General features: G+C 47.2%; 45 protein-coding genes. 16 read left to right on the top strand and 29 right to left on the bottom strand.

Going from position 1 to position 43,039, the window contains the following annotated elements:
• Both NTZ10_03600 and NTZ10_03595 read left to right on the top strand, forming a co-directional pair.
• On the top strand, positions 1–437 hold a 437-nt coding region (locus NTZ10_03600), incomplete at its 5' end, for a tetratricopeptide repeat protein (GenBank protein MCX5749313.1).
• Positions 418–564 carry a hypothetical protein gene (locus tag NTZ10_03595; GenBank protein MCX5749312.1) on the top strand — a complete coding sequence of 49 codons (147 nt, stop codon included), beginning with the start codon at positions 418–420 and terminating at the stop codon, positions 562–564. The genes NTZ10_03600 and NTZ10_03595, both read left to right, overlap by 20 nt.
• On the opposite strand, the gene NTZ10_03590 is transcribed toward NTZ10_03595, so the two are convergent.
• A complete protein-coding gene (locus NTZ10_03590; GenBank protein MCX5749311.1) occupies positions 556–2,214 on the bottom strand; it encodes a diphosphate--fructose-6-phosphate 1-phosphotransferase in 1,659 nt (552 codons plus the stop codon). The two genes, NTZ10_03595 and NTZ10_03590, sit on opposite strands and share 9 nt — an antisense overlap.
• 23 nt (positions 2,215–2,237) lie before the next feature.
• Positions 2,238–2,987, bottom strand: a complete 750-nt coding sequence (gene tpiA / locus NTZ10_03585; protein MCX5749310.1) for a triose-phosphate isomerase — start codon at positions 2,985–2,987, stop codon at positions 2,238–2,240.
• A gap of 88 nt (positions 2,988–3,075) precedes the next feature.
• Here tpiA and pyk point away from each other — a divergent pair, with 88 nt between their 5' ends.
• Entirely contained in the window at positions 3,076–4,476 is a 1,401-nt protein-coding gene (pyk, locus tag NTZ10_03580) for a pyruvate kinase (protein MCX5749309.1), read from the top strand.
• Positions 4,477–4,573: 97 nt separating this feature from the next.
• Positions 4,574–5,167: a transcriptional repressor LexA gene (gene lexA / locus NTZ10_03575; GenBank protein MCX5749308.1), complete on the top strand. Its 594-nt coding sequence runs from the start codon at positions 4,574–4,576 to the stop codon at positions 5,165–5,167.
• 4 nt (positions 5,168–5,171) lie between these two features.
• Here lexA and NTZ10_03570 read toward each other — a convergent pair whose 3' ends face one another.
• Entirely contained in the window at positions 5,172–5,795 is a 624-nt protein-coding gene (locus NTZ10_03570; GenBank protein ID MCX5749307.1) for a putative DNA binding domain-containing protein, read from the bottom strand.
• 121 nt (positions 5,796–5,916) lie between these two features.
• Here NTZ10_03570 and NTZ10_03565 point away from each other — a divergent pair, with 121 nt between their 5' ends.
• From NTZ10_03565 to ispG, 8 genes are read left to right on the top strand one after another with little or no spacing between them, the layout of a single operon-like run.
• Positions 5,917–6,588, top strand: a complete 672-nt coding sequence (locus NTZ10_03565; GenBank protein ID MCX5749306.1) for a ComF family protein — start codon at positions 5,917–5,919, stop codon at positions 6,586–6,588.
• Between the two features lie 22 nt (positions 6,589–6,610).
• On the top strand, positions 6,611–6,982 hold the full coding sequence (gene raiA, locus NTZ10_03560) for a ribosome-associated translation inhibitor RaiA (protein MCX5749305.1): 372 nt from the start codon (positions 6,611–6,613) through the stop codon (positions 6,980–6,982).
• 25 nt (positions 6,983–7,007) lie between these two features.
• The gene (secA, locus tag NTZ10_03555) at positions 7,008–9,518 is read left to right on the top strand and encodes a preprotein translocase subunit SecA (protein MCX5749304.1); all 2,511 of its coding nucleotides are present in this window, start codon (positions 7,008–7,010) and stop codon (positions 9,516–9,518) included.
• The gene (prfB, locus tag NTZ10_03550) at positions 9,503–10,597 is read left to right on the top strand and encodes a peptide chain release factor 2 (GenBank protein ID MCX5749303.1); all 1,095 of its coding nucleotides are present in this window, start codon (positions 9,503–9,505) and stop codon (positions 10,595–10,597) included. The genes secA and prfB overlap by 16 nt, the downstream gene beginning before the upstream one ends.
• 36 nt (positions 10,598–10,633) lie before the next feature.
• Positions 10,634–11,974: a TrpB-like pyridoxal phosphate-dependent enzyme gene (locus NTZ10_03545; protein MCX5749302.1), complete on the top strand. Its 1,341-nt coding sequence runs from the start codon at positions 10,634–10,636 to the stop codon at positions 11,972–11,974.
• 6 nt (positions 11,975–11,980) lie between these two features.
• On the top strand, positions 11,981–13,987 hold the full coding sequence (locus NTZ10_03540) for a DUF5693 family protein (GenBank protein MCX5749301.1): 2,007 nt from the start codon (positions 11,981–11,983) through the stop codon (positions 13,985–13,987).
• Entirely contained in the window at positions 13,984–15,792 is a 1,809-nt protein-coding gene (gene csaB / locus NTZ10_03535; protein MCX5749300.1) for a polysaccharide pyruvyl transferase CsaB, read from the top strand. The genes NTZ10_03540 and csaB overlap by 4 nt, the downstream gene beginning before the upstream one ends.
• Before the next feature lie 28 nt (positions 15,793–15,820).
• Entirely contained in the window at positions 15,821–16,882 is a 1,062-nt protein-coding gene (ispG, locus tag NTZ10_03530) for a flavodoxin-dependent (E)-4-hydroxy-3-methylbut-2-enyl-diphosphate synthase (GenBank protein MCX5749299.1), read from the top strand.
• Here ispG and NTZ10_03525 read toward each other — a convergent pair whose 3' ends face one another.
• A complete protein-coding gene (locus tag NTZ10_03525) occupies positions 16,883–18,073 on the bottom strand; it encodes a hypothetical protein (GenBank protein ID MCX5749298.1) in 1,191 nt (396 codons plus the stop codon). It abuts the gene before it with no gap.
• A 10-nt stretch (positions 18,074–18,083) separates the two neighbouring features.
• On the opposite strand from NTZ10_03525, the gene purB reads away from it, so the two are divergent.
• The 3 genes from purB to purQ all read left to right on the top strand — a co-directional run bounded on the left by purB (position 18,084) and on the right by purQ (position 20,516).
• Complete coding sequence (gene purB / locus NTZ10_03520) at positions 18,084–19,376, top strand: adenylosuccinate lyase (GenBank protein ID MCX5749297.1); 1,293 nt, start codon at positions 18,084–18,086, stop codon at positions 19,374–19,376.
• 203 nt (positions 19,377–19,579) lie between these two features.
• The gene (gene purS / locus NTZ10_03515) at positions 19,580–19,828 is read left to right on the top strand and encodes a phosphoribosylformylglycinamidine synthase subunit PurS (GenBank protein ID MCX5749296.1); all 249 of its coding nucleotides are present in this window, start codon (positions 19,580–19,582) and stop codon (positions 19,826–19,828) included.
• Position 19,829: 1 nt separating this feature from the next.
• Positions 19,830–20,516: a phosphoribosylformylglycinamidine synthase subunit PurQ gene (purQ, locus tag NTZ10_03510; protein MCX5749295.1), complete on the top strand. Its 687-nt coding sequence runs from the start codon at positions 19,830–19,832 to the stop codon at positions 20,514–20,516.
• 86 nt (positions 20,517–20,602) lie between these two features.
• Here the strand turns inward: purQ and NTZ10_03505 are convergent, their stop codons facing one another.
• From NTZ10_03505 to argS, 10 genes are all read right to left on the bottom strand, one after another.
• Positions 20,603–20,815, bottom strand: coding sequence for a hypothetical protein (locus NTZ10_03505; GenBank protein MCX5749294.1), 213 nt, complete (start codon positions 20,813–20,815; stop codon positions 20,603–20,605).
• A gap of 347 nt (positions 20,816–21,162) precedes the next feature.
• On the bottom strand, positions 21,163–22,290 hold the full coding sequence (locus NTZ10_03500; protein ID MCX5749293.1) for a glycosyltransferase: 1,128 nt from the start codon (positions 22,288–22,290) through the stop codon (positions 21,163–21,165).
• 279 nt (positions 22,291–22,569) lie between these two features.
• Positions 22,570–22,983, bottom strand: coding sequence for a hypothetical protein (locus NTZ10_03495; protein MCX5749292.1), 414 nt, complete (start codon positions 22,981–22,983; stop codon positions 22,570–22,572).
• A gap of 50 nt (positions 22,984–23,033) precedes the next feature.
• The gene (locus tag NTZ10_03490) at positions 23,034–24,146 is read right to left on the bottom strand and encodes an MlaD family protein (protein ID MCX5749291.1); all 1,113 of its coding nucleotides are present in this window, start codon (positions 24,144–24,146) and stop codon (positions 23,034–23,036) included.
• Entirely contained in the window at positions 24,146–24,874 is a 729-nt protein-coding gene (locus NTZ10_03485) for an ABC transporter ATP-binding protein (GenBank protein ID MCX5749290.1), read from the bottom strand. The genes NTZ10_03490 and NTZ10_03485 overlap by 1 nt, the downstream gene beginning before the upstream one ends.
• Entirely contained in the window at positions 24,871–25,671 is an 801-nt protein-coding gene (locus tag NTZ10_03480; GenBank protein ID MCX5749289.1) for an ABC transporter permease, read from the bottom strand. The genes NTZ10_03485 and NTZ10_03480 overlap by 4 nt, the downstream gene beginning before the upstream one ends.
• Positions 25,656–27,212: an NAD(P)H-hydrate dehydratase gene (locus NTZ10_03475; GenBank protein MCX5749288.1), complete on the bottom strand. Its 1,557-nt coding sequence runs from the start codon at positions 27,210–27,212 to the stop codon at positions 25,656–25,658. Before NTZ10_03475 ends, NTZ10_03480 begins: the two co-directional genes overlap by 16 nt.
• Positions 27,209–27,559 carry a holo-ACP synthase gene (gene acpS, locus NTZ10_03470; GenBank protein ID MCX5749287.1) on the bottom strand — a complete coding sequence of 117 codons (351 nt, stop codon included), beginning with the start codon at positions 27,557–27,559 and terminating at the stop codon, positions 27,209–27,211. The genes NTZ10_03475 and acpS overlap by 4 nt, the downstream gene beginning before the upstream one ends.
• 8 nt (positions 27,560–27,567) lie before the next feature.
• Positions 27,568–28,479, bottom strand: coding sequence for a branched-chain amino acid transaminase (locus NTZ10_03465; protein ID MCX5749286.1), 912 nt, complete (start codon positions 28,477–28,479; stop codon positions 27,568–27,570).
• A gap of 4 nt (positions 28,480–28,483) precedes the next feature.
• On the bottom strand, positions 28,484–30,058 hold the full coding sequence (argS, locus tag NTZ10_03460; protein MCX5749285.1) for an arginine--tRNA ligase: 1,575 nt from the start codon (positions 30,056–30,058) through the stop codon (positions 28,484–28,486).
• Positions 30,059–30,186: 128 nt separating this feature from the next.
• On the opposite strand from argS, the gene NTZ10_03455 reads away from it, so the two are divergent.
• Positions 30,187–30,516, top strand: coding sequence for a hypothetical protein (locus tag NTZ10_03455; GenBank protein MCX5749284.1), 330 nt, complete (start codon positions 30,187–30,189; stop codon positions 30,514–30,516).
• A gap of 16 nt (positions 30,517–30,532) precedes the next feature.
• Here NTZ10_03455 and NTZ10_03450 read toward each other — a convergent pair whose 3' ends face one another.
• From NTZ10_03450 to NTZ10_03380, 15 genes are all read right to left on the bottom strand, one after another.
• Positions 30,533–31,642, bottom strand: coding sequence for an ASKHA domain-containing protein (locus NTZ10_03450; GenBank protein ID MCX5749283.1), 1,110 nt, complete (start codon positions 31,640–31,642; stop codon positions 30,533–30,535).
• Positions 31,642–31,851 (bottom strand): YtxH domain-containing protein, encoded by a 210-nt coding sequence (locus tag NTZ10_03445; GenBank protein MCX5749282.1) that lies wholly within the window; start codon positions 31,849–31,851, stop codon positions 31,642–31,644. The genes NTZ10_03450 and NTZ10_03445 overlap by 1 nt, the downstream gene beginning before the upstream one ends.
• 3 nt (positions 31,852–31,854) lie before the next feature.
• Positions 31,855–32,238, bottom strand: a complete 384-nt coding sequence (locus NTZ10_03440) for a hypothetical protein (GenBank protein ID MCX5749281.1) — start codon at positions 32,236–32,238, stop codon at positions 31,855–31,857.
• Positions 32,235–32,540, bottom strand: coding sequence for a YtxH domain-containing protein (locus tag NTZ10_03435; protein ID MCX5749280.1), 306 nt, complete (start codon positions 32,538–32,540; stop codon positions 32,235–32,237). The genes NTZ10_03440 and NTZ10_03435 overlap by 4 nt, the downstream gene beginning before the upstream one ends.
• Position 32,541: 1 nt before the next feature.
• Positions 32,542–33,384, bottom strand: a complete 843-nt coding sequence (gene pheA, locus NTZ10_03430; GenBank protein MCX5749279.1) for a prephenate dehydratase — start codon at positions 33,382–33,384, stop codon at positions 32,542–32,544.
• Between the two features lie 5 nt (positions 33,385–33,389).
• The gene (locus tag NTZ10_03425) at positions 33,390–33,890 is read right to left on the bottom strand and encodes a dCMP deaminase family protein (GenBank protein MCX5749278.1); all 501 of its coding nucleotides are present in this window, start codon (positions 33,888–33,890) and stop codon (positions 33,390–33,392) included.
• Positions 33,856–34,803, bottom strand: a complete 948-nt coding sequence (locus NTZ10_03420; protein ID MCX5749277.1) for a transketolase family protein — start codon at positions 34,801–34,803, stop codon at positions 33,856–33,858. The genes NTZ10_03425 and NTZ10_03420 overlap by 35 nt, the downstream gene beginning before the upstream one ends.
• Complete coding sequence (locus NTZ10_03415; protein MCX5749276.1) at positions 34,800–35,630, bottom strand: transketolase; 831 nt, start codon at positions 35,628–35,630, stop codon at positions 34,800–34,802. The genes NTZ10_03420 and NTZ10_03415 overlap by 4 nt, the downstream gene beginning before the upstream one ends.
• Positions 35,631–35,678: 48 nt before the next feature.
• Positions 35,679–36,581 (bottom strand): UDP-N-acetylmuramate dehydrogenase, encoded by a 903-nt coding sequence (gene murB / locus NTZ10_03410; protein MCX5749275.1) that lies wholly within the window; start codon positions 36,579–36,581, stop codon positions 35,679–35,681.
• A complete protein-coding gene (murC, locus tag NTZ10_03405; protein MCX5749274.1) occupies positions 36,565–37,983 on the bottom strand; it encodes a UDP-N-acetylmuramate--L-alanine ligase in 1,419 nt (472 codons plus the stop codon). The genes murB and murC overlap by 17 nt, the downstream gene beginning before the upstream one ends.
• Positions 37,970–39,082, bottom strand: coding sequence for an undecaprenyldiphospho-muramoylpentapeptide beta-N-acetylglucosaminyltransferase (murG, locus tag NTZ10_03400; protein ID MCX5749273.1), 1,113 nt, complete (start codon positions 39,080–39,082; stop codon positions 37,970–37,972). The genes murC and murG overlap by 14 nt, the downstream gene beginning before the upstream one ends.
• 6 nt (positions 39,083–39,088) lie before the next feature.
• Positions 39,089–40,183 carry a putative lipid II flippase FtsW gene (gene ftsW / locus NTZ10_03395; GenBank protein MCX5749272.1) on the bottom strand — a complete coding sequence of 365 codons (1,095 nt, stop codon included), beginning with the start codon at positions 40,181–40,183 and terminating at the stop codon, positions 39,089–39,091.
• A 10-nt stretch (positions 40,184–40,193) separates the two neighbouring features.
• Positions 40,194–41,537, bottom strand: coding sequence for a UDP-N-acetylmuramoyl-L-alanine--D-glutamate ligase (murD, locus tag NTZ10_03390; protein ID MCX5749271.1), 1,344 nt, complete (start codon positions 41,535–41,537; stop codon positions 40,194–40,196).
• Between the two features lie 15 nt (positions 41,538–41,552).
• On the bottom strand, positions 41,553–42,497 hold the full coding sequence (gene mraY / locus NTZ10_03385) for a phospho-N-acetylmuramoyl-pentapeptide-transferase (protein MCX5749270.1): 945 nt from the start codon (positions 42,495–42,497) through the stop codon (positions 41,553–41,555).
• A 117-nt stretch (positions 42,498–42,614) separates the two neighbouring features.
• Positions 42,615–43,039, bottom strand: a 425-nt coding sequence (locus tag NTZ10_03380; GenBank protein ID MCX5749269.1) for a hypothetical protein, incomplete at its 5' end; no start/stop codon positions are given.

Here is a 43,039-nt window from a genome sequence, read left to right as displayed (position 1 = left end):
AATATCGGACCAATTTTAACTTAGGTTGCGGTTTCAATCTGGTGCTCGACATAAGACCGGGACAGATCAAAAATCTGGCTTTGTTCAACAAGATAGCCCTTCATGCAATAAATCGCAAGTTTTACACTTCTGTCTTGTGCCTCATGGATAATTTTGATGCTGCCTCTGATGAAGATCTTCCGACATTATCCGATTTTTATAACCTGAAGGGCATCTGTTATAGATATTTGAATAATTTTGACGAAGCAGAACGTTGTTTTATCAAATCATTCGAGATCTGTAAAAATAATTTTAGCCCTGTCTTAAATCTCGGTAAGATGTCTGAAACACGAAATGATAATAGAAAAGCCGTTGAATATTTTTCCGCCGCGTTAAAAATAGCTCCGGAAAGCGGTGATATAAAGGAGCTCCTTGAAAATGCCAAAAATAAAAAATAAACCGCCAAAACTCCGCGCCTGGGGAAAACCGTCGCGCAAAGTGATGACCATGATTATTCCGTCGAAGAAGGATAAGGCTAAAAAAAGAACAAGAATAAAATCAGACCTGAGAAAAGCTTTAAGCTGAGTTCAACCCCATCGTCACTGCTCTTGTCTTAACAAGCTCGTCCGGCCCCCAGAACTGGATAGGCCCCGGACAGAGATAAGCATCTTCGACGGCCCATTTACCGCGTTCCTTTGCAAATTCTTTGAACGCAGGGGATGCAAGGTCCACAAGATATTTTGATATTACGATAACTTCTTTTCCTTTTCTTTCTTCTGCCGCCATCATCCCGGCTAAAGGGATGGCCAGAGCGTTCCATTTTTCAACGTCTTTTTCAAGGCCGTTGATGCTTACCATATATCCTGTCTTACCGCTGGCAACGAGAATGCTTGCCGCTCTTCCCAGGTTATACGTATACGCTGCATCGAACCAGGTCGGATATCCGCATCTCCCGTCATATCCGTAGAAATGCGTCTGGGTGGTCATCTTGAACTTATGGAGTTTTGAGCCGATCTCGTATCCTTTCTTCGAAAGTTTTTCCTGGCAGAGGTCCATCAGCAGGATATCGGACGCGATCTGCGAGACCTGGACATTGCCGTGCGGATCAAGCCCCGAAAGAAGCCCGTTCTGGACCGCGTGAGGGAGACCGGCGAATAATTTTTCATTCCCCTGGTCAAGTTCCACCATGACTTTTTCCCTTCTGTCCAAAAGGTGCATATTAATAAATTCATCGTTCCCGATCTTCACTATCGCTTTGTTGATGTCCGAGATCAATCTTTTGACCTCCGGAATGAACTCGACTATTCCTTCGGGTATCAGCACGATGCCGTAATCTTTGCCGGCCGCATGCCTTCCGGCTATCACTTCGCAGACATGGTCGACGACCTGCACGAGCGTCATTTTCTTTTCTTTGATCTCTTCACCAATGAGCGCGATGTTCGGACGCGTCTGGAAAGCTGTTTCAAGAGTTATCCAGCTGGCAGACCTGCCCATAAGCTTAACAAAATGCCATATTTTTTTACTTGAAGGAAGGTCCCTGCATATATTACCCACCATTTCGCTGTAGATCCTCGCCGCTGTGTAGAAGCCGAACGAGGTCTGCAGATAGGGGAGATAGGCAAGGTCCCCGTCGATCGTCTTCGGTATACCGATGACAACTGTCTTTGCGCCGCTCTTTTTCAGGAAATTAGCCAGATGCGCCGCATTAGTATTTGAATCATCACCGCCGATGATCAGCAAACCGTCAAGATCAAATTTATTAACCGTTTCCAGGCATTTATTAAGGCTTGTTTCTTTTTCAAATTTGGTACGGGAAGTGCCAAGCAGGTAAAACCCGCCCTGATTCCTGACGCTGTCGATGTCCTCATTTGAAAGTATCCTGCCGTCCGCTTTGAGAAGGCCGTCAGGTCCGTTCATGAAACCGATGATCTCGCTCTTTGGATCGATCTCTTTTAACGCGTCGTACAGGCCGACAACGACGTTATGACCGCCGGAGGCGGGACCTCCCGAAAAAAGAACGCCGACTTTTAAGGCTTTTTTTGCAATATTACCGCCTGTATTAAAAGTAAGAAGAGGATTATGAGCGATCTCGGAAAGATCTTTTTCCGCTTTTGAATGAATATCGAACTTCTTTCCCTCTGAAAGTTCTATCTTTGAGAGGTCTTTCAGCACCTCCAGCCTTTCAACCTTTTCTTTTTTCAACTTTTCGCATATAAGCTCGCCGATATTATTCATCTATCTTTACTTCCTTTCGTTTATTAATACTTTATTATTTTAGAAAATGACTCAGCTTCAAGACTTGCTCCGCCGACAAGACCGCCGTCGATATCCTCGCAAGACATAAGTTCCTTCATATTATCCGGTTTCACGCTTCCGCCGTAAAGGACCCTCGTTGAAGCTGATATTTCAGGACCGAAAATATCTTTAAGCAGTTTTCTGATGAAGGCGTGGACTTCCTGGGCCTGAGCCGGGGTTGCGGTTTTTCCGGTCCCGATAGCCCAGACCGGTTCATAAGCGATGACGATATTTTTCATCTGTTCGACGATCAAACCTTTTAGACCGTTCCTGACCTGTGTTTCGACCACTGAAAATGTCTTGCTCTCTTCCCTTTGTCCAAGCGTTTCTCCGACACAGACTATGGGTAGTAATCCGGCTTTAAGCGCAGCAAATATCCTCTTGTTTACCGTTTCATCCGTTTCGCGGAAATATTGTCTTCTCTCCGAATGGCCGATTATCACAAATTTACAACCTATATCTTTCAGCATATTCGGAGCAATTTCACCTGTAAAAGCGCCTTTTTCTTCCCAGAAAACATTCTGCCCGCCGATATTTACATTACTTCCTTTTGCCGCCTTTACAGCTGATTCAAGAGCTGTAAAAGTAGGGCATACCGCGATCTCCCTGTCTTTCACATCCGAGACCTTTGTTTTAAGCTCCTCTATCATGGAAGCTGCTTCCTTTGCCGTCTTGAACATCTTCCAGTTCCCCGCGATCAATGGTTTGCGCATGTAGTTTTGATCCTCCTGGTTTTAGTTTAGCAAAAATAGTGTGTAGTGGGTAGTGGGTGGTGGGTAGTGAATGTAGTATAATTAATATATGGACAGCAAAACAAAGATAATAGCTACACTGGGCCCTGTCTCTTTTTCAAAAGAGATGATAAAAAAACTTATTGATGCCGGGGTCGATCTTTTCCGCGTCAATATGTCGCACGAAGTGATAAAGGACGGCATACAGCTCGTCCAGACCATCAGGCAGATAAATAAATATATCGGGATCATAGTGGACCTCCAGGGGCCCAGGATAAGGACCGGAAAACTGAAGGGCGGCAGCACAGTATTAAAGAACGGTTCCGATCTTATCATCACTACAAAAGACATAGAAGGCGACGATAAACGGGTATCGACAGATTATAAAGAACTCCCTTCATTTATAAAGCCCGGGCAAAAACTTCTTATTGATAACGGGCTGTTGGAGCTTCAGGCAACGGGCGTCAGCAATACAGAGATACACTGCAAGGTCATAACAGGCGGGCGTCTGGGCGAACACAAAGGTATCAACATCCCGGGCGTGTCAATATTTAAAAAAGCCCTCACCGAAAAAGACAAAGAGGACATCAAGTTCGCCTGCTCGGCTCAGGCGGATTATATAGCTCTCTCTTTCACCAAGAACGCGCATGACGTGCTCGAGGCAAAAAAGATCTGCCAGGACTATGGATGTTCTATTCCGGTGATCGCCAAGATCGAGAACCAGGAAGCGGTAAATCACCTTGAAGAGATAATAGGCGTGTCCGACGCGATAATGGTCGCAAGGGGCGACCTCGGAGTGGAACTTCCGCCGGAGGACGTGCCTATCATACAAAAAGACATCATAAAAAAGTGTGCGAAGGCCGGAAAGCCGGTTATTGTAGCCAGCCAGATGCTCGAGACAATGGTCGAGAATCCCAGGCCCACCAGGGCGGAATCGACCGATGTCGCAAACGCCATATTCGACAGCACGGATGCCGTCATGCTCTCCGAAGAGACCGCCAGCGGGAAATATCCTGTTGAATCCGTCATTATGATGACCAGGATAATCAACAAAGCCGAAGAGGGGAGAGAGAGGCAATCTCATCTAAGGAAAATAGATATTAAGGATAGTATCTCACTCGCAGTGTCCCACGCGGCAGTACACACCAGCGAGGACGTCAGCGCTAAGGCGATAATTTCATTCACGTCCTCCGGATCAACAGCTCTCATGGTATCAAAATGGCGTCCTGCCTGCCCGATAATCGCCAGTGTAACATCGGAAAGGGCGGCAAGAAAGGTCTCCCTTTACTGGGGCGTCAAGGCCATAATAATGAAGGAATGCAAGACGACGGACGAGATGATCATTAACGTCGAAAAAGCAGTTCATGAACAGAAGCTGCTTCAAAAGGACGACCTCGTCATAATAACTGCCGGAGTACCGATCGGCCAGCCCGGGACAACTAACCTCATAAAAGTGCACAGGATAGGGTAGGACCTCCGCATTTTCACTCCAATTGACAGATCAGTCTTGACAGGTAAACATTTGTTTACTATAATGGATTTCACTACTAAAAAAGGAGGTATCTATCATGAAAGAGCTCACCGACCGCCAGAAGTCCGTTTTTGATTACCTGTCCGCTTTTATCGAGGAAAAAGGGTTTGCCCCGTCAATAAGGGAGATGTGCGTGGAGTTCAAGATAAGGTCTACAAAGGCCATACACAGCCATCTTAAGGCCCTTGAGGAAAAAGGATGGATCAAGAGGTCATCTAACGCAAGGAGCATAGAGGTCATCGGCAGAAAGAGGGTAATAAACCTGCCGCTTGTAGGACAGGTGGCGGCAGGCCGGCCTATCCTCGCTGTGGAAAATATAGAAGATACGATCCCTCTCGCCTGGGATTTTGCCAAGAACGCCCGCGACGGGTTTATCCTGCGCGTAAAAGGGGACAGCATGGTGGACGCGGGGATAAACGAAGGAGACCTTATTCTGGTAAAACCACAGCCGGACGCCGATAACGGGAATATTGTTGTCGCAATGATCGACGACGAAGCGACTGTAAAAAAATATTTCAAAAGAAGCGACCATATAGTATTGCAGCCGTATAACAGTAATTACGCGCCGATAAAAGTGAGCAAAAATTTCAGGCTGGTAGGGAGGGTGATGGGGCTGATAAGGAAATATTAAATACCTATTCGTTGCTTGCGGGAAGGATATATCTGGTGGACCTGCCGGCGCCCTGGCAGACGAGGATCTTTTTATCCGCCAGCATCGTCAGCTCAAGGTGGGCCGTCTTGTGCGAGATATTGAACATCTCTCTGTATTCTTTGTTAGATATAGTGCTGTGCTCGGTCACATAGTCAAGGATCCTTTTCTGGCGCTTGTTCAGCCCGTGGCCTGACCACGGACTTGTGATCTCCTGCTCCTCGCGTTCTTTCGCGGGCCGTGACAGCGAACCGTCCCTTATATAGCAGATATCATCGGTTTTATACGGTTTTTCGTCGCCTTCATGGATGGTTATGATCGCGATCTTCTGAGTGCCCCTGTTGAAAATTTCAACACCCGGGTTGATCTTGGGAACGCACCTGACATTGCCGACATTTGCGATCCAGTTAGAGAAGTTATCATCCGGGTCTATCCCGATAAGGTGTTTGTTCTTGTCATCGATGCCAAGGATAAGCCTTCCTCCGTCAGAATTTGAAAAAGCGACGAGTTCCCTGGCGATATCGTCATCTGAGGGTATATTCTTCTCGAATTCGACCGACTGGCCTTCACCCTGCTCGAGCAGTTCAACGATTTCTTCCCAGGTTGTCATGGCAATAATATATCACGGGAGTAGGTGAAATTCAACAAAAATACCTGCTCCTGCTACCGCCTTTTCACAGGGCAGTGTGGCGGACAGATTGCTGGGAATATTAGTGCTTGGCGGAATATAAATGGATAAATTATCGAATTTCTTATCATATCTGCTGAATTTTTTATTTCCTTCAAAATGTTATGTTTGCGGAAATATTGACGGCAAACCGTTCTGTTTTAGTTGTCAGAACAAAATAAAGTTTATTTGCGAGACAAAAGATAATACAACTTTTATTACGGAATATAGCGGCGTCATTAAAAAAGCGATCAAATGCCTCAAATTCAGAAAAAAGAGACGCATCGCGGAGGTCCTTGGGAATATTATCGCGGAAAATGCTCCCCGCGTTAAAGCGGACTGCATCATCCCTGTTCCTCTACATGAAAACAGGCATAAACAGAGAGGTTTCAATCAATCTGAAATGATCTCAGGTCCGCTGTCTGTTAAATTAGATGCACCTGTATATTCTAACGTGCTGATAAGGAAAAAAGAAACCAAGCCTCAATTCGGCCTTCACAAAAATGAAAGGCTCAAAAATATTAAGGGTGCTTTCAGCATGATCAACAGAGGAATGATATTCAATAAAAATATCATACTTATTGATGATATATATACAACCGGCGCCACTATCAATGAATGCAGCAAAACACTGCTCGACAACGGCGCTAAAAATGTCCGTTCTATCCTTCTTTCTAAAGCTGTACTTATATGTTTATCTAATTCTTCACCGCCCACTATCCGCCATATGATATAATTTCAACATCGGAGGGCAAAAAATGCAGATCAATATATCGTCAAAAGGCACGGAACTCTCGTCCGCTCTGAAAGATTACGCGGAAAAGAAGCTCACGAAGATAGAGCATTTTTTTCACAATATACAGAAGATCGAGATCGAGCTGGACGTGAACAAGATAAAAGAGGAGACCGAGAGGCAGATCGCAAAGGTGACAGTATGGGCTTCCGGGACAAAGCTTCACGCCACCGAGTCTTCCGATAATATGTACGCCTCAATAGACATGATAATCGACAAGATCGACCAGCAGATAAAAAAGTTCAAGGATAAGCTGATACACGAAAAAAGACGCGAATCCGCAAAGACAAAACAGATACTCCACGACAATATCATCAAGGCCGACGAAGGTTTGTGAACCGGCCTGGAACCCAGAGGCATAAATGCTCCTTAAACTGATGGCTCGTCTATTGGGGGTCTCTCCCGAGAAAAAAACCCGGCATCTTCACGCTGTCGTCCAAAAGATAAATTCATTTGAAGAGGATATGAAGAAGCTTTCGGACGAACAACTCGCCGGCAAGACAACGGAGTTCAGGGACAGGATCAAGAACGGTGAAACGCTTGACGAACTGCTGCCGGAAGCTTACGCGGCAGTAAGGGAGGCATCGGTCCGGACTACAGGACTGCGCCATTTCGATGTTCAGCTTCTTGGCGGTATCGTGCTCCATCACGGGAAGATATCGGAGATGAAAACGGGTGAAGGAAAAACACTCGTGGCGACACTGCCGATGTACCTCAATACCCTCACAGGAAAAGGCTGCCATCTGATAACGGTGAACGATTATCTTGCAAAACGCGACAGCGAGTGGATGGGGCCGATATATAAATTCCTCGGGCTGACTGTCGGTACTGTTCAAAACGATATGGACAATACAGACCGCAAAGCCGCATACGGCTGCGATATTGTTTACGGAACGAACAACGAGTTCGGGTTCGATTACCTGCGCGACAACATGGCCACGTCGATAAACGACTGCGTCCAGAGGGAACTCAATTTTGCCATCGTCGACGAAGTCGACAATATCTTGATAGACGAAGCAAGGACACCTTTAATAATCTCCGGCATGGTGGATGAAGACACACAGATGTATTATAAAGCCGACCAGACCTCGAGAAAGCTCCAGAAAGACCTTGATTTCACGGTCGATGAAAAAACAAAGAACGCCGTCCTGACCGAGACAGGCATAAAAAAAGTTGAAAAACTTCTTGGCCTTGCCTGCCTTTACGATGTGGAGAATATGGACCTGGCGCACAGCATCACGGAATCCCTCAAAGCGCATCATCCCTTCAAGAAAGATGTCGATTATATCGTTAAGGACGGTGAGATCATAATCGTGGACGAGTTCACCGGCCGCCTTATGACCGGCAGGCGCTTCAGCGAAGGGCTGCACCAGGCGATCGAGGCAAAAGAAGGCGTTCAGATCAGGTCTGAAAGCCAGACGCTGGCCACGATCACTTTCCAGAATTATTTCCGCCTTTACAAAAAGCTTGCCGGCATGACAGGCACGGCAATGACCGAGGAAGCGGAGTTCGGGAAGATATACAACCTCGAAGTCGTAGAGATACCTACTCATATGAAAATGGTCAGGACCGATCATTCCGATGTGATCTATAAAACGAAAAAGGAAAAGTTTACCGCTATCTCGAACGAGATCGTGGATTTGTATAAGATAGGAAGGCCCGTGCTCGTAGGGACCATCTCTATTGAAAATTCCGAGCTCCTTTCCGGGATCATGAAAAGAAAGGGGATCCCTCACCATGTCCTGAACGCCAAGCATCACGAAAAGGAAGCCGAGATAATAGCAAAAGCCGGCCAGAAGCAAGCTGTCACAATAGCCACGAACATGGCCGGAAGAGGAACGGATATCGTCCTCGGTGAAGGCATCGCGACCCTGGGAGGACTTCATATTATCGGGTCAGAACGCCACGAGAGCAGGCGTATAGACAACCAGCTGCGGGGCAGGAGCGGCAGGCAGGGGGACCCGGGGTCTTCAAGGTTCTATGTCTCGCTTGAAGACGATCTTATGAAGCTGTTCGGCTCCGACAGGATCAAGACGATCATGGAGCGGCTCGGAATGGAAGAGGGGACTCCCATCGAGCATGGCCTGATATCCCGCGCGATAGAGAACGCTCAGAAAAAAGTCGAGGAATATCATTTCTCCATGAGGAAACAGATACTGGAATACGACGACGTGATGAACAAGCAAAGGGAAGCGATCTACGGCATAAGACGCCGCATACTGGAAGGCGCGGATCTTACCGACAAAGTGCTGGAAATGATCTCAAGTTTCAGCCAGGACCTTGCAGACGCCCATTCTTCGCCGAAGATAAGGCATGAAGAATGGGACATGGAAGGCCTTGAAAATCTTCTAAAGGATACTGTCCCGTTCACCGGAACAGAACTTCAATTAAGGGATTACAAGAAACAGGAAGACCTGAAAGCGGGGATCGAAGCGTTCTTAAAAGAGACCTATAAAAAGAGGGTCGAACAGGTGGGCGCAGAAAATATCGAGGAGATCCAGCGCTTTGTGATGCTGAAGGTGATAGACGACAACTGGATAGACCAGCTGCATAACATGGACGCCCTAAGGGACGGCATCGGCCTGAGGGCCTGGGGCCAGAAAGATCCGCTTATAGAATATAAGATGGAGTCTTTCGGCATGTTCCAGGAGATGATGGCGAATGCCAGAAAAGAGATAATCAGCCTCATATTCAAGCTCCAGATAGTTCATGAAGTCGAGCCCGTAAAACAAAAGGCAAAGAACATCTCGTACGGAGCGTTTGCAGACACATCTTCCAGGCAGCAGCCCATATTGACAGGGGAAAAGACAGGAAGAAACGACCCGTGCCCGTGCGGCAGCGGGAAGAAATACAAAAAATGCTGCATGAAATAAAGACCGAAATAGAAGAGCTAAAGATAAAGGCAGGGGAGCTTAAAAAACACTTCGAGCTGGGGAAGCTGCTTGAAAGGCAAAAAGAGCTCGAGGCTGTGTCTTCAAAAGAGGGCATCTGGGATGATCCAAAGAACGCCCAGAAGATCTTTCAGGAATTAAAAGCGACAAACGACAAGATAACCATAATAAAGACTCTTGACTCAAAATTGGATGAGATAGAGACCCTTACCGATATAGCTGCCAAGGAAAACGATCTTTCAGTAGAACCCGAGATAAAAAAAGACCTTGAAGAGCTCAAAAAAAAGATGGGTGAGATGGAGATCTCCGCGCTGCTCGGCGGGGAGCACGACCCGTCAAACGCCATACTTGCGATAAACGCGGGTGCCGGAGGCACCGACGCGCAGGACTGGGCGCAGATACTGCTTCGCATGTATTCGAGATGGGCCCAGTCAAAAGGCTATGAGATCGAGATCGCCGATATATCATACGGAGAGCAGGCCGGCATAAAAAGCGCAGTGGTCTTTGTCAAAGGCCTTTACGCTTACGGATACCTGAAAGCCGAGACAGGGATCCACCGGCTTGTAAGGATGTCTCCTTTTAACTCTGACGGCAAGCGCCATACCTCTTTTACCGCTGTAGAAGTCATACCCGAAACAGGCCAGGAACTGAATGTCGAAATTAAGCCCGAAGACCTGAGGATAGACACTTTCCGCGCGGGAGGACCGGGCGGACAGAACGTGAACAAGACCAGCTCCGCAATAAGGATAACCCACCTGCCGACGGGGCTCATCTCCCAGTCGCAGGCAAGCCCGTCGCAGCACAGGAATAAAGAGATCGCCATGACGCTTTTGTTCGCGAGATTAAAAGACAGGCTTGAACAGGAACAGAAAGAAAAGATCGAAGAGCTCCGCGGCGAACAGAAACAGATCGCCTGGGGCAGCCAGATACGGTCATATGTTTTTGCCCCGTACCAGCTGGTAAAAGACCACAGGACAGGGGCTGAGACCGGCAACGTCCAAAAAGTGATGGACGGCGACATCGACATATTCATCGAGGCATTTCTAAAATCCAAACTATAATATGGTAATATATATAGTTATAAAAGGAGAAAAATAATGGAAAAAGACAGGGTGATACTTCCTCTCAGCGCGATACCGCAGAAATGGTACAATATTATGTCCGATTTTCCGGGCGAGCTGCCGCCCCCGCTCCATCCAGGAACGGGAAAGCCGCTCGGACCTGCTGACCTCGCGCCTTTGTTCCCGATGGCGTTGATCCGGCAGGAGATGAGCCCGGAAAAGTGGATAGAGATACCGGATGACGTTGTCGATGTACTTAAATTGTGGAGGCCAACGCCGCTCGTACGGGCAAGAAGGCTTGAAAAAGCGCTTAAGACAAAGTCAAGGATATATTATAAAAATGAAAGCGTAAGCCCGGCAGGCAGTCATAAGATGAACACAGCGGTAGCCCAGGCTTATTACAACAAGCAGGAAGGCGTAAAAAGGATAACAACCGAGACCGGGGCAGGGCAGTGGGGATCGTCCATCGCTTTCGGATGCAACGTGTTCGGAATGAAATGCACGGTCTATATGGTAAAGGTCAGTTACCACCAGAAGCCTTACAGGAAATCCCTGATGAAGGTCTGGGGTGCTGAAGTACATGCTTCCCCGTCTAATCTGACAAATGCCGGAAGAGGAATTTTAAAGGCTGACCCTGACAGCAACGGAAGCCTGGGAATGGCAATATCTGAAGCCGTAGAGGACGCAGCGACCCATGACGACGCAAGATACTCGCTAGGCAGCGTTCTGAACCACGTGCTTCTTCACCAGACCGTTGTCGGCCTCGAGACAAAGGAACAGCTAAAAATTGCCGGTGAAAATCCGGATGTCCTTATCGGATGTGTCGGCGGAGGCAGCAATTTCGGCGGCTTTGCTATCCCGTTCATATCCGAAAAGATGAAAGGGAAAAATATAAAGATGATAGCGGTAGAACCGTCCGCATGCCCGACCTTGACAAAAGGCCCGTATGCCTATGATTTCGGCGACACCGCTAAACTTGCCCCGATGGTAAAAATGTACACCCTCGGCCATGGTTTCATGCCCCCGGGCATTCACGCAGGAGGTCTGCGCTATCACGGCATGGCGCCCATACTTTCTATGCTGGTAAAAAAGAAATTGATAGAAGCGAAAGCAGTCAAGCAGACAACAGTATTCGAAGCCGCGGTCCTGTTCGCAAAGACCGAGGGAATCCTGCCCGCTCCCGAAACAGCGCACGCGATCAGAGCGGCTATCGACGAAGCTTTAAAGAACGAAGACAAATGCATCGTCTTTAACCTTAGCGGGCACGGTCATTTTGACCTTGCAGCGTACGACAATTATCTCGAGGGAAAGCTTGAGGATTTTGAATATCCCGAAGAGCTTGTCCGGGAGGCCTTGAAAGATCTTCCGAAGGTCTGATAAACGATGAAGAACAAAATAATTTTATATCTTCTTATCGCAATACTTGCTATTGGTGTCGCCGCCGGTGCTATAGAGGGCTACAAAAGGATAGTTGTCGAGGCAAAGAACACCTCGGTTGAACTCGCTATGGACCTCAGTGACATCAAAAAGATCTCCCTGCGCGACGGCCTCCCTGTAGATGCGGTTCTAAGACAGTTTAAAGACGCCGGTATAACATCGATAGCGCTGGCCGAAGATACTCTTGAAACTCTTGAACTTCAGGGAAAGCTTTCATGGCTTACCGGCTATGAACAGGACACTCTCCGGAATATAAGCAAGACCTATAAGATAAAAGGCAGACTTTCATCTTACGCAAAAAGTATAAGTAATCCGCTTTTAAAGACACCAAAAAGAGAGGCCAAACCAAATCCTTCGCTGAGCTACGCTATCACTGAAGACATGGATGTTTTAAACCGGATAAAGTCCCAGCTTGAGATCGTCCTCGGAAAAAGGAATGTAAGTCTGACAGTTCCTGATGAGCTTGAGATAACCGATGATGAAGAAGACCTGATGGAACTGGGGCTTGGAATATCACCGCAGGCTTTCAAATTTGTAATTGACCGCGGCTTTTTTGTCCTTCCGCGCCTGAAGAACAATTTCCGGCTTAACGGCAAGATCGTCCAAAAAAAACTGGAGATCCTTCGTTCCGAAGGGCCTTTCACTACGGTGATTTTTGACGGCGAAGAGGTTGCCGGCTATAAGAACAACATCCCCGGGGTCGCAAAAGCTATTATTTCATCAGGTATCAATTACGGCTATATCGAGATGGCCGAGCAAAAAGGGGACAGCGAACTTTTAAAATACCTGAGGACCGATATTATCAGGGTCCACAGCATCTCCGAGGACGAGATGCTTAAAAAGATGATAAAACAGGAGGCAATAGACCGTTTTGACCGCGCCGTGAACGAAAGAGGGGTAAGGCTTCTTTTCATAAGACCTTTCTATATCCCCGATGCCGGGAAGAACCTGACTTCAACGAACACTGATTATGTGAGATCCATACGGACCTTGATGCTTAAAACATCTCATTCCATCGGAAAGGCAGACAGGCCGGGATTGATAAGTCTAAAGGCTCCTTCCATGGTATTGTTGACGCTGGGTCTAAGCGCGGGGATCATCCTTTTGCTTTCTGTGTTATGGCAGGTCCCTCTGTGGTTTATATTGCTCGTCCTGGCAGTTTCGGTAATAAAACCGCTGGCTTTTAATGCGATAGGGGGGGCAGTGTTTTTTCAGAAAATGGCCGCTTTGTGCTGCGCGGTGGTCTTTCCGACACTCGCCATCACTTCCGTGTTTAAGATAAAGCAGATGGATAAACAGTTTTTCCCGCCGTTCGCAAAAGCCGTTCTCATGGTGATCTCAGTTTATTGCATAAGCATGGCGGGAGCTGTCCTGATAGTAGGCTTCTTGGCGGACACGATTTTCATGGTGGGCTCCCAGCAATTTACCGGGATAAAGCTGGCTTTCATTCTGCCGGTCCTGTTGGTCGCATTCTATTGCGCGGTCATCGAAAAGGATGAGATAAAAAGCCTGAAAGATGACCTGACGGAGTGGCTCAATTCACCGATAACTGTACTGGCCGTCATTGTAGCCGCAGTGCTTTTGGGCGTCGCCGCTCTCTACATATTGCGCAGCGGCAATTTCGGCATAGGCATATTGGACACCGAAAAACTCGCGAGGACATTCCTTGAGAAAATAATGCTGATAAGGCCGCGGACCAAAGAGTTCCTCATAGGATATCCGGCGCTGTTCCTGGGAGCCATCTACTTTTTGTCGGGCGGCAAAAAATGGCTGTGGCCTTTCCTTGTGATCGGCATGGTCGCACCTGTCTCAACGGTCAATACTTTCTGCCATGTGCATTCGCCGCTTTTGATATCGCTTATAAGGTCGGCATATGGCTTAATACTCGGACTCTTATTCGGACTGATCTATTACTGCTTATACCTGGCGGCAAAAAAGCTTATTAAAATATGAAGGTAGTCATATCCGGTTATTACGGCACAGGGAATACCGGCGATGAAGCAATTCTTGAATCTATCATCACCCGTCTAAAGAAGAGCAATCCAAAAATAAGGGCCACTGTTCTGTCCGCCGACCCGAGAGCGACCTCTAAAAAGTTCAATGTAAGATCTATAAGAAGGTTCTCCGTTTTTCAGGTTGTCAAAGAGATAATGTCCTGCGATACGCTTATCAGCGGAGGGGGAGGACTGCTGCAGGACATTACAGGGCCTTTGTCCATCCCTTATTATCTCGGGATCATCTGGCTCGGTCTGTTATTAAAGAAGAAGGTCGCGGTCATGGGGCAAGGTTACGGCCCCGTGAAAAGAACCGTCAACAAATGGCTTGTCAGGAATATTCTGAACAATGTCACCCTTATCACGGTAAGGGATTTCGGTTCTTTTGTTGCCCTTCAGAAAGACCGGGTGAACAGACCTTTGATGCTGATCGCAGCCGACCCGGCGTTCCTCCTTGAAAAAGGCAGCATCGAAGAACTCTTAAAGAAAGAAAATCTCGACCTTGGCCGCAAGCCTTTGGTCGGGGTCTGCATAAGGCCGCTCAAACACAGGTCTCCTGACATGTACATGAGGCTCGCTTCAGCGCTTGATCGTATAGTTGAAAAACATCATGCTAATGTCATTTTCATCCCTTTCCAGCAGCCCGTTGATGCCGATGAATCCGCAAACGTCGCTTCCCTTATGAAGCACAGGCCAGGGATCCTGGCGCAGGTGCACGAGGCAAAAGACCTGATGTGCCTGATATCAAAACTTGACGTCCTGATAGGCATGAGGCTTCACTGCCTGATATTTGCTTCGGTTTCACATGTTCCAATGATCGGAATAGACTATGACCCTAAGGTCGATAATCTGATGAAAGAGATCGACTGCCCGTTACTGGGGCTCAATTTCTCCGCCGATGATATGATAAGGGCTTTTGACGAGGTCTACGAAAATAGAGACCATTATGTCTCATTAATAAAAGAAAATGCCAAGATACTTATAAAGAGAGCAGAATTGAATTTCAGCGCTTTCTTCGAGTTCGCCGATACTATGAAAGAGATCTATCTTTTTGGGGTTAAGGTCAACAATATCGGCCTCGAAGCCGCGGCCGAAATGATCGAAGGATATATCCGCGGCAGAAAACCCCGCCTGGTACTCTCCACTAATCCTGAAATAATCATGGCGGCCCAGAAAGATACCGAGCTGCGTGAAATAATCAACTCGGCCGATATCGGCATTCCAGACGGTATCGGCGTCGTCGGAGCGGCAAAACTTCTTAATATGCCGCTTATTGAAAGGGTCGCAGGAATAGACCTCATGATAAGACTTTTGGAACTTTCAAAAGAAAAAGGATATAAAGTCTTTTTACTCGGATCTGCTCCGGGAGTCGCTGAAAAGGCCGTAAAGAAACTTCAAGGCGTCAATGTGGTCGGAACGCTTCACGGTTATTTCAGGGATAATGAGGAGAAGGACGTAATCCGCGGGATAAAAGCATTAAGACCTGATATACTTTTCGTCGGTCTCGGCGCTCCAAGGCAGGAAAAATGGCTGGCAAAACATTATAAAGAGCTCGGGATACCCGTCAGCATGGTCATCGGAGGGAGCCTTGATGTAATATCAGGCAGGGCAAAAAGAGCTCCTGAAATAGTCCGCAAGATCGGGCTGGAATGGCTTTACCGCCTGACTAAAGAACCCAAAAGAATAAAAAGACAGGCAAATCTCGTAAAATTCATAGGACATGCAATAAAGCACAGGTTGCTGGGATCAAGTTTTAAGGATTAAGCGCTGGCTGTGTTATAATACTTCTGAAATGCCCCGCAAAAAGACAAGACCTGTAAAAGTCGGGAACGTGACGATCGGAGGCTTATCCCCTGTATCTGTCCAGTCGATGACAAAGACCTTCACGAGCGATGCCGAAGCTACCATAAAACAGATCCAAATGCTCGAAGAGGCGGGATGCCAGATAGTGCGCGTCGCCGTAAAAGACGAGGCCGACGCCAATGCTCTCGGGATAATAAAGCGTTCCATTTCAATACCTCTTGTCGCAGACATACATTTTGATCATAAATTAGCCCTCACGGCCCTTGAAGCGGGGATCGACAAGCTGAGGATAAATCCCGGCAATATCGGTGATATTGAAAGGATAAAAGCCGTCGTCTCTTCGGCCAAAGAAAAGAAAGTTCCCATAAGGATAGGCGTGAACAGCGGCTCGCTTGATAAGGAAATATTGAAAAAGCACGGGCACCCTACAGCTCAGGCCCTTGTGGAAAGTGCTTTAAAACACGTTAAAATACTTGAAAAGCTGAAGTTCAGTGATATCGTCGTTTCAATAAAAGCCTCCGACGTGCCAAAGACGATCGAAGCTTATCAGATACTTTCAAAGAAGGTCGATTATCCTCTCCATGTCGGGATAACCGAAGCAGGCATCCCCAAAACGGGGATCATCAGGTCTGCAGTCGGGATAGGTTCTCTTTTGTCGCAGGGCATCGGGGATACGATAAGAGTTTCTCTTACCGGAAGCCCGGTTGAAGAAGTCAGGGTCGGTTTTGAGATACTAAGATCGCTTAATATGTTCAACAAAGGGGTAACGATCATCTCGTGCCCGACCTGCGGCAGGCTTGAATATGACATGGAGCATGTCGTCAAAGAGATCGAAGAAAATACAAGGCATATAGAAGTTCCGCTTAAGATCGCCATAATGGGCTGCGTCGTGAACGGTCCGGGAGAAGCTGCAGAAGCCGACCTCGGACTTGCAGGAGGAAAAGGGCAGGGGATGATCTTTAAAAAAGGTGAGCTGATAAAAAAGGTCAGAGAAGAGGATATGGTATCAGAGCTGCTCAGAGAGATCGAGTCAATGGCATATAAACTGTAATTAGTTTTGAAGCCTGAACCCCATTTGGATAAGTTGATTTATTGATTGGCCTTTTAAAAAGATCGGCAGGTCATAGTATGTTTTACCGGCCTCTTCGGCGTCGAGGAAGGTTTTGACTGTGCGGCCGAATCCTCTTGCCTCCATCCTGTCTTTTCCAAAACGGTCCAAGGCAGTTAATATCTGGGGATGCTGTTCCATATCCTTTTCGGCCCCTAAATAGACCGGGAAGAATAAAAAACTATCCGGGTCTAAAAGCAGGAAATCATCCGCATTTGAATCGCCAAGCCCAAGGACAGCACCGTTTGGATTCAAGGCGGCCAGTTCTTTTTCAATAACATCTCTCTTTTTAATCCTGGCAACTTTGGCATAAGCGCCTCCGCCTGAAAAAGAGTAATTATCCTCAGGGAGTATAATGCCTTCCGCCTCTAATACTGATCTCGCAAATTTATCAACACCATCACCGTTCGGAGCTTTTGGGCTATGGAAAATTAATGCCAATTCGCTTCCAAAGGGCCAGAACCTCACAGCTTCGATCCCAGTAGCCTTCCTGACAACAGCTTCAATTGCTTTTAAATCAACTGAAGAATCCAAAGACCTTTTAAGATCACCTCTCATGAACCCATTCAAGCATATTCCCTTAACCCTTGCACAGAACCCGCCCGCTAAAGCAACCGCGATCTTGAAGTTAATATCATCTGGAATAAGATTTTCTTTATCTTCGGTCATTTGCTCTGTTCCGGACCCGGTAAAAGTCACTTTCCCTTTCCCGGAAATATAATGTATTTTGAGATGCGGCATCATTTCAATGGACCTAAGTCTTTGAAGACTATTGAAGACCGGTTCAGCGACCCTTCTTTGAATAGATTCCCTTGAAAAATCAAGCCCTGCATATTGAGGGTGGTAAGGGCTGCCGCTGATAAGATGAACATCTTTACCCATAAGCAGGCTTCTTACTAATTGAACACGGTTGGAACCCTGTATCCTTGATATTCCTGTGCTGATTGCTGTGCGGTCAATATCTGAGATCAACATCGACAGACGGACACTTGCTCCGGGATTAAAATGCTGGGGCAATACTATATTATGCCCTGTTGGGTTTCTTAATTCATATCTATTCATTGAAGGACCCTCTATTTTATTATCGAAATAATAATCATCAGATTTCAGCCATATGTTATAATTATCCTGCAAGGAGAAAGTAATGATCGACCGATACACTCTTCCAAAAATGGGGGCCATATGGAACGAGCAGGCCAAGTTCCAGAGCTGGCTTGACGTTGAGTTGGCCGTATGCGAGGTCTGGTCTGAGCTCGGCAAGATCCCCGGCAAGTCCCTCGAAAATATCAGGAAAAATGCATCTTTTTCGATCGAGCGGATAAATGAGATCGAGAAGATAGTCGACCACGACCTGATCGCTTTCACCACGTGCGTCGCCGAAAAAGTGGGGGAGGACTCCCGCTATATCCACATAGGACTGACCTCTTATGACGTGGAAGATACGGCGCTTTCCCTGCGATTAAAAGCTTCCTCTGACATCATCATAGAGGATATTGAAAAGACTATAGTGGCACTAAAAAAACGGGCTGGAGAGAACAAGGGCACGATGATGATGGGCAGGACACACGGGGTCCATGCCGAGCCAATAACTTTTGCTTTCAAACTCTGCGTATGGATAGCTGAGATGGAACGTAACCTTGAAAGGATGAAAAAGGCAAAGGAGTCAGTAAACGTCGGCAAGATATCCGGCGCCGTGGGGTCTTATGCCAACCTTGAACCGAAGATAGAGGAGATGGTATGCAACAAACTGGGACTTAAGCCCTCTCCCGCCTCTACCCAGGTGCTCCAGAGGGACAGGATAGCGGAGTACATGGCGACCCTCGCCTTGATCGCCGGCTCATTGGAAAAGTTCGCGACCGAGATAAGGAACCTTTCAAGGACCGAGATACTTGAGGTAGAGGAGCCGTTTAAAAAGGGACAGAAGGGTTCGTCCGCAATGCCTCATAAAAAGAACCCTATAATATCCGAACGCATAACAAGCCTTGCAAGGGTGATCAGGGGTAACTGCCTGGCTGCAATGGAAAATATTCCCCTGTGGCACGAAAGGGACCTTTCCAACTCGGCAGGGGAAAGGATCATCATCCCCGACTCGAATATCCTTATCGACTACATGCTGAACAAGTTCACCTCTTTGATGGACGGGCTTGTCGTGCATCCCGAGAACATGCTCGCCAATATTGAAAGGTCCGGAGGGATCGTCTTTTCACAAAGGATCCTGTTGACCCTTGTAGACAGCGGCCTGACCCGGGAAGATGCGTACAAAATCGTCCAGGCATGCGCCATGGAAGCCAGGTCAAAAGGCAGGCCAATGAAGGATGTCTGCATGCAGGACAGCGAGCTCCAAAAACATATACCAAAAGACAAGATCGAAGGTCTGTTCGACCTGAACTATTTCACCAGGAATCTTTATGCCGTCTACAAGAGATTCGGCCTGTGACACTCCAGATATGGGGGCACCATATATAGCGCCGATTATGATATCTATGCCTTGCAGTGTATTTAAACGGTTTTAAAAGGCTTAAGAGGAAGGGCTGAAAGGTTCAAAGTGACCAAAGGGGTGATGAATAAGGCTTAATCGTCACCCATATCGGAACACCGGTTTTTAGCTCTTAAAATATATTTGACAAGAAGGAGAAAAGGATGTATCTGGTAAAAGTTTTTGTGAGGCACAAGAAAGGGATACTTGATCCGCAGGGCAAGACGATAAAGGACGCCCTTCACGCGCTCAAATACACTAGCGTGTCCGAGGTTAAGATCGGTAAACTGATAGATATAAAGATAGACGCTAAAAGCATAGAAGACACAAGGCACCAGGTGAGCGAGATGTGCAAGAAACTCCTGGCAAACCCCGTGGTCGAACAATACACCTTCGAGATCGAGGAAATCTAGGATGAAGGCAGCCGTAATAGTGTTCCCAGGAAGCAACTGCGATTGGGACTGCTACCATGTCGCGAAGAAGGTCCTTAACGCCAAGACAGACCTCGTGTGGCATGAGGAAAGCAGCATAAAAGGCTATGACCTTATAATCGTCCCGGGCGGGTTTTCCTACGGGGATTACCTCAGGTCAGGCGCAATAGCCAGGTTCTCGCCGGTGATGAACTCCATAATAGAATATGTAAAGAAGGACAGGGGGCTGGTGCTCGGGATATGCAACGGGTTCCAGATACTTACCGAGGCCGGACTTTTGCCGGGAGCGCTCCAGAAGAACAGGCACCTCAAGTTCCTCTGCAAGAACGTCAGTATCCGTGTCGAGAACGCCAAGACACCCTTCACTAATAAATGTAAAAAAGGACAGGTCCTGACGGTACCGATAGCCCATTTTGACGGCAATTATACTGCCGATAAAGAGACCCTTGCTAAGATCGAAAAGAAAGGGCAGGTAGTGTTCCGCTACTGCAGCCCGTCCGGTTCAGTGTCAGCAAAATATAATCCCAATGGTTCAATGAACAATATAGCCGGTATCTGCAATGAAGCTCGCAATGTTCTGGGTATGATGCCTCACCCGGAAAGGGTGACGGAAAAGGTCCTCGGCTGCGAGGATGGCGTGTATATATTCAGATCGATACTTAATTCCTGATCTGGTAATACTACTATCGGTTTTAATTATCTTGATAGGGTAGGAGGAAAAATAAACCCTGTTCTAGATCAAGGAGCAAGACAGGTTTATGCAACAGAGGATGTCGGATCGTCTTCATCATTTCCCGATAATTGATTAATAAGGTTCTTATTGAGTTTTTTCATCTTATCATTAATATCTTTCACTTCATTCTGCAAATAATCATCCATCCACTTTTTTTCATCAGCATCGACTGTTCCATTTTTGTTAATATCAATATATATTCCAAGGTTACCAGTTGTCATTTTTTCTTTCCTCAATTATCTATCGTTGCCACTATCAAATAACTTGCACTGATAATTATCATAAAAAACACGGTTCCACAAATAATCCATACACATACCCCCCTTACCATAACTTGACATAAGATATATTATGCGACGCTTATGGTTTGCCCTTGTGGATATCTATATAATGTATGGCTGCAGGTCTTTCGGCCCATACTCAGGCAGCGGAGAACATGGCTGATTTAGGCCCTTTTTAAAAGATTATGCAGAAATAGGACGAAATAGAGGCTAAATGACTCAAAAAAGCCATATTTAAACGCTTTTATAGGCACGTTATTTATCGATTTGATGCATATTTGTATCAATGATATCAATAACTTTTAACTTGCAGGGAAAATCAATCTGTTGGATAAGATCTGAGTGCATTCGGCATCGCCAGGCCTGTATTTCAAGGCTTCGGTCAAATTTTCTTTTGCTTTTTCAAGATCCCCCATTTTAATATACAATTTTCCGAGATTGAGCCTTGGGGTATACGTATAATCATTTACATCGCTCAGAAACATTGCCGTTTCATTTGGCTTTGATATTTTGGCCGTTTCATACATAGTTACCGCCTGATGGTATTTATATTCCATCTCCAAAGCGTTCCCGATAATGATATATGCCGCTGCCAGCAGATTATTATATTCCAAAGCTTTATACCCGAACTTTATGGCTTTTTTAAGATCTCCGTTCTTGAGATAATTTGCAGCTAGTTTCGTAAGTGCCATCTCTTTAAGGTCATTTGTTCCCCTGTTGAGTTTTAAATATTTATTAATGTATTTTGTACTTGATTTGATATTTGTTTCATTCATCCCTAAATAAAACAGTGCGTTGCTGTTGTCGTGCTTGTCTTTCAGCATCCTTTTTAGTATTTTTTCATTCCTTTGCTCCTTATTTTCAAGCGCCACGCTATCCGTATAGCCTTCATGTATTATCTTCAGTGGAAAATATGATACGAGATACCTTTTTGGGAATTTTAATACTTCATGCACTTTGTTCTTAAACTTTACCTTGTAGCCATTTTTTATTACCCTTATTGAATGGGCTTTTTGTCCGGAATTGCCCGACATCTCGACCGGCAGATGGAGTGCCGCACTTTCACAGTATCTCAGAAATTCTTTCAGATCGGCACCGCAGTCTTTCGATACTACATCGTCGGCATCAAGCCAGAGTACCCGCTTACAGCTAGCATTCTTTAATGAAAGATTTCTTGCATCTGAAAAATCGTCTTTCCATCTGTACTTAATCACCTTGGCACAATTTTCTTCCATAACATCCATTGTTTTCGGATCATTTCCATTCCATACGACCACAAGTTCGTCGTACATGCCCTTTGCACTTTCAAGACATTTTTCAAGCTCTTTATATTCATCTTTTACAATCATGCACAGCGATACCGTAGCTTCTGTCTTTGCATCCTCTATCATCAGCCCTAAAGTCTTTTCTTTAGAATTGTTCCTGAGCATGCGCTGATATTCTTTTGCTGCTTTTCTATCATATTGTTTTACCTTTGAAACGAATCTGACTCTTTTTGCATTTGTTTCGAATATATCTTCTATTAATCTAATATATACGTTCTTAATAGAGATCTTATCAATGTATGCCGGAATATAACCCCCGAATTCACACTGCCCTGCATCTCCCAGCCCCTCATCAGGCCTGTTATTCCTGATTAATCTGGCTGTAAGAACATCCTGTTCCTTACCCGCAATCGTATCTCTGAATATCCCAGCTCTGGTCCTTATCTACCCCTTATCGCACCTGAACTCTTTTTTAGAATCCCATAATGTCCTCACAAAAAATCTGAAACCCTGAGCAGAATTATCATCCAATAACACAGGCATCTGGTCTTTTGCTTCCTCTCCTAGTATCTCTCCTTCGTTCAAGAACAACATCCATTTTGTCCGTTCTTTTTTCACCATTTTATAAAGATATGCCTTTGGCTCTTTATTGACGCCGGCTGTTGAGACTAATGAAACATTTAATCCTTTTTGTCGCCAGCTATTGGCCGTTCGCGCTGTGATCGTGGAATTCTTATTAGATGTGTTCAATATTATAAAATTATTACAGAAATCCGAGTAAGCACTCAATGAGTAATCCAGCCATTTTTGGTCGCCTTTATAGAGTAAACCTGTTGTTATATCCATTTGTCCTGACATATAAGTATCTTACCTTGGTTATTGACCGTAAAGCAGTTGTTCAATTGACATTAATCAACGCTGCTCTTTATCCTCACACCCAGAGAATAATTGGCATTCGCGCGACCGTTAAGAAAATCATCCGCCTGGAACAGGAGGTTCACATAATCCACGAACTTGTATTCTCCTGTAAGTCTGAGCTTGGGATAATTAGGTTTCGGATTGTTGAAGTCATAGATGTCGCCGCTCAGCATGAACCTGTCATTGAACCTCATATCGACACCGCCGCCGAGATAAGTATTGATCATTCCTATTCTTAAGCCCAGATTCTTTGCAACGGTGCTCGCGACCTGCACATCAAGCATCGAGAGATTTCTGGTAGGCCCGCCCTCCCCCATTGCCAATAAAACATGCGTGTCGCCTCCGGTCGAAAAATCAAGGTTTCCTTTTATCTGATTAGACAGGCCTCCGAACAGCAGATCACCGCTCGGCTTTATCTGCATGTTCCCGACACCTTCAAAGAATTTATTTGCGGATGAAAGTGTCTTGTCCGTTGAATTTGCGATGCCTTTCACGTTATTTTGAAAACTCTTGTCCGCAACGATATTGTTGATCGAGTTAGCCAGCACGATCAGCTCCTTAGTCAGACGGTTTATCTCTTCAGTGGCTTTTTCGATGTTAAAGACGGCATTTACGAATGATTGTTGTATTTCCGGCCTTTCGACAATATTTGCTATCGAAATCAGGATTTTTTTTGTTTCTATAAGGTTCTGCGTGCCCATATCGACAAAATCAACGATCCCTGAGGTCTTCTGCCCGTATAATACCTGTGAAGGCTTGTACAGCGCTTGAGAATGTCCCGGCCTGACCTCTAGGAATTTCATCCCGACAAGCCCGTCAAATGCCACGCGCAAGGTCGAATCCGCCGGAAATTTGATGCTGTTATCGATATTACAATAGATCCTTATGTCCTCAGTGCCCGGATCGATCCGCATCACTTTACCCACCTTAAAACCCCTGTACCTGATCTCCGAACCGGTCGTAAGCCCCTCTATGTTTTCAAACGAACCGATCATCTCATAGCCGGTAAAACGCATCAGTATGGCGCTTTTCCATGTCACGATCGCCCCTAAAAGCAAAATAGCGATCGAGACGACTATCCCCACTTTTATTTGATTTGACATCACGGAAGACCTCCTTTAATGAAGTTTTTTACTATCGGGTTAGATGAATTTATTGCCTGCTCTACCGACCCGGCCTCGATGAATTTACTTTCGTTCATCATCACTATCCTGTCGCTTGTCCTAAATATCGTAGACAACTGATGGGTCACCAATACACCCGTAGCTTTAAGCTCTCTTGTCAGTTTGTTGATCAGGTCCTCGATCACAGTGGAAGTCACGGGGTCAAGCCCTGTAGTCGGTTCATCATAAAGGATTATTGAAGGGTCATTTGCGATCGCCCTCGCGAAGCTTACCCTTTTCTGCATCCCGCCGGACAGTTCCCCGGGCATAAGTCCTTCTATATGCGGGAGCTCTACCATCTCAAGTTTTTCCGCTACTTTTTTTCTGATAAGGTCCTCGGGGAGCCCGGAGTTCTGTCTGAGCCCGAAAGCGATGTTCTCGTACACGCTCATCGAATCAAACAGAGCCGAACTTTGGAATACCATGCCGATGCCGGCCCTGATCTTCATCAGCCTGTCTTCGCTCATCACGGTTATCTCTTTGCCGTTAATATTCACTGATCCTCTTGTCGGTCCGGTGAGACCTATCAACAACCTGAGCAAAGTGCTTTTGCCGCAGCCTGACGGGCCTATAACTGCCAGCTTCTGGCCGTCGGGTATCTCAAGGCTGACATCGTCAAGAACTTTTTTATTACCGAATGTTTTTGTCAGAGATGTTATTTTTATCATTTGAACAATGCCACTGACATGAAATAGTTCGCCACAAATATCGTTATCAGAGAGATCACGACCGAAGCCGTGGTGGCTTCTCCCACGCCTTTTGCCCCGTTCTTTGAATTGAGCCCCATCTGGCAGGCGATGATCGAGACGAGAGCACCGAACACGACAGCTTTCAACAGCCCTGCCAGGATATCTCCCGTCTTAAGGAATTGTTCAGTAGCTTCTAAATAGCTGTACGGATTGATATTTGCGAGAAATACAGAGACAAGAAAAGATCCGATGAAGCCAATCAGGTCGGCAAAAAGCGTAAGAACAGGGAACATTATCACCGACGCCAGGAACCTTGGCACTACCAAATAGTTTATAGGATTCGTTCCCAGGGCTCTCATCGCATCGATCTGCTGAGTGACGTTCATCGTGCCGATCTCCGCGGCGATCGCCGCGCCCACGCGCCCCGCCAGGACCACTGCCGTCAAGATCGGGGCCAGTTCCCTTGCGATTGCCAGGGCCATCACTGCGCCTACCATCCTGCCTGCGCCGAACTTTGTGAACTCCGTAGCGATCTGCACAGCAAATACCATGCCGACAAAAAATGCCGTTATGAGTGAAACGGGGATCGAATCGTTGCCTATTCTGACCAGCTGATCATACACATTTTTTATATTCAGCTTTTTAGTGAAAGACCTCGTCAGCGCCTGCCATAGAAGGATGCAGATGCCGCCAAAATCCCTGAAGAACAGGAGAGTCTCCTTGCCGACATAATCGAAATATTTTTCTTCTTTTTTAATGCTCAGGCCGAAACGCATTTTAAAGCTCCCGTTATTGCCTCAATTATATCAGAAGCTATGATACCTATCCTGCCTTTTTCTTTCGCCGCCAGGTCGCCGGACAAGCCGTGTATATAAGCCCCGCATACGGCCGCATCAAATGTCTCCATCCCCTGCCCTATCAACGAGACGATGATCCCGGTCAGAACATCTCCCGCGCCCGCGGAAGCCATTCCGGGGTTTCCCGTGGGATTAATAAAATATCCGCCTCTCTGGTCGGAAATAATAGTATTAAAACCTTTTAACACTACGATGACATTGTTTTTTCTTGCAAACCTCACAGCATTGCCTGTCCTGTCAGACTGGATTTTTGAAGCGGTCGTCTTTATTAGCCTTGCCATTTCTCCGGGATGCGGAGTTATTACGGTCGGGAATGTCCTTGAAAGAAGGACCTTCGGCTCGCCGGCAATCGAGTTCAGACCGTCAGCATCGATCACCATGGGACAAGGCAGGTCGGCTTTAATAAGTTTTTTTACAAACTCTCTTTTCCCCTGGCCTATACCGGGACCGACGGCGATCGCATCTAATTTCATCTTTTTAATTTCGGAGACCTTAAGGTCAAAATAAGTTATAGCTTCAGGTACTGCTTTATTTATATTCGACCGGATCGATCCGGGTATAGATAAATATACTGATCCGGAGCCTGCCCTTAAAGCGGCCTTTGACGTCAGGATCGCCGCTCCGGCCATGTTTTCTGATCCGGCGATTATCAGTACCCGTCCGTTATCTCCTTTATTTGAATCCTTTTTTCTCTTCGGAAGTCTTTCTTTTACAAAAACAATATCTGTCAGGTTTTTGTTTTTTGCGGTTTGCGATCTGCGATTTGCGATTTTTTTAAGGCTTAGATCCTGTGATCTTGGGCCTGTATAAGGTATGGAAATATCCCCTACTACTATTTTCCCTGACTTTTCCGGTCCGCTGTTTTTTAACATCCCTGTTTTCGGCAGGTGGAACGTCACCGTCATATCCGCTTCGACACAGCGTCCTCTTATTTTGCCGGTATCAGAATCAAGCCCCGAAGGTATATCGACCGAAACGGTCTTATATCCGCGTTTTCTATTATTATTTATCAGATCGATGATCTCGGCGTGCAAGCCTTTCACATCACTGTTGAGGCCTATGCCGAACAGCCCGTCGATCACTATACCGGTATTTTGAAGCTCATCATAAAGGATCTCGAGCTGTGTTTTTTTAGTTATCTCGGCAATATTGATGCCGATATTTTTGGCTGCCTGAAAGTTTATTCTTGCGCCTTTTTTTAGATCGCTTTTAGAACCGGCGAGAAATACCGAGACGTCACAACCGCTGTTGTACAGATGCCTTGCTATAACGGCGGCGTCCCCGCCGTTGCTGCCTTTACCGCATACGACTACAGCGCTTTCCGGGATGCCGTAGTTTTCTTTTATCGCCTCCATGACCCTTAACCCGGCATTTTCCATCAGGACGATCTGAGGGATGCCGAGGTCATTGATGGCCCGGGCATCGATACGTTTCATCTCGGCTGTTGAGATCGATCTCATTCCAGCACCACGCATGCCACGCCGTAATCCCTGCTGTGAGAAAGCGTGACGTGCGCCTTTTTCACTGTCCTGCCGTTGAGCTTAAGATACGGCTTGCCTTTTTTATCGTTGCGCACCTCTATCTGTCTCCAGTGGATGCCGTTCATCCCCGTGCCTATCGCTTTTGCGTACGCTTCTTTTGCCGCGAAGCGCACCGACAGCTCGGGAAACCGGAACTTGCTGAACTTTTTGCAATAAGACAGTTCCGAAGAAGTGTACACTCTATTGAGAAATTTATCGCCGTGGCGCTTGACAGCGTTCTTTATCCGCTCGATCTCAACTATATCAATGCCGATCCCTTTTATCATTTATATGATCAATATACCGGCGTGATCCAGTCTTTATATGTATGGTCGTCCCCTCTTGCAGCGGCAAAATAGGCTTTCTGCAGTTTTGATGTCATGGGGCCCATCTGGCCGTTTCCGACGACACGCCTGTCGACCTCTATGATCGGAGAGACCTGAGCGCCTGTGCCGACAAAGAAAAGTTCATCGGCAATATATAACTCCGACCTGTCGACCGACCGCTCAATGACATCTATCCCGAGCTTATCCTTTGCAAGCTGTATTATACAGCCTCTTGTGATGCCTTCAAGGATATTGTCGGTGACTACCGGTGTTATAAGCTTTCCGTCCCTGACCATAAAAATATTCTCGCCGCTGCCCTCGGAGACGTGCCCGTCATGCGAGAGCATTATAGCTTCCTCGAACCCGCCTTCGATCGCTTCCGATTTCGCCAGGGAAGAATTGATATAAGACCCTGTTATCTTTGCCCGCGTCGGTATCGCCATATCATCCAGCCTTCTCCACGAAGAGGTGCAGACGCGTATGCCCTTGGAGATATCAAGGTAGTCGCCGAAAGGTGACAGGAATATGCACAGGTCATCTTCGACCCCGACAAGCCCGAGGCCTATTTTTTTCGTTGATTTATATGCTAAAGGCCTGATATAGATATCTTCTCTGTAATTATTCCTTCTGACTAGGTCGATCGTTATGTCGCAAAGTTCCCTGAGGGAGTATTTTGATTCTATCCTGATGACCCTGCACGACCTTAAAAGACGCTCGTAATGCTCTGAAAGCTTCAGTATGAATTTCTGTTTCTTTTCGGGGTTCCAGTATCCGCGTATTCCTTCAAAGACCGCGGTGCCGTAATTGAACGCGTGCGTCATTATCGAGATGTTCGCCTTCTCAAAAGGGACGAAATTTCCTTCAAAAAAACATTCTTTCATTTTATTACATCCTTTCAGGTGCCGAAACTTTTAATAATTTTAACACGTTTAAGAGCACTATTCGAGTGGATTCTATCAAAAGAAGCCTTGCTTTCATGACCTCTTTGTCCTCGCATATCACCCTGCACTTGTGGTAATAGGAATGAAAAAGGGAAGCGACCTGCCTTAAATACCTTACGAGATGGTGCGGCTGCATCGCCTTTGCCGCTTCTTCAAGCTCTTTGGGATACTCCGTCAGTTTCAGGATGATATCCCTTTCGGCTTCTTCTTTCAAAAGGCTGAGATCTGCCTGCTCAGGTTGAGGGACCGGGACAACGCTGTTCTTCAGGATATTGCATATCCTCGCGTAAGCGTACTGGATATAGTATACCGGATTGTCCAGAGATCTTTTCTTGGCCAGCTCCAGGTCAAAGTCCATGTGCGTGTCCGCCCCCGTCATCAGAAGGAAGAACCTTGCCGCGTCGCAGCCGATCTCATCTATCACTTCTTTAAGGGTTATCATCTCGCCGGTCCTTTTTGACATCCTGACAGGTTCTTTTCCCCGGTAAAGGGTCACAAGCTGGCCGATTATTATTTCCAGCCTGTGGCTGGGCAGCTTCAGGGCTTCCATCGCCGACTGCAGTCTTTTCACATAACCGTGATGGTCGGTGCCCCACACATTGATGAGAAGGTCATAGCCTCTTTTGAACTTATCGCTGTGATACGCTATATCAGCCGTAAAGTATGTAGGCTCCCCGTTCTCCCTCACAAGGACCCTGTCCTTGTCATCCCCGAACTGCTCTGACCTGAACCAGACGGCACCGTCTTTTTCGTAAGTCATATCGTTCTTCTTCAGACGCTCTATCGTCTTTGCGACAGCTCCGTTCTCGTGGAGCGTGTTCTCAAAGAACCAGTTGTCAAACTCCACCCCTGCGTCAAGGAGAGTCTGTTTCTGCCCGCATATGATCCTGTCAAAGATATATTGTTTGACATCTTCAGGAGCTTCCTTTTTAATTTCTTCCGCTATATCCTTGACATAACTTCCGCCGTACCCTCCCTCAGGAATCTCAAGATCTTTTACTGATGAAAGCACCGATTCCACCAAAAGATCCACCTGCCGGCCGATATTGTTGACATAAAACTCTGTTTCTACGCTGTATCCGTTCGCCTTTAGTATTTCTGCCAGCGAGCTCCCGATCACCGCCCACCTGCCGTGGCCTATATGAAGAGGCCCCGTCGGATTGGCGCTGACAAACTCTATCAGGACCTTTTTACCGTTGCCTGTATTATTTGCCCCGTACGCGCCGCCTTCTCTGATTATCCCGTTAAGCCCGGCATTTATTTCGGCATCATTGATGAACAGATTAATAAAGCCGGGGCCGGCAATTTCTACTTTTTTAATGAGGTTTTGTTTATCATTATCTTCTATTTTTTTCTTAAAGTCGTTTGCCGTCTCTCTGGAATTTTTACCCTGTAATTTTGCGGCCGACATCGCGATATTCGTCGAAAAGTCCCCGAATTTTTTTTCTTTCGGGACCTCCAGGTCGATTTCGTTTATCCCAGTTGCAGACCTTATGATTTCTATTATTCTTTCCCGCATATACAGCGATTATAGCACAAGGCGGAATGGGCAATAATAAGCGGAATTCCACCGAATATTTGACGATAAATATATACAGGGGGGATAGCATAACAGACCGCAAGGACCCTGTTTAAAGGAAGGGTATCATGGGAGACATAACCAAGGATCTTGAGATATTACAGAAAAAAAAGATATTGAAGGTAATAAGGGCTTCGAGAAGGATAGAGCATCCCATACAAAGAGCGATCAAGCTGGCAAGCATTGCCAACGCGGTATCAAAGAACGGCTTCGGGAAACAAAAGATCGTTTCTATGTTTGAAGATTCAATATCAGCAGGTTTTCAGGCCAGATGGATAATGGGATTTAAAGAGTGCTGCAGATTTATCTCGACAAATATCAGATCGGCTATGATATGCGAACTTGATAAGGAAAACCTGCTCAATAAGCTCCCCGAGAAATTCCGCGACTTACCGTGATGATCGGGCCCGAGGATCAATCAAAGTTTATACGGAAAATAAATCTTTCCTGGTAACCTTTTTCCAAAGAAAGTTCTACGGGCTCGGCTGTTTTTGCGATCTGTTTTACTTCTTCAAGTAATCCGGGGTCGAGCAGAACTTTTTTCGCCCCGCCTAAAGATGAATTGCCTATTGCCCGGACAGTTGTTCTTGGGACTGAAGGGATCAAACCTGTTGTAATAGCATCCTGCCTGTCGATCTTTTTTCCGAACAGGCCGGCGATCAGTATTTTTTTGACATCGGAAAGGTTGATCCCGTATTTTTCCATTAATATTTCGATACCGGCTCTGACAGCGCCTTTAGCCAGCTGAAAAGAGCGGATGTCGTCTTGGGAAAGGACCTTACAACCCTCACCCTTCCCCTCTCCCAAAGGGAGAGGGTTCCCTTTTGATTGTTTTAAATTCCCGTTTTTATCTATAAGTCCGTTTTTTAACATCCTCGCAACCGATGATATTATCTCCGATCCAAGAACGATATCTTTCCCTTTAAATGCAGGGCCTGCCGCGGCTGAAGCCGCGATCAAACGGTCTTTGTTGCCAAGAACGATTTCAGCGTTTGTCCCTAGGTCTATCAGCAGCTTCCTGCCGGAAAGCTTATGCATTCCTGTGTATAAGATCCCGGAAACGACATCCGCTCCAACATACGGTGAAATAACAGACAGTGTTATTAGTTTTGTTTTTTTTGAAGCGACTACTCCGATTTCCTCGGCATTTATTTCAACAGGACCTTTGATCTCCGACTTGAACGGGTATTTCAGAAATCCTGATATATCCAAACCAAGCAGCAGGTGCAGCATTATCGTGTTGCCTGAAACGATTATTTTGCTGAGCCGCTTTCTGTTGATGTGAAGTCTTTTTGAAAGAGCAAAAATGAGGTTGTTAAGATCGGTGACGACCTGTTTTTGAAGGGCTTTGACATTGTCCTGTTTTTGAGAAGCGAAAGTCAGCCGGCTTACCACGTCAGATCCGTGGGAAGCCTGGCTGTTCTTTATCGACAGAGAAAAATGATCCTTTCTCTTGTCAAGGTCTATCATGAAACCGGCGATATTCGTCGAGCCGATATCGACCGCGAGGCCGAGATTAGCCATTATTTTTTGCCGAATATTTCCTTGGCTTTATCGATAGTCTTTTGCGCGGTGTCTTTCGCTCCTGCCGCCATCTCTTTTATTTTAGGGCTCCATTTGTCGCTTTCTTCCTGGAGCTTTTTTCTGGACTCGTCACCCTTCTGCGGAGCGAACAGCATCCCGATCACCGCTCCGACCATCCCGCCCGTGAGGAAACTTTTGATCTTACCCATATCTCACTCTCCTTTCTTTCTAAATAATATCTGAGCAGCTTTTTTGAGGCCGGCGCCTATGCTCTCGATCTCGACCTTCGGATTTTTCACGAACCGCTGGACATAAGTGTTTGCTTTTTCCATACCCTGAGCCATCATGTCGAGCTTCCCGAACACCAGCCCCGTTATCCTGTCAAACCGGCCGAGAAAACTATTGACCGAACCCGATATGCCAGACATATCGTTTAAAAGCGGCCGGAACTCGGCGCTGAGGTCGTTCAGCATCTTGTCCACCGGCTTGAGGATCCTCCTGACATGTGACAGAAGCATTATAACGTAGGCTATCATTACCAGGATACCTATGGTGACCGCGACCAGACATATGATCAGGACAAGATTGATGTTCATTGTTCACCTCCGGTTAATTCTTCCCGCTTTTCCTCGGCAGCTTTCTGTGCTTCGGTTATGGCTTCTGTCAGCCTGTTTATGCCTTCCTCTATGGAACTGATAGTGCCGCTTATTGCTTCATCGCTGTTATGCCTGATGTCCTCGGCCGTGTCGCCGCATCCTTTTTTTGCCTCGTCTACCTTTTCTTTTACTTTTTCCCGCAATTCTTTACCCGAAAAAGGCGTAAAAAGCGCCGCGACGGCGCCCGCGACCGCAGCCCCGAGAAAGAATCCGCCAAAAGAAAGCCTGCTTCTGCCGGACATATCACGCACCCCCTTTTGGATAAGAACCCAGTATCTTCAGGAACGCCACTTTATTCGTAATATCGGAGACCGCTTCGGATATCATTTTGTCCTTACGGTGTCCCTCCATGTCGACAAAGAAAAAGTAATCCCCGAGCGCTTTCTTGGAGGGGCGTGACTCGATCTTGGTCAGGTTTATCCCCCTTGACGCGAACTCGCCAAGCACGGCAAAAAGGCCTCCCGGCTTATCGGCGATCACAGAAAACACTATTGATGTCTTGTCACTGCCCGTCGGTTTATGGTCGGTCTTTGAAAGCACGATGAACCTGGTCGCATTATCGCTGTAATCCGTGATGTCCTTCAGAAGCACTTTTAACCCGTAGATCTTAGCGGATCCCGATGAACCTATTGCCGCGATCCCTTCCTCCGCGGAGGAAGCCGCTGTTCTTGCCGCTTCCGAAGTGCTGGACGAAAACCGGATCTTTGCGTGCGGCAGATTTTTCCTCAGCCACGTCCTGCACTGTTCGATCGGCTGGGTGAACGATATCACTTCCTTTATTTCAGATAGCGTGATATCTTTTTTTGCCATCAAGCTTTGATGCACCGGCAGTATGATCTCGCCTTTGATCTTCAGGTCCACTTCTTTCGCGAGCATATCCTGCACGACGCCGACAGTACCTTCGATCGAGTTCTCTACAGGGACTATCCCCTCGTCAACCTCTTCCCTGTCAACGGCAAATAAGACATCATGGAAAGTAGGCATCGGCACCAGGTCGGCTTTAGTTTCAAGTTTTTTTAAATATACCTGCCCCGCTTCTTCGGAAAACGTACCTTCAGGCCCCAGGTAGCCTATCTTCTTTGTCATTTGATCTATTTTACCTCTTTAAAGCGGGATATCTCAAGCCCTGACTCTATAAGCATGTTTGACGCAAGGTCGTCGGGATAATCGCCTTCAAATACCACTCTTTTTATCCCCGCGTTTATCATCATCTTCACGCAAATGACGCACGGCTGGTGCGTGCAGTAAAGTGTCGAGCCTTCTATCTTCACTCCGTCCCAGGCTGCTTGTATTATTGCGTTCTGCTCGGCGTGAAGTCCGCGGCACAGCTCATGCCTTTGACCCGAAGGGATATTCATCTCTTTTCTGATGCAGCCCACGGCCTCGCAATGAGCAAGGCCTTTAGGGGCGCCGTTATATCCTGTGGAGAGAAGCCTTTTTTCTTTGACGACAACTGCCCCCACATTGCGTTTCAGGCATGCGGAACGCTTTGCGACCACCCTGGTTATTTCCATGAAATATTCGTCCCAGGTCGGCCGTTTTGCCGTCTTCAGCGGTTTATCTTTTTTTGGAGATCGCTTTTTTTGCCGCATCTATTATGTCTTTCGCCATCAGGCCGTATTTTTCGAGAAGTTCTGACGGGCTACCCGACTCGGTGAACATATCGGCGACACCCACCCTTATCACAGGAACGGGAAAATCCTGGGCGACCGTTTCGCACACCGCGCTGCCGAGCCCGCCCAATACGGAATGTTCCTCGGCTGTCACGATGGCGCCTGTCTCCCTGGCGGCCGATAATACCGCTTCTCTGTCAAGCGGTTTTATCGTATGCATGTTTATCACCCGGCACGAGAGCCCTTCTTTTTCGAGGATATCAGCCGCGTCAAGAGCGGTCGCTACCATTATCCCGCAAGCTATGAGAGTGACGTCTTTTCCTTTTCTGAACTCGACGCTTTTGCCTATCCTGAAATCGTAATCTTTATCTTGGTTTATTACCGGTACCGCTGACCTGCCGAGCCTGACATATGCCGGGCCGTGGAACTGAGCGACAGCACGGATAGCTTTTTCCGTTTCAACCGCGTCAGCCGGGACTACTACCGTCATATTGGGCAGCACCCTCATCAGGCAGATATCTTCAAGCGCGTGATGCGTAGCCCCGTCCTCGCCCACGGTGATCCCTCCGTGCGTGACGACGATCTTCACGTTCAATCTCGGATAGGCTACCGAGATCCTGACCTGATCCCACGCCCGGCCCGCCCCGAATACCGCGAAAGTCGAAGCGAACGCGATCTTTCCGCTGGCCGCAAGTCCCGCGGCAGTAGAGATCATGTCCTGCTCCGCGACCCCGCAGTTGATGAACCTGTCGGGAAATGCCTTGCAAAAAGACGCTGTCTTTGTGGAACACGCGAGATCTGCGTCAAGGACCACTATGTCCCTGTTCTGTTTCCCCAGCTCTACAAGGGTTTTTCCGTAAGCATCCCTTGTCGAAGCAAGCTGCCTGCTCATTGGCGGCACCTCAGCTCGGAAAGCGCTTTTTCCGTCTCTTCCTTGTTGGGAGCCTTGCCGTGAAAATCCACGTTATGTTCCATAAAAGAAACGCCTTTTCCTTTGACAGTGTCCGCGATTATTATCGTAGGCCTGCCTTTCGTTTTTTCCGCCTCATCGAACGCTTTTAACAGCGCCCGCACGTCATGCCCGTCTACTTTGTCGATGGCGTTCCACCTGAAAGCCCTCCATTTATCGGCCACAGGAGAGAGCCCTTTTATATCTTCGACACGTCCGTCGATCTGCAATTTATTGTGGTCCAGTATCACGGTCAGATTATCTGTCTTCCTGTGGCCGGCGCTCATCGCTGCCTCCCAGATCTGGCCTTCCTGCGATTCACCGTCCCCTATTATGCAGTAGATCCTGTGTTCTTTTTTATCCATTTTTGCCGCCAGCGCCATTCCCACCGCGACAGAAAGTCCCTGGCCCAGCGATCCTGTCGACATATCAATGCCAGGAAGCGAAGTCCTGTCCGGATGTCCCTGAAGCGATGTCCCGATCTGCCTTAATGTCTTCAGGTAATCCCTCGAAAAAAAACCTGCAAGCGAAAGCGCGGAATATACTGCCGGGGCAGCGTGGCCTTTGGAAAGGACCAGGCGGTCCCTGTCCTCCCACTGCGGATCGTCAGATCTATACCTCATTTTTTCAAAATAAAGAACGGCAACAATATCTGATATAGAAAGAGAACCGCCGGGATGGCCTGAACCCGACCTGCCTATCATCTCTATGATGTCTATCTTTATTTGGTTGGCTTTCGCCTCGATCTCTTTTATTTTTTCTTTAGAAATCATATTTTTTCTTTATATATTCAGGATATCACGAACATCTTTATAAAGTCAAAAACCTGATGTTTTTATTTCCAGCTCAAGTTTTATGCCGAATTTATCCATGACTATCGCCCTGATACGTTCGATAAGGAGCTTTATATCCGCGGCTTTGGCGCCGCCGGTATTGACGATATAATTCGCGTGGATATTTGAAACTTCGGCGCCTCCTATCCTTTCTCCCTTGAGCCCCGCTTTTTCAATGATCTTGCCTGAAGGTTCTCCCGTAGTATTCTTAAAAACACACCCGGCCGAAGGAAGACCTATCGGCTGGGATGCGGTTTTAAGAAAAAGGATCTCTTCCTGTCTTTCCGATATCTTTTGAATATCTTCGCGCTTGAGCTCCAACAGGATCTCTATGATGATCTGAGAGCCTTTATCAAGATCGGAGCCCCTGTAAGAAAATCCGCAAGCGATCTTCGGTATCTTTTTGACCTTGCCTTCTTTTGTCAGGACCGTGACGGACCTTACAAGGCTGCTTATGCTCGTCCCCCAGGCTGACATGTTCATCGCTATAGCGCCTCCCAAAGCCGCCGGGATCCCTATAAGCGGTTCAAGGCCCGAAAGGCCGGACTCGGAACATTTATAAATAAGCGTTTTCATAAAAACGCCCGCCTGCGCGGTGACCGAAGTACCCTTTATTTTAATGCCGTTCATGTTCCCCGCAAGTTTTATCACGACTCCCCTGATGCCCTCGTCCGAGACCAGGAGGTTTGACCCCTTGCCTATCACGATGAAAGAAGTTTTATGGGAATTCAATATTTTCAACGCTTTTTTAAGGCTCCCGGCATCTTCGGGAGAGAACATGATGTCAGCCGGTCCGCCGACCTTGAATGTGGTGTGCCTCGCCATGGGCTCGTTTTTCAGGACCTCTCCCTTGCATTGCTTGCAAAGCTCGTCAAATAAGTTTTTCATTTCTTTGTTTCTCCCTCAGACGGCTGTATATTTCCTTTGCGATGACGTGTATATCCCCGGCTCCCATTGTAAGGACAAGGTCCCCTTCTTTCAAGGAGTTTATGAGGTGATCGGCGATCTCCTGCTTTTTAGGGAGATACAGCACGTTCTTTTTGTTCTTTCTGATCTCTTCGACGATCGTCTCGCCGGTGATGCCGGATATAGGATTTTCTCCCGCCGAATAGATATCGGTGATGATAACCTCGTCCGCAAATCCAAAAGCTTTTCCGAAATCCTCCTTCAGATGCATGGTCCTCGAATACCTGTGAGGCTGGAACACGCATATCAATCTTTTTACCGTGGACCAGCTTTGTTTTGCCGATCTGAGCGTCACCGCGATCTCGGTGGGATGATGCGCGTAGTCGTCATATATAAGTATGCCTCCTACTTTTCCTATCAGCTGGAACCTTCTCCTCACTCCGGTAAAACACCTTAAAGCCGTGTTTATGCTCATAAAATCTATCCCGGCTTCGAGGCCCACGGCTATCGAAGCAAGCGCGTTCTCGACATTCTGGCTGCCGGGAACATTAAGCTTGACCTCGCCCAGCGTCCTGCCGTTATTTAAGACCTCGAATTTCACGCTGCCCTCACCCGAGATCATGTTCTTTGCCTTTATCTGGGCATCCTCGCTGAACCCGTACAGTACAGTTGAAGCCTCAGTCTCGATCTTTTTCAGAAGCAGCTTGTTATTGGGATGGTCCGCGCAGATTATCAGATGCCCGTCAGGAGGCAGCAAATCGGCAAAATCCCTGAAGGTTTCCATTATGCTGTCTATCCCGCTGTAATGGTCGAGATGATCGGCCTCTATGTTGGTAATTACGCTCATCTTCGGCCTCAGGAACAAAAACGACCCGTCACTCTCGTCCGCTTCGGCTATGGCAAATCTGCCGCTGCCGAGTTTGGCATTCCCTCCGACATCATTGGTCTCGCCGCCTATAAGAAATGTCGGTTCGAACCCGCATTTCGTAAATACCAGCGATGTCATCGATGTGGTCGTTGTCTTTCCGTGGGTCCCCGCTATCGCTATAGGGGTCTTTGATTGTGAAAGTATCCAGGAAAGCATTTCCGCTCTTGCTATGGTCTTTATCTGCGACGCGCCGGCCTCCGCTAACTCCGGGTTTTCCTTTGAGATCGCCGAAGAATATACTACTATGTCGGCTTCCCTGACGTTGGAAGCCGCGTGCCCGAAAAAAATGTGGGCCCCCATTTCACGGAGCCTTATGGTATTGGCGCTTTCCTTCAGGTCGGAACCGGACACTTTGTATCCCATCTCTATCAGTATCTTGGCAATGGCCCCGACCCCGCATCCCCCTACGCCGATAAGGTGGATGTTCTTGGCGCGCGTCATATCAAACTGTTTCATATATCAATTCCTTGATCTTTGACGCCGCGTCACTCTTATACATCGATCTTGCCGCTGCCGACATTTTTTCATATCTGCCTCTGTCAGAGAGCAGATCTTTGATCATATCCGAGAGCATCTTTCCCGACAATGAAGCGTCCTCGATCACCAAAGAAGCCCCTTTTTTACCGAATACCTCGGCGTTATAACGCTGGTGATCTTCGGCCGCGTGAGGATACGGCGCAAGCACCGAAGGAAGCCCCCTTGAAGCGATCTCGGCAAGGATAGTAGCTCCCGCCCTGCTTATTACAAGATCGCTCGCCGCAAGGACAGTCCCCATATCATGCGTATACGGGAATAATTTTATGCTTAAGATGCCTTTGTCGATCCCTGCGATCTTGTCTTCTAACAATATGAAATCACTTTCACCGCACAGATGGACCAGAGTGATATTTCTGTCCTTCATCAACGGCACGGCCTCAAGGATATATTTGTTCAGGGAGCGCGCCCCCTGGCTTCCTCCGACAACAAGGACCGTCTTGGCCCCGGGATTTATCCCCAGTTTATTTTTCGAGACCTGCCCGTTCGCTGAAACGATGCCTTCTCTTACCGGATTTCCGGTGACAACGGTCCTGGCCGGATCAAAATATTTTGCGCTCTCTTCAAAAGAGACCGCGATTTTTTTTGCCAGTTTTGAAACTATGCGGTTCGCCCTGCCCGGCAGGACGTTCTGCTCATGGAGTATGACCGGCACATTTAACATCACGGCGGCAAAAACTACCGGCAGGCTGGAATATCCTCCGGTTGAAAGCAGGACATCCGGCTTGAAAAACAACAACTTTACAGCAGCCTGAAAAAGACCGGCAGGGTATAATACAAGCGCCTTTAAAATATCGAACGGCGTCGTTTTTTGAAGACCGGAAGATAAAATATAATTCGCGTCCAGCCCTTCGCTGTTAAATATGCTTTTTTCTATCTTCTTTCCTGAACCGAAGAACAGGATCTTTGCATCGGGGCGGTCTTTAAGTATGCTCCTCGCGACCGCTATCCCGGGATAAATATGGCCGCCGGTACCTGCCGCGCACACGGCGATCCTTATTTCTTTTAATGTCTTAATCATCGGCTGTCACGCTCTTTCACGGAAAGAAGAGATGTTCAGCAGTATCCCGACAGTGAACATCATCACTATCAGGGATGTGCCGCCGTAACTGATGAACGGAAGCGGGACCCCTGTCGTCGGGATCAAGTCGACGACCACGCCCATATTGACGACCGCTTCTAAAGCTATAAATGATGTCAGGCCGCCGGCCAGAAGCATCCCGAACCGGTCAGGGCACTGCCTGCATATTTTCAATCCTCTTCCTATGAACCATATGAACAGCAGTATTACTCCCAAAGCCCCCAAAAACCCGCCCTCTTCGCAAAGTATGGCGTAGATGAAGTCCGTGTATTGTTCCGGAAGATAGAGGAATTTTTGTCTGCTCGCACCAAGTCCGAGGCCCATGAACCCGCCGGAACCCACCGCGATCATCGACTGTATGATATGAAATCCTGCTCCTCTCGGATCCTTCCACGGGTCGATAAAAGTTATGATACGCTGCCATCTGTAGGAGCTGACAAAACTTGATAACAGAAATGCCGCTACGCCACCCGCGAAAAGCAAAGACAGGTGTACCGCTTTTGCCCCCGCGAGATAGAACATGATAAAAGCGGTCCCGAATATCACGAACACTGTACCGAGGTCCGGCTGTATAAGCACGATAAAACAGAATCCGCCGACCACAAGAAGAGGAGGAAAAAGCCCTTTTATGAATTCGCGGATGACAGCTCCTTTGCGTGCCAGCACGTCCGCCAGGTATATAACGACAGCGATCTTTGCGAGCTCGGAAGGCTGAAATGAAATGAACCCGAGATCGATCCATCTGGAAGCGCCTCCGGCCGAGTGGCCGATCATAGGCAGAAAAACGACCGCGAGAAGGAACAGCGAGCCCCCCATTATCCAGGCGGTCCATTTTCTGTAGTTGTCATAATCAATACGGTAGCCCGCGTACATCGCGATGAACCCGAGCGCGACATACAAAGACTGCTTGATAAGATACATGAACGGGTTCCCCGCTCTCAGGGACTGGGTCGTCGTCGCGCTGAACACCATCACAAGTCCGACAGCGACGAGAGCTGTCACGCAAATTAACAGGAATATATCCGGTCTTTTTTTATCCATTGTCCACCCGTCAGATCCCGATCTCCATCACCGATTTTTTGAACGCCCTGCCCCTGTCCTCATAATCCTTGAACATGTCAAAACTCGCGCATGCCGGCGAAAGCAGGACAATACCTCCGTCTTTTGACCTTTCAAAAGATATCCGCACCGCTTCTTCCATGGATGACGCTTTCTCGATATCAGTGAAACCGGAAGCCCTCAGTTCTTCTTCGAATCTTTTTGCGGCCTCCCCTATAAGAATGACCTTCTTTGCAGTATTGAGGATGACAGAACACATCGGCTTAAGGTCAGTGCCTTTGTCCCTGCCGCCTAGTATCAGGACAAGCTCTCCGCCCTTTGACAACGTCTTCAATGCCACTATAGTCGAATCCGGATTGGTAGCCTTTGAATCGTTATAGAACTCAATGCCCTTTAACGTTCTGACATGTTCTATCCTGTGTTCCACTCCAGGGAATTCTTTCATTGTCTTTTCTATATCGGCGCAAGATATCCCGCAAATCAAAGATGCTGCCGCTACTGCCAGGCAATTTTCGACATTATGACTTCCTTTTATTTTGATATCTTCTAACTTAATCACAGCTTCCAAATAGTTTTCTTTCAGCCTTACGATATAGCCGTCATTTACAAAAAGGCCACCTTCAACAGCGACTTCGCGGCTGAAAGGATATTTTCTGGAGGAAGCTTTGTCGGCCATCTTTCTGACCGTGATGTCGTCATGATTAAAGACCAGATAGTCTCCGGGCACCTGGTTCTCGAATATCTTTTCTTTCGCAGCCGTATAAGCTTCCATTGTCTTGTAGCGCTCAAGATGATCGGGCGTTACATTCAGGAGTACAGCTATTTGAGGCCTGAATTTCTCTATCGCCTCAAGCTGGTAGCTGCTTATTTCGGCAATGATGAAATCAAGATCTTTGTCGTCCACTTCAGAAAGCGGGTCGCCTATGTTGCCTGCTACAGCAACCCTGTATCCCGCTTTCCTGAATATCTCACCAATCAGGGTCGTTGTAGTCGTTTTTCCGTTCGTTCCCGTGACCGCGATCACCGGCTTGCTGAAAAATGAAAATGCAAGTTCCACTTCTGAAATAACAGCAATACCCGCTTTTTTTGCTTCTTCGATCGCGGGGATATCGATATGGACGCCGGGGCTCACGACTATCAGGTCGCTGTCCTTTATAAAATCGAACGTGTGACCGCCGTATTCAAATTGGATATCCTTCATCCAATCCATAAGAGAGGCTGCCTTCCCCGATTCCGAAACCTTCACGACAGCTCCCGACTGCAACAATCTCTTTGCGGCTGCCTGTCCGCTTTTACCGAAACCTATTATTGATATTTTTTTATTTATATAATCCATTTTCCAATGCTTCTCCTAGCGGATGATAACTCCGAGTATTCCAAGTATCAGGCCCGTTGCCCAAAACATGAACACGATCTTTTTCTCTTTCATCCCGGACAACTCAAAATGATGATGCAAAGGGCTCATCTTAAACACTCTTCTGCCTGTGGTCTTGAACGAGATCACCTGTATGATCACCGAGAGCGTCTCTATGACGAACACGCCGCCGATCAGTATCAATAATAATTCTTTATGCAGCAATACGGCCATCCCTGCTAAAAACGCGCCCACCGCAAGCGATCCGCAATCGCCCATAAAGATCTTCGCAGGGTTAAAATTGAAGATCAGAAAACCCGCCAATGCTCCGGCCATTATAATGCAGAGAGACGCGGTATCAATCATACCGAGCTTTCCCGCTATTATGGAATATGATGTGATAGCGATAACAGAAGTCCCCGCTAGAAGACCGTCAAGCCCATCCGTTAGATTTGTTGCATTCGCAGCAGCCACTATCATAAACACTACGAACGGAAGATAAAGATAACCGAGATCGAAATGAAATACTTTCAAAATACCTGAGGCGCCCGTCTCATGCCCGGCCATAAGAATATATGCCCCGAACAACAGCGCAATAATTATCTGTAAAGACATCTTATGTGAAGGGCTGAGAGCATCGCTCTTTCTCAGTAAGACCTTTATAAGGTCGTCAAGCAGGCCGATTATACCGAAACCTACCGTCAGCAGTAAAAGAGCCAGGAGCTTTCCGTCGATGTCCACGAATATGGAGGCCATAATGGTGAAAGTCAGAAGGACTGCGATCCCTCCCATCGTAGCTGTGCCTTTTTTCTTTTGATGTCCTGCGGGCCCCTCATCACGGATCGCCTGGCCTATCATTAATAACCTGAATAATCTGATGGTTATATATATCAGGCTTGCTGAAAGAATGATAGACACGCAAAACAGAAATATGGAATTCATTCTATATATTATAACAAAAATGGAACTGGACCGTGAGGGCCCGGATTTAAGGCGTAAAAAAATGCTCCCCGATTGGATCGGGGAGCATATATCTTCTAGAAGACTAGATCTTCAAGATCAGATCTTCGCCGAATAAGCTATAGAGATCTGGTTGTTAGTATAACTTGTTCCAAAGTTATATGAGTTATATGAAAACTCTCCAACTACAGCAGAACTCTTTGATAGCAGCATCTGTGTGCCTACCGCAACCTCTATCCTGGAACCCGTGGTTGTGGCTGTCCCTCCGGGTATAGGATAATTGTTCTGATTCAGACTGTGGTAAACAAGTGCGCCATACGGCACCCAAGGAACCATGATCTTACTTACGATAGCACCTATGCCTATATCACCCAACGCATTTATCATATCAAGACCCGGTATGGAAACTTTTGTCGTGTCGGCCTCATATCCTAATACGGCCGCCACAGACACCGGCATCCCTTGCTTCGCATTTTCTGTAAGAACAGCATATTTTAAAGCAAGCGCTAGAGCCATCGCGTTTC

Source organism: Candidatus Saganbacteria bacterium, assembly GCA_026387835.1.
In the GTDB taxonomy this organism is placed as follows: domain Bacteria; phylum Margulisbacteria; class WOR-1; order JAKLHX01; family JAKLHX01; genus JAPLKZ01.
This window is presented reverse-complemented; position numbering and strand designations above follow the sequence as displayed.

Coding starts and splice junctions, on each gene's coding strand:
- NTZ10_03545 (MCX5749302.1), top strand. CDS start 10,634: ATGGAAAAAGACAGGGTGATACTTCCTCTCAGCGCGATACCGCAGAAA.
- NTZ10_03590 (MCX5749311.1), bottom strand. CDS start 2,214: ATGAATAATATCGGCGAGCTTATATGCGAAAAGTTGAAAAAAGAAAAG.
- NTZ10_03540 (MCX5749301.1), top strand. CDS start 11,981: ATGAAGAACAAAATAATTTTATATCTTCTTATCGCAATACTTGCTATT.
- NTZ10_03420 (MCX5749277.1), bottom strand. CDS start 34,803: ATGAGCAGGCAGCTTGCTTCGACAAGGGATGCTTACGGAAAAACCCTT.
- NTZ10_03440 (MCX5749281.1), bottom strand. CDS start 32,238: ATGAACATCAATCTTGTCCTGATCATATGTCTGGTCGCGGTCACCATA.
- NTZ10_03495 (MCX5749292.1), bottom strand. CDS start 22,983: ATGTCAGGACAAATGGATATAACAACAGGTTTACTCTATAAAGGCGAC.
- NTZ10_03570 (MCX5749307.1), bottom strand. CDS start 5,795: ATGACAACCTGGGAAGAAATCGTTGAACTGCTCGAGCAGGGTGAAGGC.
- pyk (MCX5749309.1), top strand. CDS start 3,076: ATGGACAGCAAAACAAAGATAATAGCTACACTGGGCCCTGTCTCTTTT.
- purS (MCX5749296.1), top strand. CDS start 19,580: ATGTATCTGGTAAAAGTTTTTGTGAGGCACAAGAAAGGGATACTTGAT.
- NTZ10_03480 (MCX5749289.1), bottom strand. CDS start 25,671: ATGCGTTTCGGCCTGAGCATTAAAAAAGAAGAAAAATATTTCGATTAT.
- prfB (MCX5749303.1), top strand. CDS start 9,503: ATGCTGCATGAAATAAAGACCGAAATAGAAGAGCTAAAGATAAAGGCA.
- tpiA (MCX5749310.1), bottom strand. CDS start 2,987: ATGCGCAAACCATTGATCGCGGGGAACTGGAAGATGTTCAAGACGGCA.
- ftsW (MCX5749272.1), bottom strand. CDS start 40,183: ATGGATAAAAAAAGACCGGATATATTCCTGTTAATTTGCGTGACAGCT.
- NTZ10_03435 (MCX5749280.1), bottom strand. CDS start 32,540: ATGTCCGGCAGAAGCAGGCTTTCTTTTGGCGGATTCTTTCTCGGGGCT.
- NTZ10_03425 (MCX5749278.1), bottom strand. CDS start 33,890: ATGCGGCAAAAAAAGCGATCTCCAAAAAAAGATAAACCGCTGAAGACG.
- NTZ10_03500 (MCX5749293.1), bottom strand. CDS start 22,290: ATGCTCAGGAACAATTCTAAAGAAAAGACTTTAGGGCTGATGATAGAG.
- murG (MCX5749273.1), bottom strand. CDS start 39,082: ATGATTAAGACATTAAAAGAAATAAGGATCGCCGTGTGCGCGGCAGGT.
- purQ (MCX5749295.1), top strand. CDS start 19,830: ATGAAGGCAGCCGTAATAGTGTTCCCAGGAAGCAACTGCGATTGGGAC.
- murC (MCX5749274.1), bottom strand. CDS start 37,983: ATGAAACAGTTTGATATGACGCGCGCCAAGAACATCCACCTTATCGGC.
- csaB (MCX5749300.1), top strand. CDS start 13,984: ATGAAGGTAGTCATATCCGGTTATTACGGCACAGGGAATACCGGCGAT.
- purB (MCX5749297.1), top strand. CDS start 18,084: ATGATCGACCGATACACTCTTCCAAAAATGGGGGCCATATGGAACGAG.
- NTZ10_03595 (MCX5749312.1), top strand. CDS start 418: ATGCCAAAAATAAAAAATAAACCGCCAAAACTCCGCGCCTGGGGAAAA.
- NTZ10_03565 (MCX5749306.1), top strand. CDS start 5,917: ATGGATAAATTATCGAATTTCTTATCATATCTGCTGAATTTTTTATTT.
- murD (MCX5749271.1), bottom strand. CDS start 41,537: ATGGATTATATAAATAAAAAAATATCAATAATAGGTTTCGGTAAAAGC.
- murB (MCX5749275.1), bottom strand. CDS start 36,581: ATGAAAAACTTATTTGACGAGCTTTGCAAGCAATGCAAGGGAGAGGTC.
- mraY (MCX5749270.1), bottom strand. CDS start 42,497: ATGAATTCCATATTTCTGTTTTGCGTGTCTATCATTCTTTCAGCAAGC.
- NTZ10_03490 (MCX5749291.1), bottom strand. CDS start 24,146: ATGTCAAATCAAATAAAAGTGGGGATAGTCGTCTCGATCGCTATTTTG.
- NTZ10_03450 (MCX5749283.1), bottom strand. CDS start 31,642: ATGGCTAATCTCGGCCTCGCGGTCGATATCGGCTCGACGAATATCGCC.
- lexA (MCX5749308.1), top strand. CDS start 4,574: ATGAAAGAGCTCACCGACCGCCAGAAGTCCGTTTTTGATTACCTGTCC.
- NTZ10_03465 (MCX5749286.1), bottom strand. CDS start 28,479: ATGAAAGAATGTTTTTTTGAAGGAAATTTCGTCCCTTTTGAGAAGGCG.
- acpS (MCX5749287.1), bottom strand. CDS start 27,559: ATGATAAAAGGGATCGGCATTGATATAGTTGAGATCGAGCGGATAAAG.
- pheA (MCX5749279.1), bottom strand. CDS start 33,384: ATGACAAAGAAGATAGGCTACCTGGGGCCTGAAGGTACGTTTTCCGAA.
- NTZ10_03455 (MCX5749284.1), top strand. CDS start 30,187: ATGGGAGACATAACCAAGGATCTTGAGATATTACAGAAAAAAAAGATA.
- NTZ10_03485 (MCX5749290.1), bottom strand. CDS start 24,874: ATGATAAAAATAACATCTCTGACAAAAACATTCGGTAATAAAAAAGTT.
- secA (MCX5749304.1), top strand. CDS start 7,008: ATGCTCCTTAAACTGATGGCTCGTCTATTGGGGGTCTCTCCCGAGAAA.
- raiA (MCX5749305.1), top strand. CDS start 6,611: ATGCAGATCAATATATCGTCAAAAGGCACGGAACTCTCGTCCGCTCTG.
- ispG (MCX5749299.1), top strand. CDS start 15,821: ATGCCCCGCAAAAAGACAAGACCTGTAAAAGTCGGGAACGTGACGATC.
- argS (MCX5749285.1), bottom strand. CDS start 30,058: ATGCGGGAAAGAATAATAGAAATCATAAGGTCTGCAACTGGGATAAAC.
- NTZ10_03475 (MCX5749288.1), bottom strand. CDS start 27,212: ATGAGATCGATCTCAACAGCCGAGATGAAACGTATCGATGCCCGGGCC.
- NTZ10_03445 (MCX5749282.1), bottom strand. CDS start 31,851: ATGGGTAAGATCAAAAGTTTCCTCACGGGCGGGATGGTCGGAGCGGTG.